Here is a 57,671-nt window from a genome sequence, read left to right as displayed (position 1 = left end):
TGAAAATATACATTTGGTATATGTTAAACCATTAATTCCTTTAGCGCTTATTTTTATATGCATCTCAGATAAAAAATCTATTTGGTTTTGTTATTCGTTTAGTATGGTAATACTGATGGCTAGCGATACTCTGATTTATTTGGATTTTTATAAATATTTTAATCATGTAGCGCTTACAATAATTTTATTCTATCTGGTGAATATTTTTTTATTAAGGAAATATATAACTCTAAAGGATATCAAAATTACCAGGTTCACATCATTACCTATAATAATAAGTTTTTTCCTGGTGGCATATTTGGTTTTTTCTGTTTCTCAAATGGTATTACCAACGCTTATGGATGTTGTTTTTTCATTCTTTGCAATAATGTTTACACTCTTTGTATTTGTAGGGGCGTGTTTTGTGATTTATCTCGCAGATAAATATGAGGGTAATTTTAAGCTATTTATCTCTGCTAGTTGTTGTCTTTTTGTAAATGCCTTGGTTTTAATCAATCATTTTTATTACTACAGTAAGGTTTTTACGGTACTTGCGAATGTTACGGAGATTATTGGCTTATATTGTTTCTTGAAGTTTCTTATGGAGGTAAAGTTGAAAGATAATAACGAAGTAGGCCATAGATATCTTTAATCTGATAGATATAATCTACATCAAACAGATTAAATTTATTTGTTATATATATAACTTTTTGTGTTAAATATTGTTTAGTTTTTAATTTATATTAGGCTTTGTAGTGTTATTTAAAATTGAAAATACCTACATTTGCCATTTAATCTTTAATTGTAAATGATTTTAAAAGGTCTAAAGCGAAATGCTTTAAAAAAGAGTGTTGAATCTCATATTAAATCAAGAAAATCCAGAGCTAAGGAGGTTTCTAATATTAGAAATTTAGCAGTTTTGATTGATGCTTCGCAATCCGTTAACATTTTGTCGGTGGTTAAGTTGGCAAATGAACTTGGTGTGAAGTCCGATAACTTGAAAGTAATGGGGTATAAGGAAGACCAGAAAGAAATTTCAGATGATAAAGATGCCGATTATTACAACGATAAAAGTTTTGGTGTTGGAGGTTCTGTAAAGAGTAATTCTTTGAATGATTTTATAAAAAAGGATTATGACATTTTAATCAATTTTTACTCCGAAAGTAAATTGGAGTTAGATTATGTTGCTGCCGCTTCCAAAGCAAAGTTTAAAGTTGGTTTTGCTGAGATTGATAATAGAATTAATGATCTCGTAATAGGTTCTGCCGATCAAGACACTAACCTTTTTATTTCCGAATTAAAAAAATATTTAAAAATTTTACAGATAATATAATATGAGTGCTTTTCTGAAAGGAACTGGTGTTGCATTAGCAACGCCTTTTAATAGTAATGGTTCAATTGATTACAAAGGAGTAGAATCGTTAGTAGAATATTGTATAAATGGCGGTGTAGAATACTTAGTTGTACTAGGAACTACGGCAGAGTCAGTTACACTTTCAAAAGAAGAAAAAAAGGAGTTAGTACAGCATATTGTAAAAATAAATAACAAAAGATTACCTTTAGTTATAGGTATTGGCGGTAATAATACCGCAGCGATTCTACAAGAAATGAAAGATACGGATACTTCAGATTTTGATGCTATCTTATCTGTTGTGCCAATGTATAACAAACCAAGTCAAGAAGGAATTTATCAACATTATAAAATGATAAATGATCAGTCTCCGTTACCTGTGTTGTTATATAATGTCCCTTCACGTACTGGAACAAATATGAGTGCAGAAACAACATTAAGATTATCCAAATTAGATAAAATTGTTGGAATTAAAGAAGCGACAGGTGATTTTACACAAGTACTTAGAATTTTAAAAGATAAGCCTAAAGATTTCTTGGTGATTTCTGGAGATGATGCGCTAGCACTTCCTTTGGTAGCAGCTGGAGGTGATGGAGTAATTAGTGTAATTGGTCAAGGGTTTCCAGAAGAATTTTCCAACATGATTAGGTTAGGACTTTCTGGTGATACTAAAGAAGGATTTGAAATTTTATATAAATTGTTACCTGTTTTGGATTATGCTTTTGAGGAAGGTAATCCAGCGGGTATAAAAAATATTTTAAAGAAAAAAGGTGTTTGTGATGATTATGTACGATTACCTTTAGTTCCTGTTTCTAAAGATTTAGCTGATAAAATAGAAGAGTTCGTAAAAAGTAATTAACAAGCTTTTATGGCAAAAAAAATAAAAGATCCTGGGATTGGTTTATCATCAGATAAGTTAGCGAAACGATTTATCAGTTCTGATGGTTCTTTTAATATAAAACATATCAATAGGCGTACTTCGATTTCAAGGAGTTACGATTATTTGATTAGTATCAGCTGGTTGAAGTTTTTTTGCTGGGTATTTCTTGGGTATGTTTTTGTAAATTCAGTTTTTGCTATAATTTATGTGTCTATAGGTATTTCTGCCATTACAGTTCCGACAGGTAGTTTATTTGGTGATTTTCTAAAAGCATTCTTTTTTTCTGCCCAAACAGTAACTACGGTAGGGTATGGAGCAATGGCTCCTAAGGGAGTGGTTTTTGGGGTAATTTCTTCTATAGAAGCGTTAGTAGGACTTTTAAGTTTTTCTTTTATTACAGGATTGTTGTATGGAAGATTTTCTAAACCAAAATCGAGTATAAGATTTAGTAAAAGAATGGTGCTCAGAGAACATAATGGAAATGATTGTATTATGTTCCGGTTAATGAGCCGAAGTACTAATGTAATGATACGTCCAAAAGCTGAAGTTACCTTAGCGCTATCTCAACAAACAGAAGGTGCTAAATATGTAAATAATTTTTACAATCTTAAATTAGAGAGAAGTCAAATTACTTATTTGCCTACTACTTGGACCATAGTGCATCCCATTACAGAAACTAGTCCATTAGCGGAGTTTAAACGCGAAGACTTATCTAAATTACACGGAGAAGTACTGATCTTGATAAGTTATTATGATGAGTCTTTTACTCAAGAAGTTCATCAGGTGCACTCTTATGTTCTTAATGATATAAAAATTGATGAAGCTTTCGTTCCTGCATTTCATTATGATGATGAAGGGTTTACAGTATTGGATCATGATAAAATAAGTGAAACCAAGGTGTATAATTCAGAGAAATAGAGCAGCTGTTTTTTTATGTTACAATTTTGCAACAATGACCTCTTCTTTTAGTTATTTAATAGAATCAATTAAAGTTTTTGTAATACGGTAGAAATATCTATTTTTGCCAGATGTTTTTTAAGATATGAAGAAATTATTGTTTTTGTTAACATTAGTATTGGTATTAGGTTCTTGTAGTGAGTATCAAAAAGTACTTAAAGAAGAAGAAGTTGGGCCTAAATATAAGTTAGCAGAAGAATTGTATAAAGAGGGTAAGTATAAAAAAGCTTTACGTCTCTTTGAGCAAATCGTGCCGCAGTTTCGTGGAAAGCCTCAGGCAGAAAGGGTGATGTATTATTACTCTGATACGTATTATAATTTAGAGGATTATTACCTTGCTGGATATCAGTTTGAAAGATTTGCTAAATCATATCCGAATAGTGATAAAAGGGAAGAAGCTGCCTATAAAGGAGCTAAGAGTTACTATCAATTATCTCCTAGATATAGTTTAGATCAGCAAGAAACAGATGAAGCAATTCAGAAGTTACAAGCTTATATTAATGCATATCCAGATAGTGAAAACCTTGAAGAAGCCAATAAATTGGTTGCAGAATTAAGAAACAAAAAAGAAAAAAAGGCTTTTGAAATAGCAAAACAATATCATCATAGAGAGAATTATAAAGTGGCTATAAAAGCTTTTGATAATTATCTAATAGATTATCCAGGTTCTGTTTTTAGAGAAAAAGCATTATATTACAAGCTAGAATCACAATATTTATTAGCTATTGGTAGCTATGAAGTTTTTGTAAAAGAACGATTAGAAACTGCCGAAAGTTTCTATAATAATTACAAAAAGTATTACAAAGAAGGTGAGTTTACTGCCGATGCTGAAGAAATTTCAGAAGATATTAAGACACGTTTAGAAAAATATAAATAGAAAATTAGGAGAAGATGGATTTGAAAAAAAGTAATGCGCCTGTAAATACTACTACTATTGATAAAAACTTAGTAGACCAACCAACAGGTAATATATACGAAGCAATCTCTGTAATATCTAAAAGAGCAAACCAGATTAATACGGATATTAAAAAGGAGCTTTTGGAAAAACTTGATGAGTTTGCTACTTATAATGATAGTTTAGAAGAAATTTTTGAGAATAAAGAACAAATAGAAGTTTCTAAATTCTACGAAAGATTACCAAAACCTCATTCACTAGCTGCGCAAGAGTGGTTAGAAGGTAAAATTTACTTCAGAAATACAAAAACAGATTCTGAATCTTTATAAATAATTTATGGCATCAATATTAGGCGGTAAAAAAATTCTTTTAGGTGTTACCGCTGGTATCGCTGCGTATAAAACAGCTTCCTTAGTGCGCTTGTTTGTTAAATCAGGCGCACAGGTTAAGGTAGTTATGACTCCTGCAGCAAAGGATTTTGTAACTCCACTTACACTTTCTACATTATCGAAAAATCCGGTGAATTCTTCTTTTTATGATGAAGAAGATGAAAATGCCGAATGGAATAATCACGTAGAGCTGGGATTATGGGCGGATCTTATGATCATAGCACCTGCCACAGCAAATACCTTGTCTAAAATGTCTACAGGTAATAGTGATAATCTTCTGTTAGCTACATATTTGTCTGCAAAATGTCCTGTATATTTTGCTCCAGCTATGGATTTGGATATGTATAATCACCCTTCTACTCACGAAACTTTCAAAAAACTGCAAGAGTTTGGTAATGTTATGATTCCTGCCGAATCTGGAGAGCTAGCAAGCGGCCTTGTAGGACAAGGAAGGATGGCAGAACCAGAAAATATTGTCAGTTTTATTGAAGCTAATATCTTAGAAAAATTACCGCTTAAAGGACAAAAAGTATTAATTACTGCTGGTCCGACATATGAAGCAATAGATCCAGTACGTTTTATAGGGAATCATTCTACAGGAAGAATGGGGATCGAACTGGCTTCTCAGGCGGCATCGCTTGGTGCGGAAGTAACCTTGGTTTTGGGTCCTTCTTCTTTAACAGTAGATCATGGATTAATTAATGTAGTTCCTGTAGTAAATGCTGAATCGATGTATGAAGCGGTTGAAAAGGAATTTGAGAGTTGTGATATAGCTATAGCTTCTGCTGCTGTAGCTGATTATAGACCTAAAAATGTTTCCGATCAAAAAATTAAAAAATCCGACAGTAGCTTTGCAATCGAATTAGAACGTACTACGGATATCCTTAAATGGATGGGATCGGTAAAGAAAGAACAGTTTTTAGTTGGTTTTGCTTTAGAAACACAAAATGAGGAGGAGAATGCCAAAGCAAAATTGAAAAAGAAGAATTTGGACTTAATAGTTTTAAATTCTTTAAATGATAAAGGAGCTGGCTTTAAGGGAAAGACTAATAAAGTGACGCTTATTAATCATAAAATGGAAATTAAAGCGTTTGATTTAAAGACCAAAGCTGAAGTTGCACAGGATATTTTTAACGAAATCAATACACAACGTAATGCGTAATTTTTTTCTTCTTACACTACTTTTATCATGCATTTTTGCAAATGCTCAAGAGTTTAATGCTACCGTTGTAGTAAATGCAGAACAGACTGGAAATCCAAACTTGCAAGTTTTTAAAACCTTGGAGAGGTCTGTGGCAGAATTTATAAATAATACAAAGTGGACTGAAACAGATTATAGAAATGAAGAAAGAATTGATTGTAGTTTTTTTATAACCATTACGGGGAACGATAATGATAGTTTCAATGCTACCTTGCAGGTTCAAGCCTCAAGACCCGTATATGGATCTAATTATAAAACTACCATTCTTAATATAAATGACAAACAGTTTAATTTTAGGTATTTAGAGTTTCAGCCATTAAATTACAATCCTAATAATTTCGAATCTAATCTAATATCAGTAGTTGCTTTTTATCTATATACGATTTTAGGTGTTGATGCAGATTCTTTTGAATTAAATTCAGGTACAAATTATTTTCAGGAGGCAAAAAATATTGTGGGTAATGCACAAGGTAGTAATACTTTAGGATGGAATGGACAAGACGGACCACAAACCAGATTTAGATTAAATGATGATTTATTGTCTGGTACCTTTGATGGATACCGAACTGCATTGTATACTTATCATAGAGAAGGTCTGGATATTATGAATAATGACCTTAAAAAAGGAAAGGAATCTATTTTAGAGTCTATGAAAACTTTAGAAGGTTTGCATAGAACCCGACCAAACTCATATATCATGAGAGTTTTCTTTGATGCAAAAGCAGATGAAGTAGCTAAAATTCTTTCAGGTGGACCAGCGCTAAACGTTGCAGAAACTATTTCTATTTTAGGAAGAATAGCCCCAACATACGCTACCAATTGGGCTGAGATAAAGTTATAAGTTTTTCTCTTTTGTCATTGAAATCTTTTTAAAACTATAGTATCTTTACTTTCTTTAATAAATCACAAAATAGTATTATCCTTTGCTTAGAAGTCTTTCAATAAAAAACTTCGCTTTAATAGAACAGTTACAAGTCTCGTTTGATACTGGTTTAACAACTATAACCGGAGAAACTGGTGCTGGTAAATCTTTGTTATTAGGAGCTTTAGGTCTCTTGCTTGGTAAACGTGCAGATCTGTCTAGTATAAAAGATAGCGCTAATAAATGTACTATAGAAGGTGTTTTTGATATAGAAAAGTATGATTTAGCTTCTCTTTTCGAAGAAGAAGATTTGGATTATGAAACCGAAACAATAATCAGAAGAGAAATATTACCATCAGGTAAATCCAGAGCTTTTATTAATGATACTCCAGTAACGTTAAGTTCGTTAAACAAGTTAGGACTTCGGTTGATTGATATTCATAGTCAACATCAGACATTAGAAGTAACGACAAATGACTTTCAATTTGAAGTACTCGATGCATTGTCAGATGCAGGAAGAGAAATAGAATCTTATAAAAGAGGATTGTCTCTCCTAAAAATAAAAGAAAAAGAGCAAAGAACATTGCTGGAAAGTCAGCATGAATTAACAAGGGAACATGATTATAATTCCTTTTTGTTAAACGAATTGGTTGAGGCGAAGTTGCAATCTGGAGAATTAGCACAATTAGAAGAACGTCATGAAACGTTGATTAATATTGAAGAAATACAAGAACGATTATCTAACGCTGTGTCTTTGGTTTCTTCTGAGGAAATCGGAATTTCGGATCTTTTGAACACCGTAAAAAATAATCTCTCCAAAATCGCATCGTATTCTAGTAGTCTAAAAGAATTATCCGATAGAGTTGAAAGTGTATATATAGAGCTAGAGGATGTAAATGATTCATTGCAAAATGAATTAGAAAAACTGGATGCCGATCCAGAACAATTAGAAGAAGTTAGTAATCGATTACAGATTATACATAATCTTCAGACAAAGCATACAGTTTCTTCGATAGAAGAGTTACTAACAATCCAAGAAGAATTACAAGAAAAAGTTTCTAAAACCGAATCACTTTCTGATGATATAGAAGGTATCCAAAAAGAAATAGAGACTATTAAAAAGCAGTTGGATGAGGTTGCAGAAAGAATACATTCAAAAAGAAAGAAAGCACTACCAAAATTAGTGACAGAGCTGGAAGGTATTTTAAAAGGTTTAGGAATGCCTAACGCAACTTTCAAAACGTCTTTGTTGCTACAAGAGAAATATCTTTCTAATGGAAAAGAAGAATTGGAGTTTTTGTTTTCTGCTAATAAAGGAGGTACTTATGGAGAGCTGAAGAAAGTAGCATCAGGAGGAGAATTATCCAGAATTATGTTAGGTATTAAAGTTATTCTTTCTAGATATACTCAATTGCCTACAATAATTTTTGATGAAATTGATACGGGTGTTTCTGGAGAAATAGCTCATAAAATGGCTGATTTGATGATGACGATGAGTAAGAATCTTCAGGTTTTTAGTATCACGCATTTACCACAAATAGCCGCTAATGGTAATAAACAGTATAAAGTTTTTAAAGAAGACGTAAATAATGTTACGGTAACAAGATTGAAATTGTTAAACGAAGAAGATAGAATACGAGAAATTGCTGAAATGATTGGAGGTAAGCAAGTTTCTGATTCTGCTTTAACACACGCAAAATCATTATTGCATAATTAATACGAAAATAGGTAGAGTGTCATTTTGATTACAGTCGTTTTGTTATCTTTACCACTCATAAATCATTTTATAATTTAGGATTAAATGTCATACAATTTATTAAAAGGCAAAAAAGGAATTATATTCGGTGCGTTGGATGAGAATTCAATCGCTTGGAAGACAGCAGAACGTGTTTATGAAGAAGGAGGGAGTTTTGTGCTTACTAATGCTCCAGTTGCTATGAGAATGGGTGCAATTAAGCAATTAGCAGAAAAAACAAATTCTGAGATTATACCTGCAGACGCTACTTCCATAGAAGATTTAGAAAATTTAGTGGAGAAATCAATGGAGATTTTAGGCGGGAAACTAGATTTTGTATTACACTCAATAGGAATGTCCGTAAATGTTAGAAAGGGACGTCATTATACAGATTTAAATTATGATTGGAGTGGAAAAGGATGGGATGTATCTGCCTTATCTTTTCATAAAACTATGCAGACGCTTTACAAAAAAGAAGCAATGAATGAATGGGGAAGTATTGTGGCATTAACCTATATGGCGGCACAACGTGTTTTTCCTGATTATAATGATATGGCTGATAATAAAGCGTATCTAGAATCGATTGCAAGAAGTTTTGGATATTTCTTCGGAAGAGATAAAAAAGTAAGAGTAAATACCATTTCTCAATCTCCAACTCCTACAACAGCAGGTAAAGGAGTAAAAGGGTTTGATGGATTTATCGAATATGCTGATAAAATGTCACCATTAGGGAATGCATCTGCTGATGACTGTGCAGATTATACCATTACCTTATTTTCTGATCTTACTAAAAAAGTAACACTACAAAATCTATATCACGATGGAGGTTTCTCTAATATGGGAGTGAGCCAAATGGTGATGGAGAAATTTGTAGATGAAGAATAAAACTATCATCTAATCCATCATGGATTATGAAAGCTTAATTCGACGAGAATTAAGCTTTTTTAGTTTTGAACCACAACCTAAACGTATCAAACAAACCTATTTATTTACCTTTGTCTAATGAGTGTTTCTTTTTCTTTCATCATACCTGTATTTAATAGGCCCAATGAAATAGATGAATTATTGGATAGCATGACAATGTTAGATTATTCGAAATCTTATGAAATTGTTATTGTAGAGGATGGCTCATCAGAAACTTCGGAAAATGTTATAGCATCATACACGGATAAATTACAGATAAGTTATTATCAAAAACCAAATACAGGACCTGGTGATTCTAGAAATTTTGGGATGCAAAAGGCAAAGGGAAACTATTTCCTGATATTGGATAGCGATGTTATTTTGCCTGTTGACTATCTAAAAAAGGTAGATGAATTTCTTTCTCATAAATTTGTCCATTGTTTTGGAGGACCTGATGATGCTCATAGAGATTTCTCAGATCTTCAGAAGGCTATCAGTTTTAGTATGACTTCATACCTTACTACTGGTGGAATACGAGGAAGAAAGAAAAATGTGGGTAAGTTTCAGCCTAGGAGCTTTAATATGGGAATCTCCAAAGAGGCATTTGAGTCTTCAAAAGGTTTTGGGAATATTCATCCAGGAGAAGATCCTGATCTTACCATTAGATTGTGGAAGTTGGGATATGAAACCGCTTTGATTCCAGAGGCAAAAGTATTTCATAAAAGAAGAATTTCTTGGAATAAATTTTATATTCAAGTTAATAAATTTGGGAAAGTTCGTCCTATTCTTAATTTATGGCATCCCGAAACAGCTAAAATTACCTATTGGTTTCCGACCTTATTTTTGGGCTACACGATATTCTCTTTGTTGTCTTTATTACTAGGATATTGGTATTTTATAGCTTTATTGGGAGTGTATTTTGGGATCATTTTGATCAATGCGACCCTAAGTTATAGAAGCTTTTCTATTGGAACACAAGCAGTAATAGCAGTATTTGTTCAGTTTTATGGGTATGGAAAAGGATTCCTAAAATCTTATTATTATATTCATCTATTGAAAAAGAGTCCAGAGCAAAAGTTTAAAAAGCTGTTTTTTTCAAAGTAACAAAATATGTCCAAAAATAAATTAAGTCGATTTTCTTTAAAAAGAAATAATGTAAAAACATTTCTTTTCTTTTTGGTTTTTACTTCTATTCTTTGGTTGTTTATACAGTTTTCTAAAAATTATACTGAAGAAGTAGAAGTTGATATTCAATATACCAATCTTCCTAAAGACAGAATTTTACATGAAGGAAGTGATCAGACATTAAAATTAACACTTAATGGGAATGGATTTAGACTGATCAATCATACTTGGAGCAAGCCTAAACTACAACTTGATATTTCAAAAGCGATTGAAACCGCGGAAAATGAATATTACTTTTATGTAAACAAAGCCAATCAATCATTAAAAGAAAAATTAAATTTTAAAGGAAGGATTCTTTCTTCAGAAAAGGATACATTGCGAATTAAGCTAGATGTAAATTTAGAAAAAATGATTCCAGTAAAGGTATCTAAAGAATTACAGTATGCAGCAGGTTACGGAAGTGATAAAGGAGTGGTTCTTATGCCAGATTCGGTAAAAATAAATGGCCCCAAAAATACTATTGATACCATAAGTTATGTTACTACAGAAGACCTAAAGTTAGAAGGTTTAAATACAGATTATAAAACCACTTTGGCAATAAAAACAGACAGTCTGCCATCGAGAGTAGTAGTTGCTCCAAATGAAGTAGAGGCAAGTATTGCTGTAAGTAAGTTTACCGAAGGGAGTCAGGAAATCCCGATTACTCTGATGAATGTACCTGAAGGAAAAGAAATTAAAATTTTTCCAAAAGAAGTTAAAGTTGTGTATAGAGTAGGACTCGATAAGTATAATGAAATCAGTTTAAGAGATTTTAAAGTTCTTGCAGATTATAATAAGGTGTCTGCTGATAGTCCTTATTTGATTTTGGAATTAGTAGATATGCCAGAATCCATACATGACGTAAGATTACAAGATAAACAAGTGCAATTTGTAATTCTTAATTAGTATATAGCACATTTGTATTTTCTGAATATACATTGATGAAACATAAAAAAGTGAAGGTAGTCGGATTAACAGGTGGTATTGGTAGTGGAAAATCCACAGTTGCAAAAATGTTTGCGAAACTTGAAGTTCCAATCTATATAGCAGATGATGAAGCGAAAAAATTGATGCATGAGGATGAAGAAGTGAAAAATCAGATTGTGGCGCTATTAGGGGAAGATTCATATGTAGATAATCAATTGAATAGGAATTATATAGCAGATCTTGTTTTTAATGATAAAAAATTATTAGAAAAACTGAATGCCATTGTACATCCTGCAGTCGCAAATCACTTTTTATCTTGGAAGAATAAGCAAGAATCAAACTATGTAATTAAAGAAGCAGCTATTCTATTTGAAAATGGTGGTTATAAGAAATGTGATTATACAATTCTGGTTACAGCTCCTGAAGAAATAAGAATAAATCGAGTAATAAAACGAGATCACACGACGAAATCGAAGGTTCTAGAGAGACTAAAAAATCAATGGACAGATGTTCAGAAGATTCCGTTAGCAGATTTTGTAATAAAAAATACAGATTTAGAGAAAACTTGGCTTCAAGTTAATAAAATCCATAATAAACTCATTCTTTGATTGGGTAATTTTCACAATCTTTCATTTTGTTAACATTTGGTTAAACCCTAAAGTAGCTAAATGTTAAAGTCTTACTTTTGACCTATGAATAAAAGGTTATTCGCATTGCTGATCCTCTTAATGAGTTTATCATTAATCGGGATTATTTTTGTTCAGGGATATTGGATTCAGAATACGGTAGAGAACAATAGAGAACAGTTCTCTTTCAATGCAAAGCAAATTTTAATATCTGTTTCCAATAAAATTGAATATAGGGAATTCGAAGAAATGTACTATCCGTTACAAGAGATTCTGGATAGTATAAAACAACCTGATAGCAAAACAATACAGCAGCTCTTAGACATAGGCTTTGATAAAGGGTCATTTGCTTTTGGCGATGGTGTTCTGGAAGAAGATTCTAAGTTATTTTCTTCTTTTATAGATTTTAATATTGATACCGTAAGGTTGAAGGATATTTTAAATCGAAATGCAGAAATCATCGATGATAAGAAAAAAGCTTATCAAACAAAGCAAAGATCAAAATCAAAACTGGATAGACTAAGTACGCTTACTGATTTGCAAAGAAGAGATTATGAAATTGTAATAGATCAGCTGGCTAATTTTATTCCTATTCATAGGAGAGTAAAGAAAGAAGAGGTAGAAAGATTGCTGAAAAAAGAGTTAGCTGAGAGAGATATGAAAGTTGATTTTGAGTATGCTATATACAGTAATGCATTGGCTACTCGAGTACGTTCTGAAGATTTTAGTGCCACAGAAAGTGATGGAAATACGTTTGCCGTGCCTCTTTTTGTTAATAATGAAGATGGTTCTAGCTTGTATCAATTATATGTAAACTTTACAGGTAAGAATAGGTATATTTTATCGACAATAAAAGGAATGGCAATTTTGTCAATTATTTTTACGTTGGTTATTGTAGTAGCTTATTCGAGTGCATTATCACAGCTGTTACAGCAACGTCAGATATCGCAAATAAAAACGGATTTTATCAATAATATGACTCATGAGCTTAAAACACCAATTGCTACAATAAATTTAGCACTTGATGCTATTAAGAATCCAAAAATTTCGGATGATCCGGAAAAGCGAAAGCGTTATATGAGCATGATTAGAGAGGAAAACAAAAGGATGCTTACGCAAGTAGAGAATGTTTTAAGAATCTCTCAATTAGAGAAGAATGAGTTAAATATTAAGAAAGAAAGGCTAGAGCTACATGATATTATAGAAGATGCTATAACTCATGTTTCTTTAATAGTCGAAAATAGAGAAGGGTATATAAAAACGCATTTAGGAGCGTTAAAATCTTCTATTTTGGCTAATGATAGTCATATGACGAATGTGGTGGTTAACATGTTAGATAATGCAATCAAGTACTCCGAAGGAGCACCAAAGATTGATATCTACACAGAAAATATAAAAAATAGTATTGTCCTTAAAATACGTGATCAGGGAGTAGGAATGAGTAAAGTGGCGCAGAAGAAAATCTTCGAAAAGTTCTTTAGAGAGCATACAGGAGATTTACACAACGTGAAAGGACATGGACTTGGATTAACTTACGTAAAACGAATAATAGATGACCATCATGGTCAAATTTGGGTGGAGAGCGAAAGGGGAAAAGGCTCCACATTTATAACTAAATTACCGTTAATATCTTAAATTATGGAAACAGAAAACAAAAAGATTTTGCTTGTAGAAGATGATCCGAACTTTGGTACCGTACTAAAGGATTATCTTGTTATGAACGATTATGATGTTGTACATGCTAAAAATGGTATGGAAGGCTTCGAAAAATTTAAAAAGGATGACTATGATATGTGTATCCTTGATGTAATGATGCCTTATAAGGATGGATTTACTTTGGCAAAAGAGATAAGAGATAAGAATGAAGAAGTTCCTATCATTTTCTTAACAGCGAAAGCAATGAAAGAGGATGTTCTAAAGGGATACAAGGTAGGAGCAGATGATTATCTTAATAAGCCTTTTGATAGTGAAGTGCTTTTAATGAAAATACAAGCTATAATGCAGCGTAAAACAACTGAGTCTGTTGCAGATAGTAAGCAATTTGAATTTAAAATCGGTGGTTTCCACTTAAATTCAAAATTAAGATTTTTAACTTTTAGAGAAGAAGATCCGATAAAGTTATCCCCTAAAGAAAATGAATTATTACGATTGTTAGCGTTACATCTAAATGACTTAATGCCTAGAGAATTGGCATTAACTAAAATATGGAGAGATGATAATTACTTTACTTCTCGAAGTATGGATGTATATATTGCTAAACTTAGAAAATACCTAAAGAAAGACGAAAACGTGGAAATTTTAAATATTCACGGAGAAGGATTTAGGTTAGTAGTTCGTAGTGACGAATCATAAAAACCGATCTTAATAACGGTAATAAAATTATTATCTATATACTAAAACCGCTTTAGAACAAGAACTAAAGCGGTTTTTATATATCTATACATGAATAAGTATCTAATAGTTTTGTTTCAATAAAAACAATAGGTTCAATATTTTTCTTTAGTTTCAGTTGTTTTTATTTTGACTAAAATTTTGAATTGTTTCTATAATATGTTCTCTGGGTGCTACATAATCAAACCAATGTATTTCTTCATCTTTTCTAAACCAGGTGAGTTGTCTTTTGGCAAAACGTCTTGTGTTTTTTTTGATTTCAGAAATAGCAAAGTCTAAATCCCAAATACCGTCCATGTAATTAAAAATCTCCTTGTAGCCTACAGTATTAAGCGCATTGAGTTCTTTAAAAGGATATAAGCTCTTTACCTCAGTTAGCAATCCTTCTTCTACCATAATATCAACTCTTTGATTAATTCTATCATATATAGTTGGTCGTTCTGCAGTGATTCCGATTTTAATAATTTTAAAAGGCCGTTTCTTTTTTGGCTGAGTAATAAAAGAGGAATATGGTTTATTAGTACTAATGCATATTTCTAGAGCTCTCATTACTCTATGTGTATTATGAATGTCAACTTTTTCGTAATAAACAGGATCTAGTTTTTTCAACTGATTTTGTAAATAGACAATTCCTTCTTCTTTGTAGGCTCTTTGTAGTTGCTCTCTAACATCAGTTGGAACTTCAGGAAAGTTGTCTAATCCTTTGGTAACTGCATCTACATACAATCCCGATCCTCCTACTAAAATAGCATGATTGTTAGTGGCAAATAGAGATTCTAACTTGTTAATTGCGTCTTTTTCAAAATCTCCAACCGAGTAATTTTCATGAATGCTTTTGTGTTGTATAAAATGATGTTTGGCTTGTAGCAATTCTTCAGCACTGGGTACAGCGGTACCAATACGCATTTCTTTATAAAATTGTCTGCTATCTGCAGATGCAATTTCACAATTAAAATGTTTGGCTAGTTCGATACTTAAACTAGTTTTTCCAATGGCGGTAGGACCAACTACTACGATAAGAGTATTATTAATCATTGAATAAGGTGTGTCCACATTTATGACAGAATTTTGCATTGTCTAAATGATTGCTCTCTAGACAATTTGAGCAATGCTGGGTGTTTAGATTGATTGGATTCTTTTTTATTTGTTGCGTATATTCTGCACTAACAATACCCGTAGGTACTGCTATAATACCATAACCTAGAACCATAACAATAGATGCGATGAATTGACCTAATGGTGTTTCTGGTGAAATATCTCCATATCCTACTGTAGTAAGTGTTACGATACACCAATAAACACTTCTTGGTATGCTGTTAAAGCCATGCTCTGGACCTTCTACCAAATACATAACAGTTCCTAAAATTATGGCAACAATTAATACCGCAAATAAGAAAACCGATATTTTAGCTCTGCTAGCTTTTAATGCTTTTACAAGATTATTAGATTCTCCTATAAAACGAGCTAATTTCAAAATCCTAAAAACTCTTAGTAAGCGAAGCGCTCTTAGCGCTACCAACGCATGAGTACCGACAAATAGAATGGAAAGATATTTTGGAATTGTAGATAGTAAATCAATGACCCCATAAAAGCTAAAAATGTATTTTCTAGGCTTATTTATTGTAATAATTCTTAAAAAATATTCGATGGTAAATACAATTGTAATAATCCATTCTAAGATATTGAATAATGAAGCATATTTATCATTTATATACGATACACTTTCTAACATGACCAGTACAATACTGGCAAGGATGATAATAAGAATGATCAGATCAAAAGTTTTACCGGCTCTTGTGTCTGCTTCATAAATTACCTCATGTAATTGATGTTTCCAGTTTTTATTTTTGGAAGTATCCTTCAAAATTGAATGTTTTAGCGAAAATACTAAAAAATTAACTTGTTTTTTTGATGGCTATTAAGGTGTTGGTTTCCATATCTACAATTAGATTGAAGAATTCTTTTAATGCGCTATAATAATCCACTGGATAATATGATGATAATAGGATAACAGTATGACTGATGATCAATGTGTTATCTTGTAATTTGAAATCTAACCCAAGTTTTCCAGATTTTCCTGGCAACGCATAGTTCTTACTTTTAGGAATATCTACAAATTGATAATTATCAGGAACTTCTATATAGGTGATATAAGTAAGAGTATCTTTATAACCGAAGTCTACAGGATAGGTTCTCTCGTTTAATTTAAATGGATTTTCCTGAAAAAATATTCTAGTAAATGGTTTTATATAAATGATGTCATCTATCTTTTCAGGTATTTTGGTAAATTCTACTTCTTCTATAAAAGGTTTATCTAACTCATTAGCATTTTGGAGTTCTGCATTTACGATAGATAAATTTTCATCGATATCCATCATTTTTTGAACGTATTTTTCTTCGCCAACTCGATCTAAAAATTTTCTATTATTATATGCGTGATAGCCTATATAGGTATATTTTCCATTTCCCTGGATACTCAAATCTTCCGTTAATATGAGTTTTTCTCTATAATAATAGGAAGAACGTTTTTTAGGTTTAATATCTATCCAAGAACTTCCATTTTTAAAATCTAAGAGTCTACCATATTGGTTTAAACATCTAAATGGAATTTCGCCAAAGGGTAAGGTTTTTTCAGTAGCATCTAGTAAATATTTCTTTTGATCAATTTCTAATTGTACAATCAGATAGTTGAAATCAGAAAGAATAGGATGGATTTTAGTAGCATAACCATTTTCTCTCGTAGATAATAATACGGGTAACACAGTAAACCCTTGTTGTTTATAGACATTATGTAGTAAAGTATTTACTTCAGTAACATTGCCAGTTTTGGATTTAAGAATTTGTTTAATGTCTACGTCATTAAAAATTTTGTACTCCTCGTTCCAGCTATAATTATTCGTAATATATCTAAAAATGGCTTTTGCTTTTTCTAAATTTAGAGGCATATTAGCAAGTGAAACAGGAAGAACATTTTTGGTAGCTTTAATCTTTTTTAGTTGTTGTCCAATCGTTTTTTCGGTTCTTAATTCTTTGTCGACATTTTCCCAAGTTTCTGTGTATTTTTTATTGATACCATCAAAACCCTTAAATTCCTTTAATTCGTACTCTATTCTGGAAAAGTAATTTTTTTTGGCAGTCATAAATTTTTCCTTTTTGAAAGCCGGAATATTTTTCATCACATATCTACTATGCGCACAATCAGCAACTCTTCCATATCCAATATCAAAACAGCCCTTTTTTATTGAGTTATCCTCTGTATCTAATGGTTGTGTACCCACTAATCTTATATTATATACATAGTTGCCCGGCAAGTCTGCTACGTATTCGCTATGCAACTTGGGAATATCGTCCTGAAAATCCCATCCATTAAAATTAAAAGTGAATGGCGATTCTGTTTGATATGAATAGGTGAGAACAGAGCCTGGTTTTATATTTGGGAAGGTGAATTTTACAAGCGTATAGTGTTCATTGTATTTTTCTGTATATATTTTGTCTTCTTCTAGTTTCGTTTTTACTATTTTATCATCTTCTAAATTATAAGTGTATGCTACAAGATCTCTAAAGACTTCTTTTTTACTTTTATTATTATACAGTAATATTTCGAAAATACTACTATCAAACCCTTCTTGATTTAAAATCTTTATTTTTCCACTATAATCGGTTAATAAGCCATAGTTTCCGCTATTTTCGATTCTACTATATCCTTTTTCATATATATAGAATGCATTAGCCGTTGTGTCTTTTTTATATATAGTTCCTTTAAGATCAGCTTTACTAACAATTAAATTTTTCGAGTTGTAATTTTCTTGAGAGGTACAGAAAAATGAAGATAATAGAATAGTAGTAATCAAAAATGATCGAAACATAATGGTACTTTTATATATAGTAGCTTGTTTTAAAGAAATGTTACCCTTAGGAGTTACTTTTATTTTTATCCAAAGGGACAACTTTCAGTCTTTTATGTTGTCTTGTGTAACTCTGGATAATATGCTGAGCATCTCTATCATGCTCCATGGGAGTGATTATAGATTTTAGAATATTGATATTATTAATTTGATGATTAAGATTAAAATAACCAATACCCATAAATTTACCTTTTTCAATCAAAATAACACTCTGTTCATCAATATCACGACCTCTATCAATAATTATCATGTTTTTATTTCTAAAAGTATGTTTGAATATTAGTTCTCTCACTCTGTCGTTGTAGGTGTCTATTGATTCTTCTTGGATGCAAGCTCCATTACATTTTTGCGTTGTATTTTTAAAACACTTTTCATTATTATTGTCAAGATCCAGGTACCGTAAGCATAAATTATATTCTTCTGCCCAGCGATACATAAATGATTTTGCCTGCTGTCTATTGGTAAAAGTGGTAATACTCTTTTTACGACGATCTACCTTTTTTACCTGAAGATTTAAATACCCATTTTCGTCCGTAAATTCATAAAGCGCCTGATTGAATTTAGTTCGTTTAAACGTTCTATTGTATTTGGGTTTGTTACGTTTTATTTCCTCATTTTCTTTTAATAGGGCAACCAATTCACTACCTGTAATTTCATAAGTTACATTGATAACTTCTTCCTGAATCTTTCTTGATTTTCTGTTTTCATTGGTAAAATGTTGTGTAACACGCTTTTTTATATTCTTACTTTTACCGATGTATATGATTCCTCCATCTTTGCGATGTATATAATATACACCAGTTGCAGAAGGTAAGTTTTCTATAAGTCGAAGTAATTTATCATTTACCTTTTTCTTAGTATCTAGTTTTACCGTTTCTTTTAGTATTGTTTTTTCAACATCTTTAGAAAGTAATAATTTAAAGAGTTTTACGGTTGCTTGTGCATCTCCTGTGGCTCTGTGTCGGTCAGAAATAGCTATGCCCAAACTTCTAACTAATTTACCCAAACTATATGATTTTTGATCGGGAATAAGTTTTTGAGAAAGCTCTACAGTACATAAAGATTGACGTTCGTATTCATAACCAAGTCTATCAAATTCAGTTCTTAATACTCTGTAATCAAAAGAGGCATTATGTGCTACGATAATACAATCAGTTGTAATCTCTACGATTCTTTTGGCAACTTCATAAAACTTTGGTGCATTACGTAGCATTTTATTGTTAATACCAGTAAGATTTACAACAAATGGTTGAATAGGTTTTTCTGGATTAATAAGGCTTATAAACTGATCTACAACTTTATGCCCGTCGAATTTATAAATCGCAATTTCTGTAATTCCTTCTTCATTATATTTTCCTCCTGTAGTTTCTATATCTAAAATCGCGTACATCATACGTTACTGGGTGGGGTAGTATAAGTTTATCTAATAATGACCTAAAATAGTGTTTTTAAATTGAATAGTTTCTTGCTCCAAAAATAGAGCTTCCAATCCTTACCATAGTGCTGCCGCAATCCATGGCAATTTTATAATCACCACTCATACCAATTGATAAAGTATCAAATTCTGTAAATGTAGTTTTTAGTTGTTTAAAAAGTACCTGAATTTTATCGAACTCGTTTTTAATTTGATTAGAATCATCAGTAAAAGTTGCCATTCCCATAAGACCTTTAATTTTTACGTTTCTTAGTTTTTGTACTTCTTCAGATTTTAAGAGGTCTATCGCATCGTTTTCACTTAATCCAAATTTACTCTCTTCTTCAGCGATTTTAATTTGTAGTAAGCAATTGATTTTTCGATTATGTTTAAGTGCTTGTTTATTGATTTCTTTTAAAAGTTTTAAGCTATCTACTGCATGGATAGTATCCACATAAGGAGCCATATATTTCACCTTATTCGTCTGAACATGACCAATCATATGCCACAAAATATCTTTTGGCATTTCTTCCCATTTTTGGGTCATTTCCTGAATTTTGTTTTCTCCAAAAATACGTTGCCCAGCATTATAGGCCTCCATAAGATTAGGAATAGGTTTTGTCTTAGATATTGCCACAAGAGTTACTCCACTAGGAAGTGTATTTTCAATGTGCTTTAAGTTTTGCGCAATAGAATTCATAAGCCGTAAATATACCTAAATTTAGAGAAATGAGAGGTTGTATTTAGTTTTAGTAAATAGTAAATAATAATTACAAATTAGAATTCATAAATAGTAATTCCACTTCGTAATTTGGGCTCAATGTAAGTGCTTTTTGGAGGCATCTTTAAACCTTGATCCGCAATTTTTTTCATTTGATCTACGGTGGCAGGAAATAAACCAAAACCAACTTCAAACTCTCCTTGATCTACTTTACTTTTTACGTATACAATATCGTTTTTACCATGAGAATATTCTATTCGGGTATCGGTTCTAAGATCTTTAATACCTAATACTGGTTCTAGTACAGTCTTAAATAATACTTGTGCATCCAATTCTGCCAGAGCATCTGTAAATTCGTAAATGGTTTTTCTAAGATATAAAGAATAGAACTCGCCATCTAGGTACATACTAAAGTGATGAGGTTTAGAAGGTTTGTATACTTCTATTCCTCTGTTTTCTATTCTAAACCATTCATCTAACCGTATCAAAAACTCTTCTTTAGACAGTCCGTTTAGATCTTTGACTAATCTATTAAACTCATAAATTTTTAAGTCAGATTCCGGAATTAAGTAACTCATGAAAAAGTTATAGGGTTCTATACCTTTATGTTCTTGGTTTTCTTTGGAAAGATCTTTTGCCAGTAGGTAAGATGAGGCCGATCTATGATGTCCGTCTGCGATATAGATGGTTTTCATACCCTCGAATGCAGATTTTAGTTGCTCGATGTTGGTTGGATCAGCTACTTTCCATAGATAATGAGTATCTCTGTATGTAGTAGTAAATTCATATTCAGCTCTTTCCTGAATCACTTTTTCAATGATACTTGTGATATCATCATTATCTGGATATGTTAGTAATACAGGTTCTGCATTAAACCCTACTGTTTTTAGGTACTGTTTAAAAGTACTTTCTCTATCGGCTAAGGTATCTTCATGCTTCTTAATGATATCATTTTCATAGTCTGTAGCACTGGCAGCTGCAATAATTCCTGAAAAAGACTCTTGTTCTCGATTTACAATCTTATATACATAATAACATGGCGTATTATCTTGTATAAAAATCTCATCTTCCTTGAATTCTAAATACCGATTACGTACTAATTTATAACGTTCTTCTCCAGAAATCTCTTTATGATATTTGTAACCTGGATTCACAATATGAAGAAAAGAGTAGGGGTTGTAGTCCATTCTCGAATCTCTTTCTTCTGGAGTATAACTTTGATAGGAGCGAGAGGCAATCAGACTTACCTTATCTCTAGTCGGTCTTACGGCTCTGAAAGGATGAATTTTTGCCATTTATAGATGTGTTATGATAGATTTTAGTTTATTCAGTGAATAACTCTTTTAATTTGTTTTCTAGGGCATTTCCTCTTAATGTTTTTGCGACGATTATTCCTTGTTCGTCAATAAGGAAGTTATCAGGTATTCCATTGATTCCATATGTTAAAGCAATATCACTTTTGAAGCCTTTTAGGTCAACTCCTTGTTTCCAAGGAAGAGAATCTTTTTTAATTGCATCAATCCAATTTTTCTTATCGTTATCGATGGATACTCCAATGATTTCGAAACCTTTGTCTTTATAAGTACTATATGTTTTTATAAGATTAGGGTTTTCTTTTCTACATGGATAGCACCATGAAGCCCAGAATTCTATCAAAGCATATTTTGATTTTCCATCTGAAATTTTTATCGATTTTCCATTTATATCTACTAACTCAAAGTCAATAAATTTTTCTCCAATTTTTGGTACTTCAGGAAGTGAAATAAAATGTTTTATAGATTTTCCATAATGGGATGCCTTTAATTCTTCTGATAGAGGCTCAAACAACGTTTTGGTAGTTGCTTTTCCCCAGTTAGAAGCATAGCCATCTAGTCTTGATATGCTTACATATGAATTTGGATGATCCTTTATAAATTTAATATTGATATTTTTTATTTCTTCGAATAAAGTGTTTTGTCTTTTAACTAGAGAATCACGCTCATATTTGGTTAGGTTCTGGTTTTCGAATAATTTATGTACCTGAGTAATCTCATCAAAAATACTATCAATCGGCTTTTTTAACAACAAGCTTTCTTCCTGAATTTTTCCTCCTCTTATTATGGTGTTCGAAAAATCATTTTTATTAGATTTAATCTCAATTGTCTTATTCTCTATCCAAAATGAAATAGATTTTCCATTTTTTAATCTTATGTTTCTTTTAGAAGGTTCATCTACGGATCCAGTAAACTCGAATTTTTCTGATATCACTAATGCGGAATCTTTTACTGTATTATGTTCATGAAGATAAACCCACGTACTATCAGGTATGTTTTTCAGGTTTCCGATAATTTGATAACCATTAGTTTCGGTATTAGTATGGATATCATCCGTTTGTTCGTTTTGTTGCTTTTGTTTACAAGAAAAAAAAGTAAATGTAACAGCAGAAAGTCCAATAAAAAAGTACTTTTTAAAATTCATTTTTTAAAATTTAAATTATTGAAACAACTCTTTTAATTTGTTTTCTAGGGCATTTCCTCTTAATGTTTTTGCGACGATTATTCCTTGTTCGTCCATAAGGAAGTTATCAGGTATTCCATTAACACCATAAATTTGAGCTACTTCAGTTTTACTTCCTTTCATATCTCCAACATTCATCCATGGTAAATTGCCTTTTTCAATGGCTTTAAGCCAATGTTTTTTGTTAGTATCTAGTGAGACTCCAATGATTTCAAACCCTTTTTCTTTATAGGTGTTATATGTTTTTACTAGTTTCGGATTATCTTCGATACAAGGCCCACACCAAGAAGCCCAAAACTCTACAAGGACATATTTTCCTTTTATATCTGATAATTTTACGAGCTCTCCAGAAGTATTAGGTAGTTCAAAATCAATGTATTTTTCTCCTGTTTTTGGTGTTTCGGGAAGTGATAAAAATTTATTAATGGTTAGACCATTTTTTGATTTTTTCATCCTGTCAGATAAGTTGTTATATAATTCAGAAACTACTTGTTTGTCCCAAGTGGTGTTATAAATATATAATGAATGCACACTAACATAAGAGTCTGGAAATTCTCTAATAAAATCTTTACTAATCTGTTCCGATTTTGCTAAAAGTTTACTTTGAGCCTTTGCTATCGAATCATGGGTTTCATTAGATATATTTTTTGCATAGCGATACTTTTTTTCTATCCAATCTAACCCCTTACTTACACTATCCATTCTTTGGTTAAAGATATCACTATCTTTTTGAGCTTTTCCACCAACAATTGCTGAGTTTTTAAGATCTCCTTTTTTACCTGTGACCGTTATGTTTACATTTTCGGCCCACATGTAAAAATATTCTCGATTCGTTTTACCAACCATCATGAAAAACGAGGAAGGTTCATCTACAAATCCCGTAAATTCGAATTTTTCTCCTATAATCTGCGTGGAATCTACGATTTTATTGTCTTTATTAATATAAATCCAAGTGCTATCAGGTATGTTTTTCAGGTTTCCAACAATTTGATAACCTTCAGTTTCAGTATTGAAGTCATCTGTTTGTTCGTTTTGTTGCTTTTGTTTACAAGAAAAAACAATAAATACTAATGCAGACATTACAAGAAAATAAGATCTTTTCATGGGTGGTTGTTTTAATGTTCGTTAATAAATTTGGTAGGATCTAAATATCCCTCTGTATTGTCAGAATATCCTGGACCGATGTCCATAAAGATATCATCTCTAATCTCTAAGTGCAAATGTGCTAAATAAGTTCCATCTGCATTACCAATGGTTCCAATTAGTTTCCCCTTTTTTACAAAATCTCCTTTACTAATTTTTATAGACTCGCAATGCGCATATACGGATTCGTAGTATGTACCTTTATATTTATGGATAACGCGAATTACATTTCCCCATCCGCCACCAATATTTGCCGCAAATGATACATATCCATTACCAATCGAATATATGGGATCCCCAAGATCCGAATTACCACCACCAACACCATTCCAGTCATCACCTAAATGATAATTTACTTGAAATCCTTGTGCATTATAATATCCTTTAGCACTAGGCTTCCCAACAGGGAAATCAAAGCTTTTGGCAATGAATTCTGGATGCTTTGCGAAAATAGAATCATATTTATGGAATTTGTTTTGCGATCCTTTGGTAGTATTTCTACCATCCGAAAATTCTCTTGTATGGGGAATATCTTTAAACAAAAAAATACTTGCCAAAATGAAAGTTGTGTATAAAATAGTTTTCATTGACAAGTATTTTTATATGAATTGATACTATATCTTATACGAATTGTTTAGCTACTTTTTCAGCTTTTCGGCTTTCTGAGTAATCATAAAAACCTTCTCCACTTTTTACTCCTAATTTACCAGCCATTACCATATTAACTAATAATGGGCAAGGTGCATATTTAGGATTTTTAAATCCATCATACATTACATTTAGAATGGATAGACATACATCCAATCCGATAAAATCTGCTAATTGTAACGGACCCATCGGGTGTGCCATACCTAATTTCATTACGGTATCAATTTCTGATACTCCAGCAACACCATTGTATAATGTCTCTATAGACTCATTGATCATTGGCATTAGAATTCTGTTAGCTACAAATCCTGGATAATCATTTACTTCTACAGGTACTTTACCTAAAGTTTTTGACATTTCCATAATAGTATTGGTCACTTCATCAGAAGTATTGTAACCTCTAATGATTTCTACTAATTTCATTATCGGAACAGGATTCATAAAATGCATTCCGATTACCATGTCGGGTCTTTTAGTAACCGCAGCAATCTGAGTAATAGAAATTGAAGATGTATTGGTCGCTAATATTGTATCTTCTGGGCAAGCTTCACTTAATTCTCTGAAGATATTTAGTTTTAACTCTACATTTTCGGTAGCAGCTTCTACTACAAGTCCAGCATATTCTACTCCTTCTCTTATATTAGTGTAAGTAGAAATGTTTCCAAGAGTAGCTTCTTTATCCGCTTCAGAAATTTTTTCTTTAGCGATCATTCTATCTAGATTCTTTGTGATTGTTGCCAATCCTTTATCCAATGACTGTTGAGAGATGTCTATTAATTGAACTTTAAAACCTTTTTGTGCAAAAGTATGGGCAATTCCATTTCCCATTGTTCCCGCACCGATTACTGCTACGTTTTTCATGTATTATAGTTATAATTATTCACTAATAACTAGTGAATGAGATGTTTGTTTATGCTTTTTCTTATGAATTGATGTTTAGTGCTTGAAACACTCAATTATTTTTAATGCTACTTCTAATGCTTTTTTACCTTGAGTAAGGGAAACAATAGGTGTTGTGTCATTTTGTATAGCTTCGGCAAATGTGTCTAATTCGTCTAATATGGCGTTATTAGAAGGAATTTCAGGGTTATCAAAGTAAATTTGCTTTTTAACACCTTCTGCATTTTGCAAAATCATATCAAAATCTCCAGGATTCTCTGGAGCATCTTTCATTTTTACTACTTCACATTTCTTTTCAAAGAAGTCCACGGAGATATAAGCATCTTTCTGAAAGAATCTTGCTTTTCTCATATTCTTAAGAGAAATACGACTAGCCGTGAGGTTGGCTACACAACCGTTTTCAAATTCTATTCTAGCATTGGCAATATCAGGTGTTTCACTAATTACAGATACACCGCTTGCGCTAATATGTTTTACTTCAGAATGAACGACACTTAGAATTGCGTCAATATCATGAATCATAAGATCTAAAACCACAGGTACATCTGTTCCTCTAGGATTAAACTCTGCAAGTCTATGCGCTTCGATAAACATAGGATTAACTATTTTATCAGCAACAGCGGTATAGGCAGGATTAAAACGTTCTACATGTCCAACTTGTCCTTTGACATTATGAGCTTTTGCTAATGCAATAAGCTTCTCAGCTTCTTCTACGGTATTAGTTATTGGTTTTTCTATAAAAACATGTTTTCCTGCTTCTATAGCTTTTTTGGCAACATCGAAATGAGCAAAAGTAGGTGTTACGATATCTACTACATCTACAGCCTCTATTAATTCTTCGACAGAGTTAAAAAGTGTATAACCAAATTCCTCGGAAATTGATTTTGCTTGTTTTTCACTGGAATCGTAGAAACCAGCGAGTTCGTAATTTTCGGATTGTTTTAGGAGACGTAAATGGATTTTACCTAAGTGTCCTGCGCCAAGTACTCCGGCTTTGAGCATAATTAAAGATTTTACACAAAAATAGTATTATTTATAAATTCTAAATCTTAATTCTATCTAAAATAAAAAATATTCATTTTAATGATAAGTTTCTTCTTTATTCTTTAAAATCTTTATGTAATTTTAGCCTGTTAATCTACCCTAATGAAATCTAAAGATACGTTAAAACACGCTGGAAAGAGAAAGCAACTAGTTGATATATTAGTTGGTAAAGGCATTAAAGATACATCCGTTTTGGAAGCAATTAATACTATTCCTAGACATTTGTTTATGGATTCTAGTTTTGATGATCATGCTTATCAGGATAAAGCTTTTCCTATTGGAGCAGATCAAACGATATCACAACCTTATACGGTTGCATTTCAATCGGAACTATTACAGGTAGAACGAGGAGATAAAGTACTGGAGATAGGAACCGGATCGGGCTATCAGACAGCTGTATTATGTGAGCTAGGATGTAAAGTATATAGTATAGAAAGACAGCAAGAATTGTTTAAAAAGACGAAGCTGTTTTTACCTAAATTGGGATATAGACCGAAACATTTGTCTTTTGGGGATGGTTATAAAGGATTAGAAGAATTTGCGCCTTACAAAGGGATTATAGTTACTGCTGGTGCTCCTTATGTTCCAAAACCATTATTAGCTCAATTAGAAATAGGAGGTAGGTTAGTTATTCCTGTAGGTAATGATCCGCAAATAATGACTTTGTTTATCCGAAAAAGTGATACCAAATTTGAGAAACATGAGTTTGGAGAATTCCGCTTTGTACCTTTATTAGAAAATAAAAATTAATAATTTGTATAAAGTTTCTGTGGTAGAAGGCTACTTGTAATTCTTTTTTATTCGATCCAGCGCGCGTTTATTGTCTCTATCTTTAATTGTTTCTCTCTTATCGTATAGTTTTTTACCTCTGGCGAGTACAATATCAAGTTTAGCTAGTCCTCTATCATTAATGAACAGTCGCGTGGGGATAATGGTGAGTCCTGAATTTTTAACTTCTTTTTCGAGCTTTTTTAATTCTTGTTTATTTAATAATAATTTGCGTTCACTTTTTGGATTATGATTAAAATAAGTAGCATGAGAATACTCTTCTATATGCATGTTGATTACAAAAAGTTCTCCTCCGTTATGAAACTCACAGAAACTTTCAGCAATACCAGCTTTACCTTCTCTAATTGCTTTTATTTCTGTTCCTGCTAATTTGATTCCAGCAGTATATTTATCCAAAAATTCATATTCGAATTTGGCCTTTCTGTTTAGTATATTGATTTTATTTTTGTTCATATGGTAATGCAGAATGTTTGCAAAGAGTACAAAAATACAAAAGCTTTCTATATAGAAAGCTTTGTAAATTATAATATATGATTAGAATCTTTTTTAAGGTTCTTGAAATTGTATCGTTGCTATTTTTCCGTCAGGATTTAATTTTAACTCCATAACCAAACTAATATTATCAAAAGCAGCTGTGTAACTATTAATACCTTCTGCAGATTCTATAAAAGTTACTGTATTTAAATTTCCAAATTGCGAATGACATCCTTTAATAAAACGAGTAACTCCTTCTTTGGTCATTTCCTCTTGCATTTCGGTAGCGTACAAATCAAAAACAGCATCTATATTTTGGGCATTGAAATTTTCCTGAAAAGCCTTTGTAGCTTTTTCATAAACAGCGGAATCTTGCGCTAGTATTGGCTGGATAGCAAATCCAACCAAAAAAAGTAATAAATATTTCATAATGTTCATAGATTTTAGGCACTGCAAATTAATTATCTTTTTGAAGATTTAAAAAAAAATAAACTTAAAATTAGGTATTGTTATGAAAGTTTTACTTTCAAGAATAGACTTAGGAGATATTAGTTTTGCAACTTTCTAATCATATATTAGTTTAACAAAACTCTTACAAATTTGAAATTGGTAAAAAGTATTTTAGCACAATAATAAATCAAGATTTTATGAAGAAGTTCATGCTATTTACAATGGTATTGTTTTTAATGTCTTTTGATATTCTAGTAGATCAATATTCTGCGCAAGAGATTATTGATAAAACAATAAGTGCAGCTGGAGGAGCTAAATTTGATGCCGTTAAAATACGTTTCAATTTTAGAGATAAAGAATATATAAGTACAAGAGATCATGGGAATTATCTTCTGGAACGAAAGATCTTTGGTAAAGAAGGAATAGTTCATGATATTGTTGCGAACGATGGTTTGACCAGATCTGTAGAAAACTGTGTTGTTAACGTTGCAGATTCATTAATCACCAAAATTAGCGATGGGGTAAATTCGGTTCATTATTTTGCTAATTTACCCTATGGATTAAATGCTCCAGCTGTGAATAAGGAGTTAGTGGGTGAATCAAAAATTAATAATCTTCCCTATCATAAAATTAAAGTAACTTTTGATCAAGAAGGAGGAGGAACAGATTTTGAAGATGAGTTTTTATATTGGATTCATAAAGAAAAGTTCACTGTAGACTATCTCGCTTATAAATATGCCGTTGATGGAGGTGGAATACGTTTCAGACAGGCATATAACGATAGATTTATTAAAAATATTCGTTTTGTGGATTACAACAATTACAAAACAGATGATATGTCAACTCCCTTATCGGATTTAGATGTACTTTTTGAAAAGGGAGCGTTAAAACTATTGTCCAAAATAGAACTCAAAGACATTTATGTATATGATGAAAATAATTTATTCTAATCGAAATTAAGCATCATATCTGTTATCACATCTTTTTGTAAAGAAATGATAAATAGTTTGTTGTAATCTTTTTCATCTATACTGCTATATTTTTTCTGTCCAATGATTTTATTAACAAATGTTGGAGTTGAATTGCTATGTCCTACAATTACTGTTGTTTTTCCTCGCGTTTTTTGCTTAAAAGTTTCGTCATACGATTTCTTCGGATTGTATAATGCAATTTCTATATTTCTGTCCTTCGCTATTGGAGCAGCTGTCTGTAGTGTTCTTTTGTAATCTGTACTATAGACCATATCGATATGGATATCTTTTAAAATTTTTACCAATCTATTAGCTCTTGAAATACCTTCTTCGGTTAAATCAGGGTTTTTGTTCTCTGGATTACTTAGATCTTTTTCTGCATGCCTTACCAAGATATAGGTAGTCGTTGATGCTTCTTTATCGGTTTCTTGACTGTATCCGTGCAGAGAAAATAAACAAAAGATAAAGATTGTTATATTGAGTTTCATAAGTTAGAATATTATGGTTTAACAAGTTCCAGTAAGATTAATTGATTTATTTGTTTTGAAACGGGACTAAAATTATTATCCGCCACTAAAATTAATGATTGATTTCCGTTTTCTAAAATGGGTCCGAGTGTTATACCTTCGATATTATCCAAAATATTATTGGTTAATTGTGATCTAACGGTTTCAAAATCAAAAAGTAGTTCTTTTTTCGCTACCTTATATTCTTTATTTTGTAGCGTATCGAAAGGTAAAGTATTCGTGGTGTGTTCAATATTTGCAAGATATATTTTCACCGTATTTCCTTGTGTTCCATATCCTTCAGAATATGCTCGTTCTATTACAATAAATTCATTTTGGGATAATTGTAGGAGACAAGTAATTCCATTTACCCCAAAATTGCCTTTAGGATCTTTTGTTAATTTATCCAAAGGATACGTAAACTGAAAATCTGCTTGATTTGTCTTCGTACTAAAATGAGTAATTCTAACAGGAGCTCCGGAATGATTAAAAGTAGGTTCTTTACCATCCAATTCTAAAGGAAGTTCCATTGCTGCCCAATATCCATCATTTGTAATATCTGCAGCTAGTCCCTCAAAAACACCATTATGTCTAGGTTTATTTCTAGAATTTGTGTCCGTTAAAAAGTATGTAGGTAATGAAAAGCTTTCTGAGTAATTCCCATATGGGTCTGTAATAAAAATAGAAGGATTATAGTCGTTCTTAATAGAACCTTCACTAGCGAATATTAGCTTGTTTTTCCCAAAAGTTCGGATAGCTTCTAAATCGATTATGTTATTATTTAAAAATTGACGTATTGTGTCTTTTAGTTCTACAACTTCATTTATTTCCACCGAATTAAATTGATTGTTATCTAATAGAATAGAAGCCTTGTAATATCTAGGTTTTTTTGCATCATCACATACGAGGTAATAAAATTTATCATCTTTGCTATAATCGATACCCGATAATCCCCCTATTTTGGATTCGTTAAAAATGGTATCGTTATAAATTACATATTCGTCTAAGTAATTAATTAAGATTTTATTTTTATTAGAGTTCTTATTCGTGTTTTTGCAAGAAACTAGAAAAAAAAATATAGAAATAAATATGCTGAGTAATTTTAGTTTGGAGTGCATAATAGTAATGATATCAAGGGTATCCAAAAATACTATTTATATGTTTAGTTGTGATAGCATTTTTGATGAAATTGAATAGAGTTAAGAAAAATTGTTTTAGAGATACTTACTAGTAGTACGAAACAAGATATTTGTATCATAACTTTAAAAAAACAATGATGAAAAAAACAATCTTTACCTTATTATTAGTTGGATCTTTTTGTATTTCTTGTGATGGAGATGATGTCGAAGACGCAGCTTGTGATGTAGCAGAAGACGCTTTACAACTATCTGTAGAAGCTGCTATAGAAGCATATGAAGCAGATCAGAATGAAACAACTTGTCAAGCTATAAAGGATACAGTAGAGGAGTATAGAGATTTAGAATGTACTAGTGAACTGGCATATGCAGATGAATTGGCACTTTTGCCTTTGGATTGTGCTAATGCTGGAAATTAGAGATTTTTTTTAGTGTGATAAATTAAAAGACCTTTCAATTATAAAACTGAAAGGTCTTTTTTTGCGTTATGGTACTCTTTAAATCTTTATAAATTTTGTAGTGGCACTGCTATTATTGCCATTCACTTGTAAAATATATTTACCAGTTGTTAAAGTGGTAATATCTATTTGTGGATTATCTTGATTAACATCTCTCGAGAGTACAGACCTTCCATTCATATCAAAAACTGTAATGTCATCGATGATAGTAGAAGAGTTAATAGATAGGATGTTTTTTACAGGATTTTGTTGCAATGATAGTTTCTCTGATCCAATTACGAAATCATCTGTACTTAGTGTTTGTGCTCTAGAAAGAATGTGATTTCTTATAAACGTTCCAGATGTAGTTAAGTTACCATTAAGAAGTCCTTGTAATCCTTGATTTGGGCTTACTACACACGAATCTTCATTTTTATGTGATACCGTCCAGTTTACGTAACTAATGTTATTTTGAATCATAAAGTCGATCCATATTTGAGATTCTTGAGGATTATAACCACCATCTCCACTAGCATCCGTAGTTCCCCATTCGGTTACAAATAAAGCAATACCATCATTCATAGCTGCTAAGGCACGATCTCGTAAAAATTGTTTATGTGTATTAGCGTAGAAGTGCAGTGTATAGGCTAAATTAGGATCTCCCGTTATTGGATTCGCGGCAGCTTGATCTACATCCTGAGACCAAGTTGGACTACCAACAATAATAAGGTTATCAGGATCTTTGGATCTAATACCAGCGATCACTTCTTGCGCATAACTTTTTACATCATTCCAAGATTGACCAATAGGTTCATTATAAATTTCATAAATCACATGATCATTAGATCCATATAATTCTGCCATTTCAGTAAAAAAAGCAACTGCTTCATCTGTATATACTTCTGCTGCATGTGTATGCCAATCGATAATTACATACACTCCTTTGGCGATAGCAGCATCGATCACTGTTCTTATTTTGGCTTTTTGAGCAGCGGTATTGTCAATATATCCGGTACCTCCATCCCAGGTTTCTTTTACTCCAAGTGCAGCCCTTATAATTGGACTTTGCCAGTCATCTGCAAGATGATTAACCGTTTGACTATTATAAAAATCTCCTCCATCTCCGGCATTACTCCAAAAAAGACTCATACCAGCTAGACTTATTTTATCACCGTTTTCTGCAGTAACATGACTTCCATTGACTTGTAGTCTTCCATATCTTTCTACGGGAGTTTGAGCAATAGTGTAATTAAAAAAGGAAAATAAAAATAAAGTGCAGGTAATTAGAAAAAATGATTTTTTTGATGTTTTTAAGTGTGTAAAGTTTAGTTTCATGATGTGTGTTTGAGACGTTATTAAAACTGGTTAACAATATCTCCACATAACGAACTTAATCTTCATTTAGTATAGAATATCTGTGATTTAGTAAAAAGGAATATGTTTTATAGATATAAAACTAAATACATCAATTAAAATTGAAATCGGCCTGATTTAATTTCTTAAATAACAATAAGCACTAAAAGTCGTATTTCTGGAGTATCTAGAAATACGACTTTGATTTATATTGATATTTTCAAATTACTTTGAAAATATTATCCAAACACTCCTAATTTCCAAGCTACTACGGCCATGGATAAAATTGCAATTATAAAAAATGCAATAAAAAAATAAGAACTTCTCTTCTTGTGAGAGGAGCCAAGATTGTCAGAAGTTTTCATAAATGGTTAGATTTTGTTGATTGATGTATATTATAAGACTGCTCTCCAGAAGATATGTTACACTTTTTGTGGTTTTAATTGAGAAATTCTTTCATTAAATGAAAGTGATTTAATTGGATTTACAATGGATGTAAATAATTCCATCAATTCATTCGTGTGGTTCCATCGTTTTTGTTTTAGTAAATTAAAGTGAACAAAAGAACTCCACATCACAGCTTTTAATTCGGTTTTATCGTGATTCCACATGCGTATCTCTACATGTAGTTCATTTTCGGTAAAGGAAAAAAGCTGAGAGTCGATAATAATATCTTCCATAAGAAATGCAGGACGTAAATAAGCAATTTGATTTGTACCAACTACCCAACTTATTCCTTGAGTTCGGGCCATTTTAAAAAGATCTAAATTGTAATTACTTATGATTTGATCCTCTCTGGCATTAATCATATAGTTTATATATTCAGCATTATTGAGGTGGTTGAAGGGGTCGCAGTGCTGAAATCTGATTTTTGCTTTACTTTCTAAGGTTTTTGGTAATGTTGTCATAACTTTTAAGTTTTATACCGATTGGTATATTAATGTTTAAAAAAATATTTAGAGATTCAATTCGGATTGAATCATTGTATCTATTTGATCCATAGTTTGTAATAAGTAACTATTATCTTCCATAGTATGTGTCATAAATATGGCTCCAATAATCATAGTGTATAATCGTTTGGCATATAATTGTGAGTCTATATTAGGTTTTATTTCCTGTAATTCTTTTCCTTGATCAATTAGTAATGCAAGATTATTTTGAATTTTGTTTATGGTGTATTGAACATAATTAAAAAGCCCTGAATTTTGGTGTTTAGCATCTACGCCCATATTTAATACCGGACATCCTCCTAATTCCTGACTGAAATTATAATAGTTTCTATAAAAATTGGAGATTAAAAAGAGTTTTTGGATTGGCGAGTTACTTAAAGATTGATGCTCCTTAATTCGTCTGAGCATACTTTTTACCGTCATGGTAAAAGCAGCGACGGCTAGTTCTTCTTTATTTTTGAAATTACCATAAATAGCTCCTTTGGTTAAACCTGTTGCTTTTGTAATATCACTAAGGCTTGTGGCTGCATATCCATTTTTATTAAAAATAGGCGCAACGGTCTCTATAATAAATTCAGTAGTTTTTTCAGCTTTAGTGTACATCAATATTTAATTACAGAATCAAATATAATGAATAATATACCAATTGGTATATTGTGTTTTTAATTTAACATATTATGCTTTTTTAGAACTCGAATTCTTTTCTAATTTTTTAATAATAAGATAACCTAATAAACTACTTATTATACGTATCTTGTTCTGCTATTATTTTATGAATATAATATATGATAAGCTGCTGTAATATAGTAACTTATCATTAAAAAATTAAGTTTGTGAAACATCTTTATGTTACAATTTTTGCCTGTTTACTAATGGAATTGTCGTTTGGGCAATTAGTAATTAACGAATTAGATTCGGATACTCCTAGCACGGATACACAAGAATTTATCGAACTAAAATCGGATAATCCAAATTTCTCTCTAGACGGCTTCGTTTTAGTTCTTTTTAATGGTTCAACGAGCGGAGGAGATTCTAGTTATTTTAGTTTAGATTTGGATGGTTTTACTACAGATGCAAATGGTGTTTTTTTAGTAGGTGGACCAGAAGTTTCACCAGTTCCTGATTTGATGTTATCTGAGAATACTATCCAAAACGGAGCGGATGCTGTGGCTATTTATATAGGAAATGGTACTGATTTTCCAGAAGGTACGTTGGCAACTACCAATAATTTAATTGATGCCTTAATTCATGATACGGACGATGCTGATGATATGGGATTAATGACCTTATTAGGACTTACCGAACAAATTAATGAAGACGAAAATAACAATAAAACTACGGAGTCGATTCAACGTAATGCAGATGGTACTTATACAGTAACTACCCCTACACCAGGAGCTCTTAATGATGGGAGTGGTATTCAGTTTAATAGAATATCCATCTCAACAAATGCGGAGAGTTATGATGAAGGAGACGTTATTGATATGGTTTTTACTACAGAAACAAATGTTACTAGCGATCTTACCTTTGAGGTTTCAATTACCAATGGAAATTTTACAACTGATGATTATTCTGGGAGTACCTCGGTAACGATTCTTAACGGAACAAATACAACAACCAACTCTATACAATTGATAGATGATGTGAATGATGAAGGAGATGAGGTAATGAAAATTACATTTGGAACTATTCCAGATGATTTTAAACTTACTAATGACAATAAAGAACTCAGGATAGTTGATAATGATTTTGCTATTGCTTCCTGGGGAACTCCTTTGAATCCTACATATGGTAATGTTACTACTACAGCGCCAGAAGATTATTATAATGCTATAGAAGGATTATCAGATGGAGTTTTGGTTCAGGGAATCCAGGATATCATAGCAGATCCTTCAGTCGTGAGAGCTCAAACGTACACGGACATTATCGATATTTTAAAAGAAGCTGATCAGAGTCCGTTAAATAGTAATCAAGTTTGGTTGTTGTATACAGAACAACAACGCCCTAAATTAGATTTTCAGTCTAGTGGAGGGAGTAATGTAGGAAAATGGAATCGAGAACATACATATCCAAGATCTAGAGGTGGTTTTAATAGCATAGAAGAAGATGATATAGCAGATGGTATAGATGTCTTTACGGTAACCAGACCAGATTCATTAAGACATGCTAATTCAGATGCACATGGATTGAGAGCTACAGATGGTCCAGAAAATAGTTCTAGAGGAAATCAGGATTATGGAGAATATAGTGGTCCATCTGGAAATCAAGGAAGTTGGCAAGGAGATGTAGCACGTAGTATCTTTTTTCTTACCGTACGTTATAATGGATTAGATGTAGTGAGTGGTAATCCAGATAATTCTACTGTTGGTCAATTAGGTGATTTAACAACCTTATTGGATTGGCATCGCAATGATCCACCGGACGATTTTGAGATGAATAGAAATAATGTTATTTATACCTGGCAATTTAATCGCAATCCGTTCATAGATCAACCAGATCTGGTAGAGTATATTTGGGGTAATAATGTAGGGCAACCGTGGTCGAATACGTTATCAGTTTCAGAAAATATACAATCACAGTTTCTAATATATCCTAACCCAGCAAGAGATTATATAACATTCCAAACAAATGGAAGAGAAGGAAGGTTAGAGATTTTTGATACGCTTGGAAATATATTAATAGAGCAACCTCTTAGAGAGAATACAAGAATAGAGATTAACCTTTCTACAGGTGTTTATTTTGCTAAAATGTATTATGATCAACAATCAGAAACTAAAAGAATTATAATTCATTAAAATTAGTTTCTACCAAGACTTCCATAAATAACATCATCTGATATTATTTTTGCAATACTTCTTGGTAGAGCACAAGTATCAACCATTTCTGTATTTTGAAAATCTAATAGGATGTTATATTTTTCAAGAATTCTGCCAGCTTCTTCACAATTAGTACTTTTGTTTCTTACATAATTGGTCTTAGGATTTTTACTTCTATTACTCCTAGTTTCAAAATCTTTGAATTGACATTTAATAGGTAGTAAATTGTAAAAGTAGAATCGTTCTTCTAAGTTGAGAACAACATCTATTTTTTTAACTTTTTTCTTTTTTGAGTGCTTATAGTCTTTATATCGTACCTTGTGTTTAGAGAATTCGAAAAATAATTCATTATCCCAAACATAGTATTCATCTTCATAAGAAACTCTCCCTTGGGTATACCGATGTACAATAAGTTTTAATTCCCTGCTATTATAATAGAATGTAATGGAGCCTTTTTCCAGAGATTCTTCACAGGTATAATCGGTATAAAATTGTCTAAGTGTATTATTATCTACTAATTCTCTAATTAATGAATACTTGTTCTTAATATCAGCAAAAATTTCTTTCTTACTTTGAGCAAAAGTTAAAGTGCATGCGCAGAGGTAGATATATACAATTAAAGCTGGTTTCATCGATGGCAAGTTACTTAAAAGTTCATCTCACGTAAGAAAATTTTATCAACTATGTAAGAATGTATTTGTTAACAACTACGGTAAAACCGTAATATCAAGTGTTTTCATATAGATAGAGATGATCAAAAGTTTTTTAATAAAACGAGAAAAGGGCAAATTTTACTAAAATTTGCCCTTCATAAAGGTATATATTTAAAACAATTACAGTTTATTACATCACAAGATCTGTTTGATTTCGAAATACCAAATTGTTATCAAATTCATCCAATAATATAATACTATCGGTAGATACTTTTCCCGCAAGGATCTCTTTGGAAAGCGCATTCAACACTTCTTTTTGTATCGTTCTTTTTACAGGTCTTGCACCAAATTCTGGTTGGAACCCTTTTTTAGATAAAAAGTTAATCGCTTCTTCAGTAGCATCTAAGGTAATATTTTGTTGGGCTAACATTACTGAAACATTTTTTAGTTGCAATCTCACGATTTCTTGGATGTTTGCTTTAGTTAATGGAGTAAACATAATGATATCGTCAATTCTGTTAAGAAATTCTGGACGTACAGCTTGTTTCAGTAGGCCTAATACCTCGATTTTAGCACTTTCCATTGCAGTGTCTATATCTTTGACAGCTTCAAACTTTTCCTGAATAATATGGCTTCCCATATTGCTGGTCATAATAATAATTGTATTTCTAAAATCAGCAGTTCTTCCCTTATTATCTGTTAAACGACCTTCATCTAGTACTTGTAATAAGATATTAAAGGTATCTGGATGTGCTTTTTCAATTTCGTCTAACAGTACAACAGAATATGGTTTTCTTCTTACTGCTTCTGTAAGTTGTCCTCCTTCATCATATCCTACATATCCAGGAGGTGCACCAACTAATCTGCTCACTGAATGTCGCTCCTGATATTCGCTCATATCAATTCGAGTCATGGCACTTTCATCATTAAATAAGTATTCTGCCAATGCCTTAGCAAGTTCGGTTTTACCAACTCCTGTGGTTCCTAAGAATAAGAAAGAACCAATTGGCTTTTTCTGATCTTGTAATCCTGCACGGCTTCGTCTAACAGCATCACTTACTGCCTGAATTGCTTCAGATTGCCCAACGACCCGCTTTTGTAATTCTTTTTCCAAAACTAAAAGTTTTTCACGATCACTTTGTAACATTTTAGTTACAGGAATTCCGGTCCATTTGGCAACAACCTCTGCAATATCATCATTAGTAACTTCTTCTTTAATCAAAGAAGATTTATGTTGTTGTTGACTCAATTGTTCTTGTAATACTTCTAAATTTTCCTGAGCATCTTTAATTTTTCCATAGCGTAATTCTGCTACTTTTCCATAATCACCGTTACGTTCTGCTCGTTCTGCTTCAAGTTTATATTCTTCAATGGCAGTTTTAGTATTCTGAATAGCATCTACAACTTCTTTTTCACTTTGCCATTTGGAGAAAATCTCATTGCGTTCTTCTTTAAAGTTTGCTAAATCTGCATTTAAAGATTTTAGTTTTGAAGCATCATTTTCACGTTTAATCGCTTCAATTTCAATTTCTAATTGCATAATCTTTCGATCTAATACGTCTAGCTCTTCAGGTTTAGAATTGATTTCCATTCTAAGTTTAGAAGCAGCTTCATCCATCAGATCAATAGCTTTGTCTGGTAAAAAACGATTTGTTATATATCGTTGAGAAAGTTCTACCGCGGCAATAATTGCTTCATCTTTAATTCTTACTTTATGATGTGTTTCGTATTTTTCTTTGATTCCTCTAAGAATAGAGATAGCACTTTCTGTGTCGGGTTCATCAACTACAACCTTTTGGAAACGTCGTTCTAATGCTTTGTCTTTTTCAAAGTATTTTTGATACTCATCTAATGTAGTTGCTCCAATAGCTCTTAGTTCTCCTCTCGCTAATGCAGGTTTTAGAATATTTGCCGCGTCCATAGCACCTTGACCTCCGCCAGCACCTACTAATGTGTGTATTTCATCAATAAATAATACGATATTACCATCGCTAGCAGTAACTTCTTTAACAACTGCCTTTAATCGCTCTTCAAACTCTCCTTTGAACTTTGCACCAGCAATTAGTGCTCCCATATCTAAAGAATAAATTTGTTTATCCTTTAAGTTTTCTGGAATGTCTCCTGCTATAATCCTATGCGCTAATCCTTCTGCAATGGCCGTTTTTCCTGTTCCAGGTTCTCCTACCAGCATAGGGTTATTTTTTGTTCTTCTGGATAAGATTTGTAGAATTCTACGAATCTCTTCATCTCTTCCAATAACAGGATCTAGTTTACCATTTTCAGCTAATTCATTTAAGTTTTTAGCATATTTACTCAAGGATTGATATGTTTCTTCGGCACTTTGTGAAGTAACTCTTTCTCCTTTTCTAATTTCATTAATCGCTTCTTTTAGATGCTTTTCAGTAACTCCTTGATCTTTTAAGATTTGACCAATCTTACTTTTAGATTTAAAAATTGCAATGATCAGATGTTCAATAGAAACGAATTCATCTTGCATTGATTTTGCAATAATACTAGCTTCATTAAGAGATTTTCCCGCTTCTCGAGATAATTGCATATCCCCACCATTTACCTTTGGAAAACTTTCTAAAGTACTATCTAATACCTGTTGTAAAATAGTAATATTTACATTTAGTTTTTTTAACAAGAAAGGAAGCACATTTTCATCTACATTAAATATAGCTTTAAAGATGTGTTCGTTTTCTATTTGTTGATGACCATAACTCTGAGCAAGCTGTTGGGCTTGCTGTATAGCCTCTTGTGATTTTATAGTGAAATTATTGAAATTCATAGTGTATCTTTTTGTTTTGAACTAGCTAAAATCAAATAGCATTCCTTTGCTATATAAATGCCAAAATGTCGTGAAACCTCTTGTTTTTTGTGACGTTTTGTCTTTTTTGTGTTGTTGATTTGATTTGTTACTAGCAACCTTAAGATAATTAATTTATACAAATGCTATCGTAGTATCTAAGTATTTTATTTGTCATAGATAGATGATACTTTTTTTAAATATTATAGATAAGTTGACATATTCTCAATTATTCCAAACGAATTCTAGTTTTACATAGTAACCCTTATGATAAGTGATATATTTTCAACCAAAATTGGAAAAAAAGAGGTCATTAGCCTCTAAAAAAACAACTAATCACATGGACGCTTTTAAACAAACACTCATAGTATGTATTGCTATGTTATTTTTATCTAATAGTACTGCGTATTCAAGAGATATTTATGTAGCTATGGATGGGGATGATGCTAATAATGGATCTATAGACAATCCTTACAAGACAATAACTAAAGCAGCATCTGTAGCTGTTGCTGGAGATATCGTATATATTAGAGAAGGTACTTATGAAGAGATACTCAAACCTTCGAATTCAGGTACTGCTGGAAATCCAATTGTATTTACATCATATCCTGGTGAAAAAGTGATTATTTCTGCAATGCAATCACTTAGCGGATGGTCCAATGATTCTGGAACTATTTATAAAACAACGATAAATTTTGATTCGTTGGGACAAGAAAATTTTGTGATGAATGGAAGCACAGCATTAGATCTTGCAAGATGGCCAAATAATACAGACGGAGAACCTTTTACACTCAATTCTTTGCGTAATGATGGTGGAAGTGGGCCAGATGTGGTAAATAATGCTTTTTTAACTTCATCACAAATCCCAAATATCGATTGGACTGGAGGTTCTGTATTTTTTTATGGTGATAAACCAGGATCCGGTTGGATTGCCTGGAAATCTTTTATTACATCAAGTTCAGCAGGAAGAGTAAATTTTAATCTAGACAAAAATCCAACATGGATTAGAACTTTTCATGCTCCTGGTGATTTTGGTGACTTTTATTTAGAAGGTGTAAAGGCAGCTCTTGATTATCAAAATGAATGGTGGTTTAACGAAAACACCAAGGAACTTTTTGTACAATTACCGAATGGGAATGCTCCACAAGACGGTATGGTGCGAATGAGAAAACGAAGATTAACTATAGATCTTAATGGTAGAAACTATATAGAAGTTAGAAATTTGGCTGTTTTTGGCGGAGCCATAGAGTTAAAGAACAATTCGAATAATAATGTGTTATTTGGAGTTTCTTCATTTTATGGTAATCATACACAAGGAATTTTCAGAGGATTTAATGCAGGAAAACCTAGCGTAGAGGTAAATGGTTCAAGAAATGTGATAGAAAAATGCGAGATAGCATTTAGCGCAGCTACTGGATTACGTTTGGGAGGACAGTTTAACGAAGTCCGTAACTCTTATATTCATGATTTTAATTATTTAGGATCTTATGATGCCCCTTTAGTTGCAAGAGGAGGAACTGATAATAAAATTTTGAACAATACTATTTTTAATGGAGGGCGTGATGGTATCAATTTTAATGGAAACCGATGCGAGATTGCTTATAATGATGTATATCGAAGTAATTTAATAGCAGATGATTGTGCCACTTTTTATACCGTTGGTGGACCACAAAACACAGAAATACACCATAATTGGTTTCATGATACTGCTTCTCGCGGATCTAAAAATAAAGCAGCAGGGATTTATTTAGATAATGATGCAGAAGCTTTTTCTGTACATCATAATGTGGTTTGGAATACAGAATGGACAGGTGTTCAAATCAATTGGGACGGAAAAGATATAGATGTTTTTAATAATACCTTTTATAACAACTCTGATGAGATGGGAGCTTGGCATAAAGAAGGAACATCGTTTACCAATGTGAAGGTATGGAATAATTTGGGCTTTAAAGGAGAATGGGAACCACAGTCAGATAAACAAAATAATATAGTCGTCAATTCGGATTCTTATGTAAGTATTGCCAATGGAAATTTCAACTTAAGTCAGGGATCTGCTGCCATAGATGCAGGAAGAGTAATCAATGGTATTACCGATGGATTTAATGGAGCTAATCCAGATGCTGGAGCATATGAGTTTAATGGTGATAATTGGGTTGCAGGAATTGATTGGGATATTACTTTAGGTCCAAATGGATTAGGATGTTATGGTTTACCAGGAGAAAATGAAAACTGTGTTCAAAATTGTACTAATCCCACTAATTGGTATGCGGATACAGATAATGATGGTTTAGGAGATAATACTGATGTTGTTTCTGCATGTACACAACCAACAGGATATGTATCTAATGCTGATGATGATTGTCCTGTAGATGAACTTAATACATGTACAATTTTACATACTATTCCTGGAATCATTGAAGCTGAAGAATATACGACAGCTCAAGGTATACAGAGGGAAACTACAAGTGATACTGGTGGAGGCATGAATATTGGCTATATAGAAAATGGTGATTATACCACATATCAATCTTCTATTGAAACTGATGGAACTTACGAAGTGTCTTTTAGAATAGCATCCAATTCTCAAGGAGGAACTATTAATATTTTGAATGATCAAACAGTAATAGGTTCCGTAGATGTTTCGAATACTGGAGGATGGCAAAGCTGGAATACAATTAGTACTTCTGTTAATCTTATCTCGGGTAATCAAAATATTCGATTTTCTTATAGTGGAGGGAACGGATTATTATTTAACATCAATAGTATTGAGTTTTCTACTTCTGCTTTATCTGTAGGTGATTTTGATTTACAAGATGTGGTTATATTCCCTAACCCTGCAAAAACTTCAATATCGTTAATAGGTTTAAGAAAAGAACACGAGTTTAAAATTACAGACCTAACCGGAAGGGTAGTGAAGAAAGTAAAACTTTCTAATAAGATTACACAGGTTGATGTTTCCGAGCTTAGCAATGGCTTATATATACTTACAGAAAATAAGACCAAAGCAGTTTTAAAATTTATAAAATCATAGAATCCTTGATTGTATATTTGTTTTATTGGTATAGCGAGTTCTTAGGAACTCGCTATTTTTTTGGAATAGAAATCTAGCCGTAATTTTTAGTATTTTTGCACGACTTAATAAATAAAAATTGCATGGGATTATTCGGAAAAATATTTGGGTCAGAAGACAAAGAACCTAAAGAAGAAAAACAAGCCTTACCTTGGCAAGAATTGAAATCTTTGGCGCAATTAGATACAATTGCAGAAGCTTCAAAGGGTAAAACGCAAGCTATTTTTAAACATTCTACCCGTTGTGGAATTAGTAGAATGGTGATTAAAAATTTTGAAAGTAGTTTCGATGTTTCTGAAAATCAGGTAGACTTATATTATTTAGATTTATTAAATCACAGAGATATTTCATCCGAAATTGCGGCTAAATTTCAGGTGTATCATGAGTCTCCACAGTTTATCGTAATTAGAAATGGAGAAACAGTGTATCATGCTTCGCATAGCGCTATAGATGCTCAGGTATTGCATCAATTTATATAGTATATTAATTGAAAGTTAGGACTATTATTAAATGAAAATGGAAGTTGATCATATATTTATATTTTCTGATAATAATGGAAAAGAAGCAGACGATTTACTCAGTTTTGGTTTCATAGAAGGTAGTAGTCGAGTTCATCCAGGGCAGGGCACTACAAATCGTAAGTTTTATTTCGAAAATTTCTTTCTTGAGGTTTTATGGGTTATCAATGAAAAAGAAATTCAAAATGATATTTCTTCGCCAACGAAACTTTGGGAGCGTTCTCAATTTACTAAAAATGGTTACTCACGATATGGATTATGCTTGGTAAATTCGGAAGCTACAGATCAACTTTTTGAAAACAGCGAGGTGTATCAACCAGATTATTTCCCGAAAGGGATGTCGATAGACATCATCACTAACAATGAAAATCCAGTGTTACCGTGGACTTTTAGGCTTCCTTACAGAAATGAAAAGAAGGCTAATAATGAACCTAAAATTCATTTAAACAGAATCAAATCATTAACCAAAGTTGAGTTCGAAGTTAATACTACAGATAAAGAAAAAGAGTTCACTAATTATTTTAGTGAACTCTCAAATATATTGTTCATAAAGAGTAATCGATCTCATCTAACTCTTGAATTTGATAATCAAAAACAGGGAAATAACAAAGTTTTTTCTGAGTTAGGACTTACGATAAAGTATTAATTAAATCGATACCTAGTTATAATACTTTTTAGTTTATTCTTTAAGTCTTGACCAGAATCGTATACCATCTGTTCGTTAGTTGGAAATTGTACAGCTTGTAAGCCTAAATATCTGATCAAGTCATCATCTAAAGCACGTTTATCGCCATTATAATTAGCATAAATATGTTCAAAAACATAGGTGCTAGATAAAGGAAAAGCATCTAGTAGTTGTTTGGTGTTAAGATTACGATATTGAACATTTCCGACAACTTGAGCCTCTTTAAACTGCATAAATTCATAATATTCGCATCTTACAGTAACCATTTTGTCAACCTTAATTTTCTTTCCATCTTCATCCAAAACGAAATCATCATTTTCATCTAATAGATATTCCCAACCATCTTTTATTAATTTTTCTCGTTCTAGTTGTCTTTCTCTAATCTGTTCTGGAGAGATATTTATTTCCCTAAAGGACACTTCCATTAAATAATCATAAGTTATAGAACGTTGTGGTTCATTGTGGTATACAGTCCATAAATCGTTTAATCCATATGTACTGAAATTTAATAAGTCATTTTCTAAACGCCTTGGGATGATTACATTGGTGTTATTTTTTAAACTTACTTTTACAAAATCAGTTCCTTTAAAATGAGCTTCTTCAATTAAATCATTGGTGTTTTTATAGTTTGGATTAATTTTATTTAGATACACCAAATCATCATATACTTTGCGATAATCGCTTTTTCTTCTTGCTTTGGATAATAAGGATTTTGCACTATCATACAGATAGGTTGATAATTGTTCTTTTGTATTCAGAATTTCATCATCGTAATTATCAAAAGTAAAATTAGCATTACGCCCTTGTTCTACGTGGAATAGAGGTAATAACGGTCTAATTCTTTCTTGTCTGGTTTTAAGGGTGTTATAAGAGTTGTAAATACGTTCTAGATTAGCAGGATTTCCTTCTTTTTCCATAAAAGCGATCGCATTCATATCTCTATCTACAGCTTTGGCAAAAGCTTCTTCTAGGATAAGAATATAATCTTGCTTCCCTTTTTTGTGTTTATTAGTTCTTAATTTACTTACTGAAGTATTAATGGCTTGATCGTAGTTACCAGTATTTAATGCAGTAACCGTCTTTTTTTTACCACCACAGGAATATAAAGCAATAGTGATTAAAAATACAAGTAGTTTTCTTTTCATAATATCATGCGTTTGGGGGACACTTATTCAATTTTGATGCCAAAAGGTAACAAAAAAACCTCAAAGTCACTCTTTGAGGTTTTTATTTAAGAATTGTTGATCTTTATTTTTTAAATATTGGGAGCAGTTTGGTAGACACTTCTCCAAATCCTATTCGTACGCCATCTTTTTCACAATGACCTCTCATAATAACGGTATCGTTATCTTCAATAAATTTACGGCTTCCTCCTTCATCTAGTTGAACTGGTTTTTCTCCACGCCAACTAAGTTCTAACATAGATCCAAAAGAATCTGGAGTAGGACCGGAGATCGTTCCACTACCCATCATATCTCCAGAATTTACAGGACATCCATTAATTGTATGATGTGCTAGCTGTTGAGACATGTTCCAATACATATGTTTGAAATTACTTCTACAAACAACAGTTTCTTTTGCTTTTTCTGGTTGTATGGCTACCTCTAGATGAATATCAAAACTTTTATCGCCTTCATATTGTAAATAAGGAAGCTGCTCTTTGATAGGCTTTGGCCCTGCAACACGATAAGGTTCTAGTGCATCTAGTGTTACAATCCATGGAGAAATAGAGGAAGCAAAGTTTTTTGCTAAAAATGGTCCTAACGGAACATATTCCCATTTCTGAATATCTCTGGCACTCCAATCATTAAATAAAACTAAACCAAAAATATAATCTTCAGCTTCTTCAATAGGTATAGGTTCTCCTAATAAATTGGCATCTGTAGTAATAAACGCCATCTCTAATTCAAAATCTACCAATCTAGATGGTCCAAAAATAGGTTTTTCGGTTCCATTAATTAGTTTTTGTCCTTGTGGTCTATGCACAGGAATTCCTGACGGAATAATAGAACTACTACGACCATGATATCCTACTGGGATATGTAGCCAATTAGGCAATAACGCATTATCTGGATCCCTAAACATGGTTCCTACGTTAGTAGCATGTTCGATACTACTATAAAAATCTGTGTAATCACCAACGGTAACTGGCAATTGCATTTCAATTTCATCAAGTGTAAAGAGCACAATTTTGCAATGTTCTTTATTCTTTTTTAGTGCATTATTTTTTGCATCAAAAATTTCAGCAATTCGATTGCGTACTAGTCTCCAGGTTTTTTTACCATCGGATATAAAATCATTCAAAGAATCTTGTAAAAAAATATCGTCGGTTAGAGGAATTCCTTCAAAATAACCTAGTTGATGCAAAGCACCAAGATCTATAGCAGTATCTCCAATTCTGGTTCCTATAGTAATGACGTCATCTCTGGTAAGGAATACGCCAAAAGGAATGTTTTGAATCGGAAAATCGGTATTTGTAGGAGTATCGATCCAGGTTTTTCTATTTGGGTTATTTGCTGTTATGGGCATTATTTTTCTTTTAATAAGTGTTGGTACTTCTTATGATCAAATATATAATAATAGAACGTTTTATATATTTTATTTCTGTGAAAGTTAACTAAAAAATGTGATATTTTTAATTGTGAAGAAAATGTTGAAATTTATTGTTATTCCATAGATTTATTTTATGGAATGTTCCTATTTTTGAAGATCTATTTTATAAACAATACAACATGCAACGCGACGAGCAGATTTTTGATTTAATTCAAGACGAAAAAGAGCGCCAGATCAACGGATTGGAATTGATCGCTTCAGAAAATTTTGTAAGTGAACAGGTTATGGAAGCAGCCGGTTCAGTTTTAACTAATAAATATGCAGAAGGATATCCTGGTAAGAGATATTACGGAGGATGTTCTGTGGTAGATGTGGTGGAGCAAATCGCTATCGATCGTGCTAAAGAATTGTTCGGAGCAGAATATGCTAACGTACAACCACATTCAGGATCACAAGCAAATACCGCAGTATACCATGCTTGTCTTAAACCAGGAGATAAAATTTTAGGATTTGACCTTTCTCATGGAGGACATTTAACACATGGATCTCCGGTAAACTTTTCTGGTAAACTATACAATCCAGTTTTTTATGGTGTAGAGAAGGAGACAGGTAGATTGAATTATGATAAAATTCAGGAAATTGCTACAGCAGAAAAGCCTCAATTAATTATTGCAGGAGCATCTGCGTATTCTAGAGAGATCGATTACAAAAGATTTAGAGAAATTGCTGATAGTGTAGGAGCAATTTTGTTAGCAGATATAGCGCATCCTGCTGGTTTAATAGCCAAAGGGGTTATCGCAGATCCTGTACCTCATTGTCACGTTGTAACAACAACAACTCATAAAACATTAAGAGGACCAAGAGGAGGACTGATCATAATGGGTAAAGATTTTGAAAATCCATTCGGAATTACCCTTAAAAGTGGTAAAAAGCGAATGATGTCTTCTTTATTAGATAGTGCTGTTTTTCCTGGAAACCAAGGAGGACCGTTAGAGCATATTATTGCTGCAAAGGCAATCGCTTTTGGAGAAGCATTAACAGATGAGTTTTTACATTACATTATTCAGGTAAAGAAAAATGCAGCTACCATGGCAGATGCATTTGTAAAGAAAGGATACGAAGTAATTTCTGAAGGAACTGATAACCATATGATGTTAATCGACCTTAGAAATAAAGGGGTTACTGGTAAAGAGGCAGAAGAAGCTTTAGGAGTAGCAGAAATTACGGTAAATAAAAACATGGTACCGTTTGATGATAAATCTCCTTTTGTAACCTCTGGTATTCGTATTGGAGTTGCTGCAGTAACAACACGTGGATTAAAAGAAGATGATATGTTGGCAATTGTAGAGCTAATAGATCGTGTCATTAACAACGTAGAAAACGAAGAAGAGCTGCATAATATTGCAAATGATGTAAATGCAATGATGGCAGACAAACCTTTGTTTGTAGTATAATCATTGACATAAAATAACTGTATTCGAAAAGCGTAACCCAAGGTTACGCTTTTTTTGTTTTATCAACTTAAACCTAAAAAGTAAAATTGTTAGGTAACATTTAATCATTATTAGATACTAACTAAAGATGTTAAGATTAATAACAACATGTTTGAAATAATAGAATAGCACAATAAATGAGCATGAAAATACTTAAATACATACTTTTAGTTTTATTTGGATTATCTCTTTTTGGTTTAGTTTCTAGATTTTTATTTCCTTTTCCACAAACTAATGCACTTTTAATAATAGGAGTTTTGATTATTCTGTTATGTATACCAATTTATACCATACTATCATTAGTAAAGAAAAAACATCGAATCGAAGCATTTATGATGCTGGTCTCTATTCCATTGATTATGGGAGTATTGTTTTGGCTAATGAGTTGGCCTTTTGGAAATGAAATGATCATTATTGGAAGCCAAATTGTATGTTTAAGCTCGATTATATTTTTTATCTATAGTAGTATTAAAAAACATAAAATAGGAGTGTCGATTTTATTTTTAGCTGTAGGGTTTTGTAGTTTGGCCTTTTGTTTTAAAGTATTGTTTTGGCCAGGATCAACTGCACTTAAGTTCGCAGCCTTTTTGACCATTTTTGTTGCTTTGGTAGTTTTGTTTGTAATGAAGGACAAGGTTACTTCGGGGCAATTAGTACTTGGAGTATTTTTGATAATCTCAGTGTACTTTCTAGTTGAAAGAGAAAGTAGATTATATGGAATTTTACATATGGATTTGGCAAATCAAGAATTAAATCATCCAGAAGACTATTATTATTACGCTTGGAAATTATATAATGAAGGGCAAATAGAAACGGCTAAAACTAATTTAAGTTTGGCAATAGAGGAGCTTAATAATCCCAACAATATATATCAGGATAGGATACCGCTAGAAAATAAAAAGGCTTACATAAAAGTTTATGAACATGCTAAAGAAAGCTTAGCGAATAACAATTGGATTATCTTAGAATCTCCTTACGCACTAGTACCCGCAACTCCTTAGAATTGGAATTTATTTTTACTAATTTTATTATATAAATGTTTGATAAGTTTTTAGTTGACATTTAGTTAGACTTATCGAAATTAAGACCAATCATTAATGAAAATACACGTAGAAACTGACAGATTCTTCTTAAGAGAACTTGAGACATATGATGATAAAGGAATGTTTGAACTAGATTCTGATCCTGATGTTCATGAGTTTTTGGGTAAACGACCTATAAAAACCATAGAAGAGGCACAAAAAGTTATTGATATGATAAGAGCTCAGTATATCGACAATGGAATAGGCAGATGGGCAGTGATAGATAAGAAAACGAATGATTTTATAGGCTGGTCTGGTCTAAAATATGAGAAAGAATTACGAAAGGAATTTAATTATTACGATATAGGGTATCGACTTATAAAAAAATATTGGGGAAACGGAATCGCCACAGAAACGGCGATAGCTTCATTAAAGTATGGATTCGAAAAATTAAATCTTGAAGAAATTAGTGCAGCAGCAGAAATCCAACATATCGCGTCTAATACAGTCCTAAAAAAAGTGGGATTACAGTTTGTGGAGACTTTTGAATATGATAATGAAATACTCAACTTCTATACGCTAAAAAAATCTGACTGGTTGAAATCGCAATGACATTACTTGTTAATAATTGATTAAATCTATAAACAAAAAAAGGTGAATATTGTAATTTTAGGATACAACTAAAACCTTTTTTATAATGAGATTAAATGCGGGTATTTTAACAACTAAATTAAAAGAGACCAAGGAGTTTTACATTAAAGCATTGGGGTTTGCTGTAAAATTTGAAAATGATTTTTATCTTCTTCTCAAAACACCTAATGCTAAGGATACTTTAAGTTTTCTTTTACCCAATCATCCGACACAGCAGCCATTTTTTCATAAACCTTTTATGGGACAAGGTATGTATCTAACAATCGAAGTGGATGATGTAGATCAGTTATATGAAGAGATGAAAACAAAAGATATAGCTATTAAAGTTGGATTAAGAGATGAACCTTGGGGAGAAAGACACTTTGCTATCGAAGATCCAAATGGAATAGGAATCGATATTGTAAAATATAGGGAACCTCTTGAGAACTGATATTTATCCACAATCAGCCTAGTTGATGTTTTTTTAAGAGTGTCCCCAGTTATCTGGATCGTTAGAATCATTTGGAGATAATCCTATGATATCTCCATCAGTATTTACTCCAAGTCCGACAACTGTACGATTTACATAATTAAAATAACTTACCACTTGATTGATTTCTAAAATCTCTCCATCCGTTAAATTATGATCTCTCAACGAATCAATATCCATTTTTGTAATAGTATGATGGGATAAGGTCAATTTTTTAGCATACTGCATTCCTTCAAGGTATTTTGTATCAAAATAAGAAGCTGCGTCATCTTTCTGAATACAATTGGTGATTTGTTTAAATTTTAAATCATCAGCAAGTAAACGCTTTAATCCCGCGCTATGATGTGCGACACAATAATCACATTGATTTAAAAAACTTACATAGACACCTAGCGTTTCTAAATACCATTTTGGTAATGTATTATTAGAATTATGCAATACATTTTTATATAATCCCATATGACCCACTAAAGTATGAGGTCTTAGGCTATGAATGGATAAGACATTATCGACATTATTATTTGGTCCTTTAACTCGTTCATAAAGTCGTTTTAGCTGTCCTTTCGCATTTTCGAAAGTGATTTCCTGTATCCAAGCCATATTAATTCGTAGTTTCTCTAAAGAAAGTATCTTTCTTGGTAATCAAAGCAGTGATTAAAATAATGAAGGAACCCAACATAATAGAAACATCAGCCATATTAAAAATCTCAGTTTTTATAATTCCTATATCCATGATCATAAAATCAGTAACCGAACCATGAACAATGCGATCATAAAGATTTCCAATTCCGCCTCCAATAATAAAAGTAAAACCTACTATAGTTTCTTTAGAGTAATTAGTTTTTATAATAAGAAGTCTAAGTAAAAATAGTAGCACTAGAATTGGTAATATTTGCAATAAAATAATTTTAAGAACCGGAGCAAGATCTGATCCTAAACTATAAGCAGCACCAGTGTTTTCTACTTTGGTTAAAACAAAGTTGTCATCAAAAACAGATATTATTTCATTCTTTTCAATAGTTTGTCGTACAACTGTTTTCGAAATCTGATCACAACTAACGTTGAGCAAAACCAGCGAAAAAATTACAAAAATTCGGATTTTATTGGTTATGTTTTTCATATGAATAAATAACGATATAAAGTCCTAAATGTAGCAAAGAAATATGGGATATATTAGTTTCTAATGTTTTTATGGTAGAGAGCACATGTTTTTAACCTTACATCATCTAATAATTTGGGGTGATCAAAAACTTTTAGGTATTTCATTCCGATCTTTTCCATTACAGCTATAGAATTTTCATTTATCTCAGGTGCTACAGAATAAATATCTTCTAATTTTAAATGTTCATAGGCATATGCTAAACACGCTTTTGCACCTTCTGTAGCTAATCCTTTTCTCCAACTTGATTTTTTTAATCGCCATCCAATATCTACAAACGTTCCTAACTCTTCAAGATAGGATTGCTCGCTAAATCCAATAAAACCAATTAACTCATCGCTTTCTAATAAGTCTACTGCAAAATAGCAAAAACCAGTACGCTCATAATGTTGTTGCATGCGAAGAATAAAATCTTTGGTTTGATCCAATGTAGGTTTATATGGGAAAAACTCCATCACATCGTCGTCATTATTAACCTCTGTATGCAAGATGTCTAAGTCTTCTATGGACCAATTACGAAAGCCAAGTCGTTCTGATGTAAATAAATAAGATTTCAAAAGTTTGAATTTTGATGATTTTTACTTTTTGTTAAGCAGATATGATAAAGAAGGGAAAGTTACATATATTTAAAAAACCTTAAAATAATTTTGACACCATTTCTAGAAAATCGTAAAACTATTATTTATGAGAATTTGAAGTTCAATAAATAAGAGACAGTTCTTTTTTAAAAGCACAAATAAAACGGAATAATAATTGATAAAAAATTAGAAACTTACATCCATGATAAAATTAGAAAAAAGTGTTTGGATATACCTTATCCTCTTATTGTTAGCCACATATTTAGTACAAATGTTTATTATTCTTAATGGAGGGCAAGAGTATGAGTTTTTTCAACCTTTTATGATGGTAACTATGTTTATTCCATGTATTGGGACCATTATTTATCTAGTGAAAAATAAGATTGGTTTAAAATATATTGATTGGAAACTTCGTACATTTTGGTATCTTCTATTAAGTTTATTTGTTCCTATCATTATTACCGTACTAGGTAGATTATTATTTGAAAAGATTGGTTGGGGAATTAATCATGAATACCTCATTACGGATAATAAGGTTATTAATATAGACTTGTCCTTACTTTTAGGCAATGAAGATCAAAGCATTCCTTTTTTCTGGGCGAACTTTTTCATTACAATGCTTGTTGTTAATTTAGTTAACAGTTTACTAGCATTTGGAGAAGAAGTTGGTTGGAGAGGTTTTTTACAAAAGAAATTATTAGAGCAAAACAGTTTGCTAAAATCAATTATCTTTTTAGGATTGGTTTGGGGTTTTTGGCACTTACCAATCGTTTTAGATGGATTTAATTATCCAGAATATCCAATTTTGGGGGCTTTTATTTTTCTTCCTATAAATACAGTGTTTGTATCAAGTTTTTTAGCGCTATTGACAATTAAATCTAAAAGTGTTTGGCCAGCGGTTTTTGCTCATGGAGGTGTTAATGGTGTTTTAACATTGTTATTCGAAATGGATTTTGGAGAATATAAACTACAAGCCAATTTTGGTATATTATGTATTTGGATGGTCGTTGGAGTTATATCTTATATGATTCTTCGTAAAGGATATACTAAGGAAAAGGTATAGTTTATGTTTGTTAAGGATAACGCAATGAGAGCAATACTATTTCTTATTTGTTTGATATGCATACAATTCTTTATGAGTGCACAAATCACTGAAAAATTGACCTTAAAGGATGCGGTACAAGGAAATGAAAAGCTAACTAGTGTATCTCTAGATTGTGAAGAGTTAGATCTGTTTTCAGAATCAATAGATGGGTTAATGACACTAGAATCATTATATCTTAAGGATTGTAATTTAGAAAAGATTCCTAATGAGGTACTAAGGTTGTCAAAATTGAAACTTCTTAATGTAGAAGACAATAAGGTAACTTCTTTACCACCAGAGTTTGATAAAATGAACCAATTAACAGTATTAAATGTGAGAGGTAATGATTTTAATGAAATACCTACTGTTTTGAGCGAATTGCCGAATCTAAGAGAGATTGATTTAGCTAAAAATCCAAATTTAGATATTTTACAAGCCAGCAAAGTATTAACCCAAATAGAAAAGTTAGACTTTTTGTATTTGAGTGAAAACAATCTTAAGGAATTACCAGAAGAATTCTCTAAGTGTAATGTGTTACAAGAGCTACATCTTAATAATAATCCAGAGCTTGATTTGGATCAAGTATTTTCTATAGTTGAACAAATAAAATCATTAAAGATTTTGGTTTTATCTAATAATGAAATTGCTGAAATCCCCAGAAACATTAGTAAACTAAACTATATAGAAGGGCTGGTTCTGGATGCTAATCCAAAACTTCAGCTTTCCAATCTTATAGCTGCAGTAGATTCTTTACAAAGTTTAAAAGTACTTCTATTACGAAATAACAACTTTCAATTTATGCCTCAAAATTTAAAAGGTCTTACTGGGTTAAAAGTTTTAGAACTTAGTAAAAACAACTTTTCTGAAAATGAAAAAGAAAGAATAAAAGAACAGTTACCGAATACAAAAGTAATTTTTTAATTTCCTTTTTTATGTAAGTATCCCACTAAGCAAGATGCTTACTGTAGCTGTTATTCCGATGATAGAGCCACCAAATATACTTAGCACTATTTTTTTGGTTGATTTACTATTTTTAAGAAATACCTTGTAAATAAATAACTGACCTAAGAAAATCGGAATGGCATAGATTCCAAATATCACCAAAACGAAAGGTTCCTCTATCCAATTAAAATTGTAATTACCTTCATCTATAAAAAATAGGAAAAGTGTTATTAAGAGAGCACTATTTCCTAAGATAAAAAGTTCATTATTTTTGGATATCGTCATAGTAAAAAAGAAGTATGTTTATTTAATTTTCTTCCATTTCGAAAATAATACTTTCATAAGCGCCAATATCTGGAGCGGTCATATCTCTAGGTGTACCTAAAATATCAGTACCCATAGTTGGAGTAGAGGCCTGTCCGTTTGCAGCGGAATCATCACCAATATTCAACTCATTCTCAAAAGGAGCTTTAAAACTAGGATCTTCATTCAAAATAACGTTATTAAACAAACTATTATCAGTGAAATCGTATAAGGCATTGTCAGAAAACTGACCATTGAAATCATTAAAACGTATAAGAGAATTTCCAAAATTATAATTAAAGGTTGTCCCTTCAGCTCTGGTGATTCCAAGTTCTAGGTTTTCATTTCCATATACGATACAGTTAGTAAAATTAGCTTCAACAAGATTTTCTGCTAAAATTTCTGTAATATTTCCATCTTCATCTCTCACTACGAATATGTTGTCGATAGCCAATGCAGGTGTATCTCTAAAGCTTACATTCCAATAGTTCGCAAATGTACAATGGTTAAAATTATAAGTACCTCCGAATGAAGCATACATAGCATGTATCCCTGCGTTATTGATGACCAAATTTTCACCTCTGATATTGGCTGTTCTTCCTAAAATTCCAAAAGCAGAGTGGTTATAAATTTGAGAATTGGTAATAGTTAATGTAGGATCGGGACCTCCGTCGTTAGAATCCATAATAATTCCGGCGGCTCCGTTTTTTATCGTAGCATGATTGATGACATGTCCTGTACTACCAGCAGTAAGCCATATAAAAGCCCATTGACCAGGAATCTCACTAAATCCAGGTTCTAATCGATCACTTTCAAAGATCACTTCATTTTCTAATAACTCTGGATCCGAACTTACTTCGCCATTAACTATAAGTGTAGAGTTGTTTGCAGCAATAATCCCTGATTGATCATGAAAATGAATTCTTGCTCCAGCATCTATAGTTAACGTTCTATCAGGTGGAATGGCCGCAAAACCATAGATTACATAAGGTTTCTCGTTGGTAAAATTGAGCTCATCATCTTCCAAGAAGAACCCTTCAATACTATCACCTTCATTGCCAATAGGAAGCTGTTCTACCATTCCATCATCATCTCTAGAGGGGAATAGAAATACAGCATCTTTTACTAGTGTTACTAAATCTACATCTTGCTGACTACCTGTAGGATCAAATAAAATTCGATCTGTATATAAAAATTCTAAATCACCTGTTTGTTGTGTAATATCAGTCGTAGTCTCTACAAATACGAAAATACTATCTTTAGCCAATACTTGAATATCTTGAAAAGATTTTCCTGGTATTCCATCTACGTTTAATCGATAATTAGAACTTTCTCCTCTCTCTAATGCTATACTTGGAATTGTAAAATCATCATTAGTTCTATTGTATACCTTAAAACTATAGGTACTCGAACCAATATTGGTAAAAACGGTATCTAAAAATAAGGTGTCTGTTGAAAACTGCAGATTACCAGTACTCGGACCAGACTCAAAATCTTTACGACAAGAACTCCATAAAACTATAAGAACAAGGAGGAGAAGAGAAGATAAATATCGCATTATTAACTAGCTATTTTGTTTAAATATATCCAAAAAGCTTTTAAAAAATAGTATGATTTTTAGAAAAGCTAATCGACGTGTTAAATGTATAACTTTTTAACCACTACTAATATTGCTTTCATAATAAAAATTTGATAAGATCTTCACTTCTGTAAGAAGCAAAACATTTGTACATTTGTTATTCTAAAAATTTTATAAGACAATATAAAAATCTCTTTATGAGTACATATGATGTAGCCGTGATCGGCTCCGGACCTGGTGGATATGTAGCAGCAATACGTTGTGCACAACTGGGTATGAAAACTGCAATAATCGAAAAATATTCGACACTTGGTGGAACTTGTCTTAATGTAGGATGTATTCCTAGTAAAGCATTACTAGATTCGTCGCATCATTATGAGCATGCAATAAAGCATTTTGCAGATCATGGGATTGAAATTCCGGGAGATGTAAAGATTAACTTAGAAAAAATGATTGCCCGCAAGCAAGCTGTAGTTGATCAGACAACAGGAGGAGTTGATTTTTTAATGAAGAAAAATAAAATTGATGTTTATGAGGGGATTGGTTCTTTTAAAGACGCTACTCATATAAACGTTACAAAAAATGATGACTCTGTAGAAACTATAGAAGCAAAACAGACGATCATTGCTACAGGATCAAAACCTTCTACCTTACCTTTTATTACTATCGATAAAAAGCGGGTAATTACTTCTACAGAAGCATTAAAACTTAAAGAAGTTCCTAAACACCTTGTAATTATTGGTGGAGGTGTTATTGGTTTAGAGCTAGGGCAGGTGTACCGTCGCTTAGGAGCTGAGGTTTCTGTAGTAGAATATATGGATAGAATTATTCCAGGAATGGATAAGGCTTTATCTAGAGAGTTACAGAAAGTTCTTAAGAAACAAGGGGTTAAATTTTATACTTCGCATAAGGTAACAGGAGTAAAGGCAACGGCGAAACAGGTGACTATTACTGCGGATGACAAAAAAGGAAATCCAGTAGAGTTTAAAGGAGATTATTGTTTAGTTTCTGTAGGGAGACGTCCATATACAGATGGATTAAACGCTGAAGCAGCAGGAGTTAAACTAAATGATAGAGGACAAGTAGAAGTAAATGATCATTTACAAACATCAGCTAGCAATATTTATGCAATTGGTGATGTAATAAAAGGAGCGATGTTAGCACATAAAGCCGAAGAAGAAGGTGTCTTTGTTGCAGAAACACTAGCAGGTCAGAAACCGCATATTGATTATAATCTTATCCCTGGTGTAGTTTATACTTGGCCTGAAGTTGCTGCTGTAGGTAAAACAGAAGAAGAATTAAAAGAAGCTGGGATTGCTTATAAATCTGGTCAGTTTCCATTTAGAGCGCTAGGAAGAGCTCGTGCTAGTGCGGATCTTGATGGGTTTGTGAAGATTTTGGCAGATGAGAAAACAGATGAGGTACTAGGTGTTCATATGGTAGGAGCACGTTGTGCAGATCTTATTGCAGAAGCTGTAACTGCTATGGAATTTAGGGCATCTGCAGAAGATATTTCTAGAATGTCTCATGCACATCCAACATTTACCGAAGCTATCAAAGAGGCTGCATTAGCTGCTACAGATAATAGAGCTTTACACGTGTAAAAGTTTAAGTGAGTCGTCCTAAAATAGGTTGACAATTTTACAAGATTTTATTTAATCCCTTGAAGCTAGCTTCAAGGGGTTTTTTG

At 32.1% G+C, this 57,671-nt stretch carries 56 protein-coding genes; 28 read left to right on the top strand and 28 right to left on the bottom strand.

From position 1 onward, the window contains the following. The first annotated feature begins 787 nt into the window (after window positions 1–787). The 14 genes from Q1B37_RS21170 to Q1B37_RS21105 all read left to right on the top strand — a co-directional run bounded on the left by Q1B37_RS21170 (window position 788) and on the right by Q1B37_RS21105 (window position 14,221). Window positions 788–1,312 carry a hypothetical protein gene (locus Q1B37_RS21170; RefSeq protein WP_299902224.1) on the top strand — a complete coding sequence of 175 codons (525 nt, stop codon included), beginning with the start codon at window positions 788–790 and terminating at the stop codon, window positions 1,310–1,312. Window position 1,313: 1 nt separating this feature from the next. Then, window positions 1,314–2,189 carry a 4-hydroxy-tetrahydrodipicolinate synthase gene (dapA, locus tag Q1B37_RS21165; RefSeq protein ID WP_299602455.1) on the top strand — a complete coding sequence of 292 codons (876 nt, stop codon included), beginning with the start codon at window positions 1,314–1,316 and terminating at the stop codon, window positions 2,187–2,189. A 9-nt stretch (window positions 2,190–2,198) separates the two neighbouring features. Then, window positions 2,199–3,128 (top strand): ion channel, encoded by a 930-nt coding sequence (locus tag Q1B37_RS21160; protein ID WP_299902221.1) that lies wholly within the window; start codon window positions 2,199–2,201, stop codon window positions 3,126–3,128. A 124-nt stretch (window positions 3,129–3,252) separates the two neighbouring features. Continuing rightward, window positions 3,253–4,044 (top strand): outer membrane protein assembly factor BamD, encoded by a 792-nt coding sequence (gene bamD / locus Q1B37_RS21155; protein WP_299902219.1) that lies wholly within the window; start codon window positions 3,253–3,255, stop codon window positions 4,042–4,044. Window positions 4,045–4,058: 14 nt separating this feature from the next. After that, window positions 4,059–4,391 carry a DNA-directed RNA polymerase subunit omega gene (locus Q1B37_RS21150; RefSeq protein WP_299602446.1) on the top strand — a complete coding sequence of 111 codons (333 nt, stop codon included), beginning with the start codon at window positions 4,059–4,061 and terminating at the stop codon, window positions 4,389–4,391. Window positions 4,392–4,398: 7 nt separating this feature from the next. Then, window positions 4,399–5,613, top strand: a complete 1,215-nt coding sequence (gene coaBC / locus Q1B37_RS21145) for a bifunctional phosphopantothenoylcysteine decarboxylase/phosphopantothenate--cysteine ligase CoaBC (protein WP_299902216.1) — start codon at window positions 4,399–4,401, stop codon at window positions 5,611–5,613. Then, on the top strand, window positions 5,606–6,493 hold the full coding sequence (locus Q1B37_RS21140; RefSeq protein ID WP_299602443.1) for a DUF4835 family protein: 888 nt from the start codon (window positions 5,606–5,608) through the stop codon (window positions 6,491–6,493). The genes coaBC and Q1B37_RS21140 overlap by 8 nt, the downstream gene beginning before the upstream one ends. An 82-nt stretch (window positions 6,494–6,575) precedes the next feature. Continuing rightward, entirely contained in the window at window positions 6,576–8,231 is a 1,656-nt protein-coding gene (gene recN / locus Q1B37_RS21135; protein WP_299602440.1) for a DNA repair protein RecN, read from the top strand. A gap of 84 nt (window positions 8,232–8,315) precedes the next feature. Then, window positions 8,316–9,134 (top strand): SDR family oxidoreductase, encoded by an 819-nt coding sequence (locus tag Q1B37_RS21130; protein WP_299602437.1) that lies wholly within the window; start codon window positions 8,316–8,318, stop codon window positions 9,132–9,134. Window positions 9,135–9,251: 117 nt separating this feature from the next. Further along, window positions 9,252–10,256, top strand: coding sequence for a glycosyltransferase (locus tag Q1B37_RS21125; protein WP_299902213.1), 1,005 nt, complete (start codon window positions 9,252–9,254; stop codon window positions 10,254–10,256). Between the two features lie 6 nt (window positions 10,257–10,262). Further along, window positions 10,263–11,222, top strand: a complete 960-nt coding sequence (locus Q1B37_RS21120; RefSeq protein ID WP_299902211.1) for a CdaR family protein — start codon at window positions 10,263–10,265, stop codon at window positions 11,220–11,222. Between the two features lie 50 nt (window positions 11,223–11,272). Then, the gene (gene coaE / locus Q1B37_RS21115) at window positions 11,273–11,851 is read left to right on the top strand and encodes a dephospho-CoA kinase (RefSeq protein WP_299902206.1); all 579 of its coding nucleotides are present in this window, start codon (window positions 11,273–11,275) and stop codon (window positions 11,849–11,851) included. An 84-nt stretch (window positions 11,852–11,935) separates the two neighbouring features. Next, window positions 11,936–13,504 carry a HAMP domain-containing sensor histidine kinase gene (locus tag Q1B37_RS21110; RefSeq protein WP_299602430.1) on the top strand — a complete coding sequence of 523 codons (1,569 nt, stop codon included), beginning with the start codon at window positions 11,936–11,938 and terminating at the stop codon, window positions 13,502–13,504. Window positions 13,505–13,507: 3 nt separating this feature from the next. Beyond that, on the top strand, window positions 13,508–14,221 hold the full coding sequence (locus tag Q1B37_RS21105) for a response regulator transcription factor (protein ID WP_299602427.1): 714 nt from the start codon (window positions 13,508–13,510) through the stop codon (window positions 14,219–14,221). Between the two features lie 153 nt (window positions 14,222–14,374). Here Q1B37_RS21105 and miaA read toward each other — a convergent pair whose 3' ends face one another. The 11 genes from miaA to Q1B37_RS21050 form a co-directional block, all read right to left on the bottom strand. After that, window positions 14,375–15,295 (bottom strand): tRNA (adenosine(37)-N6)-dimethylallyltransferase MiaA, encoded by a 921-nt coding sequence (gene miaA / locus Q1B37_RS21100; protein WP_299902203.1) that lies wholly within the window; start codon window positions 15,293–15,295, stop codon window positions 14,375–14,377. Then, the gene (locus Q1B37_RS21095) at window positions 15,288–16,124 is read right to left on the bottom strand and encodes an ion transporter (RefSeq protein ID WP_299902200.1); all 837 of its coding nucleotides are present in this window, start codon (window positions 16,122–16,124) and stop codon (window positions 15,288–15,290) included. Before Q1B37_RS21095 ends, miaA begins: the two co-directional genes overlap by 8 nt. A 31-nt stretch (window positions 16,125–16,155) precedes the next feature. After that, window positions 16,156–18,126, bottom strand: coding sequence for a hypothetical protein (locus tag Q1B37_RS21090; protein ID WP_299902198.1), 1,971 nt, complete (start codon window positions 18,124–18,126; stop codon window positions 16,156–16,158). Window positions 18,127–18,172: 46 nt separating this feature from the next. After that, the gene (locus Q1B37_RS21085; RefSeq protein ID WP_299902375.1) at window positions 18,173–19,555 is read right to left on the bottom strand and encodes an exonuclease domain-containing protein; all 1,383 of its coding nucleotides are present in this window, start codon (window positions 19,553–19,555) and stop codon (window positions 18,173–18,175) included. Between the two features lie 58 nt (window positions 19,556–19,613). Further along, window positions 19,614–20,279, bottom strand: coding sequence for a YggS family pyridoxal phosphate-dependent enzyme (locus Q1B37_RS21080; protein WP_299902195.1), 666 nt, complete (start codon window positions 20,277–20,279; stop codon window positions 19,614–19,616). A 77-nt stretch (window positions 20,280–20,356) separates the two neighbouring features. Beyond that, window positions 20,357–21,595, bottom strand: coding sequence for a DUF1015 domain-containing protein (locus Q1B37_RS21075; protein WP_299902192.1), 1,239 nt, complete (start codon window positions 21,593–21,595; stop codon window positions 20,357–20,359). 28 nt (window positions 21,596–21,623) lie between these two features. After that, window positions 21,624–22,757 (bottom strand): TlpA disulfide reductase family protein, encoded by a 1,134-nt coding sequence (locus Q1B37_RS21070; protein ID WP_299902189.1) that lies wholly within the window; start codon window positions 22,755–22,757, stop codon window positions 21,624–21,626. A gap of 15 nt (window positions 22,758–22,772) precedes the next feature. Continuing rightward, window positions 22,773–23,900, bottom strand: a complete 1,128-nt coding sequence (locus Q1B37_RS21065) for a TlpA disulfide reductase family protein (protein ID WP_299902186.1) — start codon at window positions 23,898–23,900, stop codon at window positions 22,773–22,775. Window positions 23,901–23,911: 11 nt separating this feature from the next. Next, window positions 23,912–24,526, bottom strand: coding sequence for a M23 family metallopeptidase (locus tag Q1B37_RS21060; RefSeq protein ID WP_299902183.1), 615 nt, complete (start codon window positions 24,524–24,526; stop codon window positions 23,912–23,914). Window positions 24,527–24,560: 34 nt separating this feature from the next. Further along, a complete protein-coding gene (locus Q1B37_RS21055; protein ID WP_299902180.1) occupies window positions 24,561–25,448 on the bottom strand; it encodes a 3-hydroxybutyryl-CoA dehydrogenase in 888 nt (295 codons plus the stop codon). 75 nt (window positions 25,449–25,523) lie between these two features. Further along, window positions 25,524–26,489, bottom strand: a complete 966-nt coding sequence (locus Q1B37_RS21050) for a Gfo/Idh/MocA family oxidoreductase (protein WP_299602406.1) — start codon at window positions 26,487–26,489, stop codon at window positions 25,524–25,526. Window positions 26,490–26,633: 144 nt separating this feature from the next. On the opposite strand from Q1B37_RS21050, the gene Q1B37_RS21045 reads away from it, so the two are divergent. Continuing rightward, entirely contained in the window at window positions 26,634–27,281 is a 648-nt protein-coding gene (locus tag Q1B37_RS21045) for a protein-L-isoaspartate(D-aspartate) O-methyltransferase (RefSeq protein WP_299602403.1), read from the top strand. Between the two features lie 30 nt (window positions 27,282–27,311). Here Q1B37_RS21045 and smpB read toward each other — a convergent pair whose 3' ends face one another. After that, window positions 27,312–27,773: an SsrA-binding protein SmpB gene (smpB, locus tag Q1B37_RS21040; protein WP_299602401.1), complete on the bottom strand. Its 462-nt coding sequence runs from the start codon at window positions 27,771–27,773 to the stop codon at window positions 27,312–27,314. A gap of 93 nt (window positions 27,774–27,866) precedes the next feature. Continuing rightward, window positions 27,867–28,223, bottom strand: coding sequence for a DUF3887 domain-containing protein (locus tag Q1B37_RS21035; protein ID WP_299902177.1), 357 nt, complete (start codon window positions 28,221–28,223; stop codon window positions 27,867–27,869). A gap of 218 nt (window positions 28,224–28,441) precedes the next feature. Here Q1B37_RS21035 and Q1B37_RS21030 point away from each other — a divergent pair, with 218 nt between their 5' ends. Next, window positions 28,442–29,194 (top strand): DUF6503 family protein, encoded by a 753-nt coding sequence (locus tag Q1B37_RS21030; protein WP_299902174.1) that lies wholly within the window; start codon window positions 28,442–28,444, stop codon window positions 29,192–29,194. On the opposite strand, the gene Q1B37_RS21025 is transcribed toward Q1B37_RS21030, so the two are convergent. After that, window positions 29,191–29,703 (bottom strand): histidine phosphatase family protein, encoded by a 513-nt coding sequence (locus tag Q1B37_RS21025; protein ID WP_299902171.1) that lies wholly within the window; start codon window positions 29,701–29,703, stop codon window positions 29,191–29,193. The two genes, Q1B37_RS21030 and Q1B37_RS21025, sit on opposite strands and share 4 nt — an antisense overlap. Before the next feature lie 11 nt (window positions 29,704–29,714). Then, window positions 29,715–30,866, bottom strand: coding sequence for an esterase-like activity of phytase family protein (locus Q1B37_RS21020; protein WP_299902168.1), 1,152 nt, complete (start codon window positions 30,864–30,866; stop codon window positions 29,715–29,717). 131 nt (window positions 30,867–30,997) lie between these two features. On the opposite strand from Q1B37_RS21020, the gene Q1B37_RS21015 reads away from it, so the two are divergent. After that, the gene (locus Q1B37_RS21015; RefSeq protein WP_299602392.1) at window positions 30,998–31,276 is read left to right on the top strand and encodes a hypothetical protein; all 279 of its coding nucleotides are present in this window, start codon (window positions 30,998–31,000) and stop codon (window positions 31,274–31,276) included. 78 nt (window positions 31,277–31,354) lie between these two features. Here the strand turns inward: Q1B37_RS21015 and Q1B37_RS21010 are convergent, their stop codons facing one another. The 4 genes from Q1B37_RS21010 to Q1B37_RS20995 form a co-directional block, all read right to left on the bottom strand. Then, on the bottom strand, window positions 31,355–32,629 hold the full coding sequence (locus Q1B37_RS21010) for a cellulase family glycosylhydrolase (protein ID WP_299902165.1): 1,275 nt from the start codon (window positions 32,627–32,629) through the stop codon (window positions 31,355–31,357). 257 nt (window positions 32,630–32,886) lie between these two features. Further along, entirely contained in the window at window positions 32,887–33,012 is a 126-nt protein-coding gene (locus Q1B37_RS21005; protein ID WP_299602388.1) for a hypothetical protein, read from the bottom strand. 57 nt (window positions 33,013–33,069) lie between these two features. Then, on the bottom strand, window positions 33,070–33,555 hold the full coding sequence (locus Q1B37_RS21000) for a thioesterase family protein (RefSeq protein WP_299902162.1): 486 nt from the start codon (window positions 33,553–33,555) through the stop codon (window positions 33,070–33,072). A 48-nt stretch (window positions 33,556–33,603) separates the two neighbouring features. Next, window positions 33,604–34,200: a TetR/AcrR family transcriptional regulator gene (locus tag Q1B37_RS20995; protein WP_299902159.1), complete on the bottom strand. Its 597-nt coding sequence runs from the start codon at window positions 34,198–34,200 to the stop codon at window positions 33,604–33,606. A gap of 230 nt (window positions 34,201–34,430) precedes the next feature. On the opposite strand from Q1B37_RS20995, the gene Q1B37_RS20990 reads away from it, so the two are divergent. Further along, window positions 34,431–36,392 (top strand): endonuclease, encoded by a 1,962-nt coding sequence (locus tag Q1B37_RS20990; protein ID WP_366944336.1) that lies wholly within the window; start codon window positions 34,431–34,433, stop codon window positions 36,390–36,392. A 2-nt stretch (window positions 36,393–36,394) separates the two neighbouring features. Here the strand turns inward: Q1B37_RS20990 and Q1B37_RS20985 are convergent, their stop codons facing one another. Both Q1B37_RS20985 and clpB read right to left on the bottom strand, forming a co-directional pair. After that, entirely contained in the window at window positions 36,395–37,045 is a 651-nt protein-coding gene (locus Q1B37_RS20985) for a hypothetical protein (protein ID WP_299902158.1), read from the bottom strand. Between the two features lie 211 nt (window positions 37,046–37,256). Then, complete coding sequence (gene clpB / locus Q1B37_RS20980) at window positions 37,257–39,857, bottom strand: ATP-dependent chaperone ClpB (protein WP_299902156.1); 2,601 nt, start codon at window positions 39,855–39,857, stop codon at window positions 37,257–37,259. A 358-nt stretch (window positions 39,858–40,215) separates the two neighbouring features. Here clpB and Q1B37_RS20975 point away from each other — a divergent pair, with 358 nt between their 5' ends. From Q1B37_RS20975 to Q1B37_RS20965, 3 genes are all read left to right on the top strand, one after another. Next, entirely contained in the window at window positions 40,216–42,906 is a 2,691-nt protein-coding gene (locus Q1B37_RS20975) for a carbohydrate-binding protein (protein ID WP_299902155.1), read from the top strand. 122 nt (window positions 42,907–43,028) lie between these two features. Beyond that, window positions 43,029–43,424, top strand: a complete 396-nt coding sequence (gene ytxJ / locus Q1B37_RS20970) for a bacillithiol system redox-active protein YtxJ (RefSeq protein WP_299902154.1) — start codon at window positions 43,029–43,031, stop codon at window positions 43,422–43,424. A gap of 31 nt (window positions 43,425–43,455) precedes the next feature. Then, window positions 43,456–44,109, top strand: coding sequence for a VOC family protein (locus Q1B37_RS20965; protein WP_299902153.1), 654 nt, complete (start codon window positions 43,456–43,458; stop codon window positions 44,107–44,109). Here the strand turns inward: Q1B37_RS20965 and Q1B37_RS20960 are convergent. Both Q1B37_RS20960 and fahA read right to left on the bottom strand, forming a co-directional pair. After that, window positions 44,106–45,293 (bottom strand): hypothetical protein, encoded by a 1,188-nt coding sequence (locus Q1B37_RS20960; RefSeq protein WP_299902151.1) that lies wholly within the window; start codon window positions 45,291–45,293, stop codon window positions 44,106–44,108. The two genes, Q1B37_RS20965 and Q1B37_RS20960, sit on opposite strands and share 4 nt — an antisense overlap. A gap of 103 nt (window positions 45,294–45,396) precedes the next feature. Further along, window positions 45,397–46,677 (bottom strand): fumarylacetoacetase, encoded by a 1,281-nt coding sequence (fahA, locus tag Q1B37_RS20955; protein WP_299902149.1) that lies wholly within the window; start codon window positions 46,675–46,677, stop codon window positions 45,397–45,399. A gap of 203 nt (window positions 46,678–46,880) precedes the next feature. On the opposite strand from fahA, the gene glyA reads away from it, so the two are divergent. The 4 genes from glyA (at window position 46,881) to Q1B37_RS20935 (ending at window position 50,297) form a co-directional block, all read left to right on the top strand. After that, window positions 46,881–48,155, top strand: coding sequence for a serine hydroxymethyltransferase (gene glyA, locus Q1B37_RS20950; protein WP_299602365.1), 1,275 nt, complete (start codon window positions 46,881–46,883; stop codon window positions 48,153–48,155). A gap of 182 nt (window positions 48,156–48,337) precedes the next feature. Next, window positions 48,338–49,195 (top strand): hypothetical protein, encoded by an 858-nt coding sequence (locus tag Q1B37_RS20945; RefSeq protein WP_299902147.1) that lies wholly within the window; start codon window positions 48,338–48,340, stop codon window positions 49,193–49,195. Window positions 49,196–49,291: 96 nt separating this feature from the next. After that, window positions 49,292–49,828, top strand: coding sequence for a GNAT family N-acetyltransferase (locus tag Q1B37_RS20940; protein ID WP_299602360.1), 537 nt, complete (start codon window positions 49,292–49,294; stop codon window positions 49,826–49,828). A gap of 85 nt (window positions 49,829–49,913) precedes the next feature. Beyond that, the gene (locus Q1B37_RS20935) at window positions 49,914–50,297 is read left to right on the top strand and encodes a VOC family protein (RefSeq protein ID WP_299902145.1); all 384 of its coding nucleotides are present in this window, start codon (window positions 49,914–49,916) and stop codon (window positions 50,295–50,297) included. Between the two features lie 33 nt (window positions 50,298–50,330). Here the strand turns inward: Q1B37_RS20935 and Q1B37_RS20930 are convergent, their stop codons facing one another. From Q1B37_RS20930 to Q1B37_RS20920, 3 genes are read right to left on the bottom strand one after another with little or no spacing between them, the layout of a single operon-like run. Further along, window positions 50,331–50,936, bottom strand: coding sequence for a carboxymuconolactone decarboxylase family protein (locus tag Q1B37_RS20930; RefSeq protein ID WP_299902143.1), 606 nt, complete (start codon window positions 50,934–50,936; stop codon window positions 50,331–50,333). 1 nt (window position 50,937) lies between these two features. Beyond that, window positions 50,938–51,456 carry a signal peptidase II gene (gene lspA / locus Q1B37_RS20925; protein ID WP_299902141.1) on the bottom strand — a complete coding sequence of 173 codons (519 nt, stop codon included), beginning with the start codon at window positions 51,454–51,456 and terminating at the stop codon, window positions 50,938–50,940. Between the two features lie 53 nt (window positions 51,457–51,509). Continuing rightward, a complete protein-coding gene (locus tag Q1B37_RS20920; protein WP_299902139.1) occupies window positions 51,510–52,052 on the bottom strand; it encodes a GNAT family N-acetyltransferase in 543 nt (180 codons plus the stop codon). 223 nt (window positions 52,053–52,275) lie between these two features. On the opposite strand from Q1B37_RS20920, the gene Q1B37_RS20915 reads away from it, so the two are divergent. Together Q1B37_RS20915 and Q1B37_RS20910 are read left to right on the top strand one after the other, a co-directional pair. Continuing rightward, window positions 52,276–53,136 carry a CPBP family intramembrane glutamic endopeptidase gene (locus Q1B37_RS20915; protein ID WP_299902138.1) on the top strand — a complete coding sequence of 287 codons (861 nt, stop codon included), beginning with the start codon at window positions 52,276–52,278 and terminating at the stop codon, window positions 53,134–53,136. A 72-nt stretch (window positions 53,137–53,208) separates the two neighbouring features. Continuing rightward, window positions 53,209–54,078 carry a hypothetical protein gene (locus tag Q1B37_RS20910; RefSeq protein ID WP_299902136.1) on the top strand — a complete coding sequence of 290 codons (870 nt, stop codon included), beginning with the start codon at window positions 53,209–53,211 and terminating at the stop codon, window positions 54,076–54,078. 9 nt (window positions 54,079–54,087) lie between these two features. On the opposite strand, the gene Q1B37_RS20905 is transcribed toward Q1B37_RS20910, so the two are convergent. Both Q1B37_RS20905 and Q1B37_RS20900 read right to left on the bottom strand, forming a co-directional pair. Next, window positions 54,088–54,384, bottom strand: a complete 297-nt coding sequence (locus tag Q1B37_RS20905; protein WP_299902134.1) for a hypothetical protein — start codon at window positions 54,382–54,384, stop codon at window positions 54,088–54,090. Between the two features lie 22 nt (window positions 54,385–54,406). Continuing rightward, a complete protein-coding gene (locus Q1B37_RS20900) occupies window positions 54,407–55,960 on the bottom strand; it encodes a hypothetical protein (protein ID WP_299902132.1) in 1,554 nt (517 codons plus the stop codon). 218 nt (window positions 55,961–56,178) lie between these two features. Here Q1B37_RS20900 and lpdA point away from each other — a divergent pair, with 218 nt between their 5' ends. Beyond that, complete coding sequence (gene lpdA, locus Q1B37_RS20895; protein ID WP_299902131.1) at window positions 56,179–57,585, top strand: dihydrolipoyl dehydrogenase; 1,407 nt, start codon at window positions 56,179–56,181, stop codon at window positions 57,583–57,585. Window positions 57,586–57,671: the final 86 nt, after the last annotated feature.

Origin of the sequence: uncultured Aquimarina sp. (assembly GCF_947492965.1) — a bacterium.
Taxonomy (GTDB): domain Bacteria; phylum Bacteroidota; class Bacteroidia; order Flavobacteriales; family Flavobacteriaceae; genus Aquimarina.
This window is presented reverse-complemented; position numbering and strand designations above follow the sequence as displayed.

What these genes read in the sequence shown, in the direction of transcription:
- Q1B37_RS21160 (WP_299902221.1), top strand. Translation starts at nt 2,199, where the DNA reads ATGGCAAAAAAAATAAAAGATCCTGGGATTGGTTTATCATCAGATAAG.
- bamD (WP_299902219.1), top strand. Translation starts at nt 3,253, where the DNA reads ATGAAGAAATTATTGTTTTTGTTAACATTAGTATTGGTATTAGGTTCT.
- Q1B37_RS20945 (WP_299902147.1), top strand. Translation starts at nt 48,338, where the DNA reads ATGAAAATACTTAAATACATACTTTTAGTTTTATTTGGATTATCTCTT.
- Q1B37_RS21080 (WP_299902195.1), bottom strand. Translation starts at nt 20,279, where the DNA reads ATGAATTCTATTGCGCAAAACTTAAAGCACATTGAAAATACACTTCCT.
- Q1B37_RS20910 (WP_299902136.1), top strand. Translation starts at nt 53,209, where the DNA reads ATGAGTGCACAAATCACTGAAAAATTGACCTTAAAGGATGCGGTACAA.
- Q1B37_RS21140 (WP_299602443.1), top strand. Translation starts at nt 5,606, where the DNA reads ATGCGTAATTTTTTTCTTCTTACACTACTTTTATCATGCATTTTTGCA.
- Q1B37_RS21120 (WP_299902211.1), top strand. Translation starts at nt 10,263, where the DNA reads ATGTCCAAAAATAAATTAAGTCGATTTTCTTTAAAAAGAAATAATGTA.
- Q1B37_RS21010 (WP_299902165.1), bottom strand. Translation starts at nt 32,629, where the DNA reads ATGAAACTAAACTTTACACACTTAAAAACATCAAAAAAATCATTTTTT.
- Q1B37_RS21045 (WP_299602403.1), top strand. Translation starts at nt 26,634, where the DNA reads ATGAAATCTAAAGATACGTTAAAACACGCTGGAAAGAGAAAGCAACTA.
- Q1B37_RS20935 (WP_299902145.1), top strand. Translation starts at nt 49,914, where the DNA reads ATGAGATTAAATGCGGGTATTTTAACAACTAAATTAAAAGAGACCAAG.
- Q1B37_RS21075 (WP_299902192.1), bottom strand. Translation starts at nt 21,595, where the DNA reads ATGGCAAAAATTCATCCTTTCAGAGCCGTAAGACCGACTAGAGATAAG.
- Q1B37_RS21015 (WP_299602392.1), top strand. Translation starts at nt 30,998, where the DNA reads ATGAAAAAAACAATCTTTACCTTATTATTAGTTGGATCTTTTTGTATT.
- Q1B37_RS21070 (WP_299902189.1), bottom strand. Translation starts at nt 22,757, where the DNA reads ATGAATTTTAAAAAGTACTTTTTTATTGGACTTTCTGCTGTTACATTT.
- Q1B37_RS21170 (WP_299902224.1), top strand. Translation starts at nt 788, where the DNA reads ATGATTTTAAAAGGTCTAAAGCGAAATGCTTTAAAAAAGAGTGTTGAA.
- Q1B37_RS21025 (WP_299902171.1), bottom strand. Translation starts at nt 29,703, where the DNA reads ATGAAACTCAATATAACAATCTTTATCTTTTGTTTATTTTCTCTGCAC.
- Q1B37_RS20965 (WP_299902153.1), top strand. Translation starts at nt 43,456, where the DNA reads ATGAAAATGGAAGTTGATCATATATTTATATTTTCTGATAATAATGGA.
- miaA (WP_299902203.1), bottom strand. Translation starts at nt 15,295, where the DNA reads ATGATTAATAATACTCTTATCGTAGTAGTTGGTCCTACCGCCATTGGA.
- Q1B37_RS21090 (WP_299902198.1), bottom strand. Translation starts at nt 18,126, where the DNA reads ATGTTTCGATCATTTTTGATTACTACTATTCTATTATCTTCATTTTTC.
- Q1B37_RS20900 (WP_299902132.1), bottom strand. Translation starts at nt 55,960, where the DNA reads ATGCGATATTTATCTTCTCTTCTCCTCCTTGTTCTTATAGTTTTATGG.
- Q1B37_RS21065 (WP_299902186.1), bottom strand. Translation starts at nt 23,900, where the DNA reads ATGAAAAGATCTTATTTTCTTGTAATGTCTGCATTAGTATTTATTGTT.
- lpdA (WP_299902131.1), top strand. Translation starts at nt 56,179, where the DNA reads ATGAGTACATATGATGTAGCCGTGATCGGCTCCGGACCTGGTGGATAT.
- ytxJ (WP_299902154.1), top strand. Translation starts at nt 43,029, where the DNA reads ATGGGATTATTCGGAAAAATATTTGGGTCAGAAGACAAAGAACCTAAA.
- Q1B37_RS21150 (WP_299602446.1), top strand. Translation starts at nt 4,059, where the DNA reads ATGGATTTGAAAAAAAGTAATGCGCCTGTAAATACTACTACTATTGAT.
- Q1B37_RS21125 (WP_299902213.1), top strand. Translation starts at nt 9,252, where the DNA reads ATGAGTGTTTCTTTTTCTTTCATCATACCTGTATTTAATAGGCCCAAT.
- Q1B37_RS21005 (WP_299602388.1), bottom strand. Translation starts at nt 33,012, where the DNA reads ATGAAAACTTCTGACAATCTTGGCTCCTCTCACAAGAAGAGAAGTTCT.
- lspA (WP_299902141.1), bottom strand. Translation starts at nt 51,456, where the DNA reads ATGAAAAACATAACCAATAAAATCCGAATTTTTGTAATTTTTTCGCTG.
- Q1B37_RS20960 (WP_299902151.1), bottom strand. Translation starts at nt 45,293, where the DNA reads ATGAAAAGAAAACTACTTGTATTTTTAATCACTATTGCTTTATATTCC.
- Q1B37_RS20985 (WP_299902158.1), bottom strand. Translation starts at nt 37,045, where the DNA reads ATGAAACCAGCTTTAATTGTATATATCTACCTCTGCGCATGCACTTTA.
- Q1B37_RS21055 (WP_299902180.1), bottom strand. Translation starts at nt 25,448, where the DNA reads ATGAAAAACGTAGCAGTAATCGGTGCGGGAACAATGGGAAATGGAATT.
- Q1B37_RS21060 (WP_299902183.1), bottom strand. Translation starts at nt 24,526, where the DNA reads ATGAAAACTATTTTATACACAACTTTCATTTTGGCAAGTATTTTTTTG.
- fahA (WP_299902149.1), bottom strand. Translation starts at nt 46,677, where the DNA reads ATGCCCATAACAGCAAATAACCCAAATAGAAAAACCTGGATCGATACT.
- dapA (WP_299602455.1), top strand. Translation starts at nt 1,314, where the DNA reads ATGAGTGCTTTTCTGAAAGGAACTGGTGTTGCATTAGCAACGCCTTTT.
- Q1B37_RS21085 (WP_299902375.1), bottom strand. Translation starts at nt 19,555, where the DNA reads ATGTACGCGATTTTAGATATAGAAACTACAGGAGGAAAATATAATGAA.
- Q1B37_RS20915 (WP_299902138.1), top strand. Translation starts at nt 52,276, where the DNA reads ATGATAAAATTAGAAAAAAGTGTTTGGATATACCTTATCCTCTTATTG.
- Q1B37_RS21050 (WP_299602406.1), bottom strand. Translation starts at nt 26,489, where the DNA reads ATGCTCAAAGCCGGAGTACTTGGCGCAGGACACTTAGGTAAAATCCAT.
- Q1B37_RS21130 (WP_299602437.1), top strand. Translation starts at nt 8,316, where the DNA reads ATGTCATACAATTTATTAAAAGGCAAAAAAGGAATTATATTCGGTGCG.
- Q1B37_RS21035 (WP_299902177.1), bottom strand. Translation starts at nt 28,223, where the DNA reads ATGAAATATTTATTACTTTTTTTGGTTGGATTTGCTATCCAGCCAATA.
- Q1B37_RS21000 (WP_299902162.1), bottom strand. Translation starts at nt 33,555, where the DNA reads ATGACAACATTACCAAAAACCTTAGAAAGTAAAGCAAAAATCAGATTT.
- Q1B37_RS20995 (WP_299902159.1), bottom strand. Translation starts at nt 34,200, where the DNA reads ATGTACACTAAAGCTGAAAAAACTACTGAATTTATTATAGAGACCGTT.
- Q1B37_RS20940 (WP_299602360.1), top strand. Translation starts at nt 49,292, where the DNA reads ATGAAAATACACGTAGAAACTGACAGATTCTTCTTAAGAGAACTTGAG.
- clpB (WP_299902156.1), bottom strand. Translation starts at nt 39,857, where the DNA reads ATGAATTTCAATAATTTCACTATAAAATCACAAGAGGCTATACAGCAA.
- coaBC (WP_299902216.1), top strand. Translation starts at nt 4,399, where the DNA reads ATGGCATCAATATTAGGCGGTAAAAAAATTCTTTTAGGTGTTACCGCT.
- Q1B37_RS21110 (WP_299602430.1), top strand. Translation starts at nt 11,936, where the DNA reads ATGAATAAAAGGTTATTCGCATTGCTGATCCTCTTAATGAGTTTATCA.
- Q1B37_RS21030 (WP_299902174.1), top strand. Translation starts at nt 28,442, where the DNA reads ATGAAGAAGTTCATGCTATTTACAATGGTATTGTTTTTAATGTCTTTT.
- Q1B37_RS20930 (WP_299902143.1), bottom strand. Translation starts at nt 50,936, where the DNA reads ATGGCTTGGATACAGGAAATCACTTTCGAAAATGCGAAAGGACAGCTA.
- Q1B37_RS20905 (WP_299902134.1), bottom strand. Translation starts at nt 54,384, where the DNA reads ATGACGATATCCAAAAATAATGAACTTTTTATCTTAGGAAATAGTGCT.
- glyA (WP_299602365.1), top strand. Translation starts at nt 46,881, where the DNA reads ATGCAACGCGACGAGCAGATTTTTGATTTAATTCAAGACGAAAAAGAG.
- Q1B37_RS20975 (WP_299902155.1), top strand. Translation starts at nt 40,216, where the DNA reads ATGGACGCTTTTAAACAAACACTCATAGTATGTATTGCTATGTTATTT.
- smpB (WP_299602401.1), bottom strand. Translation starts at nt 27,773, where the DNA reads ATGAACAAAAATAAAATCAATATACTAAACAGAAAGGCCAAATTCGAA.
- Q1B37_RS21105 (WP_299602427.1), top strand. Translation starts at nt 13,508, where the DNA reads ATGGAAACAGAAAACAAAAAGATTTTGCTTGTAGAAGATGATCCGAAC.